This is a genomic window from Sphingopyxis sp. USTB-05 (genome assembly GCF_023822045.1).
GTDB lineage: Bacteria > Pseudomonadota > Alphaproteobacteria > Sphingomonadales > Sphingomonadaceae > Sphingopyxis.
The window spans coordinates 2219623-2276489 of sequence record NZ_CP084712.1; the positions used below are offsets into that span (position 1 = coordinate 2219623).

At 62.6% G+C, this 56867-nt stretch carries 54 protein-coding genes and 2 tRNA genes (2 of these 56 only partly in view); 22 read left to right on the forward strand and 34 right to left on the reverse strand.

Going from position 1 to position 56867, the window contains the following annotated elements:
* Window positions 1-1846: the 5' portion of a TonB-dependent receptor gene (locus KEC45_RS10135; protein WP_252171999.1), read on the reverse strand. The gene continues 467 nt to the left of window position 1, outside the view; 1846 of the gene's 2313 nt are visible here — the first part of the coding sequence; its start codon is at window positions 1844-1846; its stop codon lies off the left edge, out of view.
* Between the two features lie 103 nt (window positions 1847-1949).
* Window positions 1950-2558 (reverse strand): TetR/AcrR family transcriptional regulator, encoded by a 609-nt coding sequence (locus tag KEC45_RS10140; RefSeq protein ID WP_062179825.1) that lies wholly within the window; start codon window positions 2556-2558, stop codon window positions 1950-1952.
* A 420-nt stretch (window positions 2559-2978) separates the two neighbouring features.
* On the opposite strand from KEC45_RS10140, the gene catB reads away from it, so the two are divergent.
* Window positions 2979-3602 carry a type B chloramphenicol O-acetyltransferase gene (catB, locus tag KEC45_RS10145; protein WP_062183781.1) on the forward strand — a complete coding sequence of 208 codons (624 nt, stop codon included), beginning with the start codon at window positions 2979-2981 and terminating at the stop codon, window positions 3600-3602.
* Window positions 3603-3700: 98 nt separating this feature from the next.
* On the opposite strand, the gene KEC45_RS10150 is transcribed toward catB, so the two are convergent.
* The 3 genes from KEC45_RS10150 to KEC45_RS10160 all read right to left on the reverse strand — a co-directional run bounded on the left by KEC45_RS10150 (window position 3701) and on the right by KEC45_RS10160 (window position 4493).
* A complete protein-coding gene (locus tag KEC45_RS10150; protein ID WP_193749132.1) occupies window positions 3701-3847 on the reverse strand; it encodes a hypothetical protein in 147 nt (48 codons plus the stop codon).
* 115 nt (window positions 3848-3962) lie between these two features.
* Window positions 3963-4038, reverse strand: a tRNA-Ala gene (locus tag KEC45_RS10155).
* Window positions 4039-4169: 131 nt separating this feature from the next.
* Window positions 4170-4493 carry a TIGR02300 family protein gene (locus KEC45_RS10160; RefSeq protein WP_056370418.1) on the reverse strand — a complete coding sequence of 108 codons (324 nt, stop codon included), beginning with the start codon at window positions 4491-4493 and terminating at the stop codon, window positions 4170-4172.
* A 124-nt stretch (window positions 4494-4617) separates the two neighbouring features.
* On the opposite strand from KEC45_RS10160, the gene aroA reads away from it, so the two are divergent.
* The 4 genes from aroA to KEC45_RS10180 all read left to right on the forward strand — a co-directional run bounded on the left by aroA (window position 4618) and on the right by KEC45_RS10180 (window position 9055).
* On the forward strand, window positions 4618-5958 hold the full coding sequence (aroA, locus tag KEC45_RS10165) for a 3-phosphoshikimate 1-carboxyvinyltransferase (protein ID WP_062179822.1): 1341 nt from the start codon (window positions 4618-4620) through the stop codon (window positions 5956-5958).
* Window positions 5955-6584 (forward strand): d(CMP) kinase, encoded by a 630-nt coding sequence (locus tag KEC45_RS10170; protein ID WP_062179819.1) that lies wholly within the window; start codon window positions 5955-5957, stop codon window positions 6582-6584. The genes aroA and KEC45_RS10170 overlap by 4 nt, the downstream gene beginning before the upstream one ends.
* A 276-nt stretch (window positions 6585-6860) precedes the next feature.
* Window positions 6861-8573 (forward strand): 30S ribosomal protein S1, encoded by a 1713-nt coding sequence (gene rpsA, locus KEC45_RS10175; RefSeq protein ID WP_062179815.1) that lies wholly within the window; start codon window positions 6861-6863, stop codon window positions 8571-8573.
* Between the two features lie 203 nt (window positions 8574-8776).
* The gene (locus tag KEC45_RS10180; protein WP_062179812.1) at window positions 8777-9055 is read left to right on the forward strand and encodes an integration host factor subunit beta; all 279 of its coding nucleotides are present in this window, start codon (window positions 8777-8779) and stop codon (window positions 9053-9055) included.
* Between the two features lie 151 nt (window positions 9056-9206).
* Here KEC45_RS10180 and KEC45_RS10185 read toward each other — a convergent pair whose 3' ends face one another.
* A complete protein-coding gene (locus KEC45_RS10185; RefSeq protein ID WP_062179808.1) occupies window positions 9207-9974 on the reverse strand; it encodes an ABC transporter permease in 768 nt (255 codons plus the stop codon).
* Entirely contained in the window at window positions 9971-10918 is a 948-nt protein-coding gene (locus tag KEC45_RS10190) for an ABC transporter ATP-binding protein (protein WP_062179805.1), read from the reverse strand. Before KEC45_RS10190 ends, KEC45_RS10185 begins: the two co-directional genes overlap by 4 nt.
* A 91-nt stretch (window positions 10919-11009) precedes the next feature.
* Here KEC45_RS10190 and KEC45_RS10195 point away from each other — a divergent pair.
* The 4 genes from KEC45_RS10195 to KEC45_RS10210 all read left to right on the forward strand — a co-directional run bounded on the left by KEC45_RS10195 (window position 11010) and on the right by KEC45_RS10210 (window position 15345).
* Window positions 11010-11095, forward strand: a tRNA-Leu gene (locus tag KEC45_RS10195).
* 102 nt (window positions 11096-11197) lie between these two features.
* Window positions 11198-12691, forward strand: a complete 1494-nt coding sequence (locus KEC45_RS10200) for an ABC transporter substrate-binding protein (RefSeq protein WP_062179803.1) — start codon at window positions 11198-11200, stop codon at window positions 12689-12691.
* Window positions 12692-12733: 42 nt separating this feature from the next.
* Window positions 12734-13156 (forward strand): DUF4112 domain-containing protein, encoded by a 423-nt coding sequence (locus KEC45_RS10205; protein WP_062179798.1) that lies wholly within the window; start codon window positions 12734-12736, stop codon window positions 13154-13156.
* A 74-nt stretch (window positions 13157-13230) separates the two neighbouring features.
* On the forward strand, window positions 13231-15345 hold the full coding sequence (locus tag KEC45_RS10210) for a prolyl oligopeptidase family protein (RefSeq protein ID WP_062179795.1): 2115 nt from the start codon (window positions 13231-13233) through the stop codon (window positions 15343-15345).
* 129 nt (window positions 15346-15474) lie between these two features.
* On the opposite strand, the gene KEC45_RS10215 is transcribed toward KEC45_RS10210, so the two are convergent.
* Genes KEC45_RS10215 through cyoA form a run of 7 tightly spaced genes read right to left on the reverse strand, consistent with a single transcriptional unit; the run spans window position 15475 to window position 22258 of the window.
* On the reverse strand, window positions 15475-16020 hold the full coding sequence (locus KEC45_RS10215; RefSeq protein ID WP_062179793.1) for a response regulator transcription factor: 546 nt from the start codon (window positions 16018-16020) through the stop codon (window positions 15475-15477).
* On the reverse strand, window positions 16017-17264 hold the full coding sequence (locus KEC45_RS10220; protein WP_238586620.1) for an ATP-binding protein: 1248 nt from the start codon (window positions 17262-17264) through the stop codon (window positions 16017-16019). Before KEC45_RS10220 ends, KEC45_RS10215 begins: the two co-directional genes overlap by 4 nt.
* Window positions 17265-17323: 59 nt before the next feature.
* Entirely contained in the window at window positions 17324-18025 is a 702-nt protein-coding gene (locus KEC45_RS10225) for an SURF1 family protein (RefSeq protein ID WP_062179790.1), read from the reverse strand.
* The gene (gene cyoD, locus KEC45_RS10230) at window positions 18022-18420 is read right to left on the reverse strand and encodes a cytochrome o ubiquinol oxidase subunit IV (protein WP_062179789.1); all 399 of its coding nucleotides are present in this window, start codon (window positions 18418-18420) and stop codon (window positions 18022-18024) included. The genes KEC45_RS10225 and cyoD overlap by 4 nt, the downstream gene beginning before the upstream one ends.
* Window positions 18417-19043 (reverse strand): cytochrome o ubiquinol oxidase subunit III, encoded by a 627-nt coding sequence (cyoC, locus tag KEC45_RS10235; protein ID WP_062179787.1) that lies wholly within the window; start codon window positions 19041-19043, stop codon window positions 18417-18419. Before cyoC ends, cyoD begins: the two co-directional genes overlap by 4 nt.
* Before the next feature lie 4 nt (window positions 19044-19047).
* Window positions 19048-21060: a cytochrome o ubiquinol oxidase subunit I gene (gene cyoB, locus KEC45_RS10240; RefSeq protein WP_062179782.1), complete on the reverse strand. Its 2013-nt coding sequence runs from the start codon at window positions 21058-21060 to the stop codon at window positions 19048-19050.
* Between the two features lie 16 nt (window positions 21061-21076).
* On the reverse strand, window positions 21077-22258 hold the full coding sequence (cyoA, locus tag KEC45_RS10245) for a ubiquinol oxidase subunit II (RefSeq protein WP_062179779.1): 1182 nt from the start codon (window positions 22256-22258) through the stop codon (window positions 21077-21079).
* 169 nt (window positions 22259-22427) lie between these two features.
* On the opposite strand from cyoA, the gene KEC45_RS10250 reads away from it, so the two are divergent.
* Both KEC45_RS10250 and KEC45_RS10255 read left to right on the forward strand, forming a co-directional pair.
* Complete coding sequence (locus KEC45_RS10250) at window positions 22428-23756, forward strand: MFS transporter (protein WP_062179776.1); 1329 nt, start codon at window positions 22428-22430, stop codon at window positions 23754-23756.
* Between the two features lie 14 nt (window positions 23757-23770).
* Window positions 23771-24265 (forward strand): YdeI/OmpD-associated family protein, encoded by a 495-nt coding sequence (locus KEC45_RS10255; protein WP_062179773.1) that lies wholly within the window; start codon window positions 23771-23773, stop codon window positions 24263-24265.
* Window positions 24266-24290: 25 nt separating this feature from the next.
* On the opposite strand, the gene KEC45_RS10260 is transcribed toward KEC45_RS10255, so the two are convergent.
* Entirely contained in the window at window positions 24291-25241 is a 951-nt protein-coding gene (locus KEC45_RS10260; RefSeq protein WP_083435906.1) for an alpha/beta fold hydrolase, read from the reverse strand.
* Between the two features lie 210 nt (window positions 25242-25451).
* Here KEC45_RS10260 and KEC45_RS10265 point away from each other — a divergent pair, with 210 nt between their 5' ends.
* Window positions 25452-26333 carry a hypothetical protein gene (locus KEC45_RS10265; RefSeq protein ID WP_062179767.1) on the forward strand — a complete coding sequence of 294 codons (882 nt, stop codon included), beginning with the start codon at window positions 25452-25454 and terminating at the stop codon, window positions 26331-26333.
* Window positions 26334-26442: 109 nt separating this feature from the next.
* Here the strand turns inward: KEC45_RS10265 and KEC45_RS10270 are convergent, their stop codons facing one another.
* The 3 genes from KEC45_RS10270 to KEC45_RS10280 form a co-directional block, all read right to left on the reverse strand.
* A complete protein-coding gene (locus tag KEC45_RS10270) occupies window positions 26443-27360 on the reverse strand; it encodes an MBL fold metallo-hydrolase (RefSeq protein WP_062179764.1) in 918 nt (305 codons plus the stop codon).
* A gap of 220 nt (window positions 27361-27580) precedes the next feature.
* On the reverse strand, window positions 27581-28993 hold the full coding sequence (locus KEC45_RS10275; RefSeq protein WP_062179761.1) for an amidase: 1413 nt from the start codon (window positions 28991-28993) through the stop codon (window positions 27581-27583).
* A complete protein-coding gene (locus KEC45_RS10280) occupies window positions 28993-30345 on the reverse strand; it encodes an MFS transporter (protein WP_062179758.1) in 1353 nt (450 codons plus the stop codon). Before KEC45_RS10280 ends, KEC45_RS10275 begins: the two co-directional genes overlap by 1 nt.
* A 127-nt stretch (window positions 30346-30472) precedes the next feature.
* On the opposite strand from KEC45_RS10280, the gene KEC45_RS10285 reads away from it, so the two are divergent.
* From KEC45_RS10285 to hutC, 4 genes are all read left to right on the forward strand, one after another.
* On the forward strand, window positions 30473-31345 hold the full coding sequence (locus KEC45_RS10285) for an alpha/beta hydrolase (RefSeq protein ID WP_062179755.1): 873 nt from the start codon (window positions 30473-30475) through the stop codon (window positions 31343-31345).
* 36 nt (window positions 31346-31381) lie between these two features.
* Entirely contained in the window at window positions 31382-33610 is a 2229-nt protein-coding gene (locus KEC45_RS10290; RefSeq protein ID WP_202966788.1) for a TonB-dependent receptor, read from the forward strand.
* Window positions 33611-33623: 13 nt separating this feature from the next.
* On the forward strand, window positions 33624-34280 hold the full coding sequence (locus KEC45_RS10295) for a TetR/AcrR family transcriptional regulator (RefSeq protein WP_062179750.1): 657 nt from the start codon (window positions 33624-33626) through the stop codon (window positions 34278-34280).
* A 292-nt stretch (window positions 34281-34572) separates the two neighbouring features.
* Window positions 34573-35274, forward strand: a complete 702-nt coding sequence (hutC, locus tag KEC45_RS10300) for a histidine utilization repressor (RefSeq protein ID WP_252172000.1) — start codon at window positions 34573-34575, stop codon at window positions 35272-35274.
* Between the two features lie 6 nt (window positions 35275-35280).
* Here hutC and KEC45_RS10305 read toward each other — a convergent pair whose 3' ends face one another.
* From KEC45_RS10305 to KEC45_RS10340, 8 genes are all read right to left on the reverse strand, one after another.
* Window positions 35281-36015 carry a PepSY domain-containing protein gene (locus KEC45_RS10305; protein WP_062179743.1) on the reverse strand — a complete coding sequence of 245 codons (735 nt, stop codon included), beginning with the start codon at window positions 36013-36015 and terminating at the stop codon, window positions 35281-35283.
* Window positions 36012-36716, reverse strand: a complete 705-nt coding sequence (locus KEC45_RS10310; protein WP_062179739.1) for a PepSY domain-containing protein — start codon at window positions 36714-36716, stop codon at window positions 36012-36014. The genes KEC45_RS10305 and KEC45_RS10310 overlap by 4 nt, the downstream gene beginning before the upstream one ends.
* A gap of 10 nt (window positions 36717-36726) precedes the next feature.
* On the reverse strand, window positions 36727-39429 hold the full coding sequence (locus KEC45_RS10315) for a TonB-dependent receptor (RefSeq protein WP_252172001.1): 2703 nt from the start codon (window positions 39427-39429) through the stop codon (window positions 36727-36729).
* 458 nt (window positions 39430-39887) lie between these two features.
* Window positions 39888-40958, reverse strand: coding sequence for a copper resistance protein B (locus KEC45_RS10320; protein ID WP_062179732.1), 1071 nt, complete (start codon window positions 40956-40958; stop codon window positions 39888-39890).
* Window positions 40955-42742, reverse strand: a complete 1788-nt coding sequence (locus KEC45_RS10325; RefSeq protein ID WP_062179729.1) for a copper resistance system multicopper oxidase — start codon at window positions 42740-42742, stop codon at window positions 40955-40957. Before KEC45_RS10325 ends, KEC45_RS10320 begins: the two co-directional genes overlap by 4 nt.
* A 100-nt stretch (window positions 42743-42842) precedes the next feature.
* On the reverse strand, window positions 42843-43427 hold the full coding sequence (locus tag KEC45_RS10330; protein WP_252172002.1) for an RNA polymerase sigma factor: 585 nt from the start codon (window positions 43425-43427) through the stop codon (window positions 42843-42845).
* Complete coding sequence (locus KEC45_RS10335) at window positions 43424-43861, reverse strand: periplasmic heavy metal sensor (RefSeq protein ID WP_062179724.1); 438 nt, start codon at window positions 43859-43861, stop codon at window positions 43424-43426. Before KEC45_RS10335 ends, KEC45_RS10330 begins: the two co-directional genes overlap by 4 nt.
* Window positions 43862-43863: 2 nt before the next feature.
* Window positions 43864-44169, reverse strand: a complete 306-nt coding sequence (locus KEC45_RS10340) for a hypothetical protein (RefSeq protein ID WP_152682335.1) — start codon at window positions 44167-44169, stop codon at window positions 43864-43866.
* Between the two features lie 101 nt (window positions 44170-44270).
* Here KEC45_RS10340 and copC point away from each other — a divergent pair, with 101 nt between their 5' ends.
* Complete coding sequence (copC, locus tag KEC45_RS10345) at window positions 44271-44654, forward strand: copper homeostasis periplasmic binding protein CopC (RefSeq protein ID WP_062179718.1); 384 nt, start codon at window positions 44271-44273, stop codon at window positions 44652-44654.
* Between the two features lie 125 nt (window positions 44655-44779).
* Complete coding sequence (locus KEC45_RS10350) at window positions 44780-45133, forward strand: hypothetical protein (RefSeq protein ID WP_062179716.1); 354 nt, start codon at window positions 44780-44782, stop codon at window positions 45131-45133.
* 90 nt (window positions 45134-45223) lie between these two features.
* Here KEC45_RS10350 and KEC45_RS10355 read toward each other — a convergent pair whose 3' ends face one another.
* The 3 genes from KEC45_RS10355 to KEC45_RS10365 form a co-directional block, all read right to left on the reverse strand.
* Entirely contained in the window at window positions 45224-47230 is a 2007-nt protein-coding gene (locus tag KEC45_RS10355; protein ID WP_062179713.1) for a PAS domain-containing sensor histidine kinase, read from the reverse strand.
* Window positions 47227-48741, reverse strand: coding sequence for an ATPase domain-containing protein (locus KEC45_RS10360; RefSeq protein WP_238586618.1), 1515 nt, complete (start codon window positions 48739-48741; stop codon window positions 47227-47229). The genes KEC45_RS10355 and KEC45_RS10360 overlap by 4 nt, the downstream gene beginning before the upstream one ends.
* Before the next feature lie 87 nt (window positions 48742-48828).
* A complete protein-coding gene (locus KEC45_RS10365; RefSeq protein WP_083435742.1) occupies window positions 48829-49182 on the reverse strand; it encodes a response regulator in 354 nt (117 codons plus the stop codon).
* A gap of 268 nt (window positions 49183-49450) precedes the next feature.
* Between KEC45_RS10365 and KEC45_RS10370 the strand changes: the two genes are divergently transcribed.
* Both KEC45_RS10370 and KEC45_RS10375 read left to right on the forward strand, forming a co-directional pair.
* A complete protein-coding gene (locus KEC45_RS10370; RefSeq protein ID WP_193749130.1) occupies window positions 49451-50242 on the forward strand; it encodes a Crp/Fnr family transcriptional regulator in 792 nt (263 codons plus the stop codon).
* A gap of 33 nt (window positions 50243-50275) precedes the next feature.
* Window positions 50276-50566 carry a hypothetical protein gene (locus tag KEC45_RS10375; protein ID WP_062179700.1) on the forward strand — a complete coding sequence of 97 codons (291 nt, stop codon included), beginning with the start codon at window positions 50276-50278 and terminating at the stop codon, window positions 50564-50566.
* On the opposite strand, the gene KEC45_RS10380 is transcribed toward KEC45_RS10375, so the two are convergent.
* The 3 genes from KEC45_RS10380 to KEC45_RS21875 all read right to left on the reverse strand — a co-directional run bounded on the left by KEC45_RS10380 (window position 50547) and on the right by KEC45_RS21875 (window position 53824).
* Window positions 50547-53078, reverse strand: a complete 2532-nt coding sequence (locus KEC45_RS10380) for an HWE histidine kinase domain-containing protein (protein ID WP_062179697.1) — start codon at window positions 53076-53078, stop codon at window positions 50547-50549. The two genes, KEC45_RS10375 and KEC45_RS10380, sit on opposite strands and share 20 nt — an antisense overlap.
* Window positions 53075-53548 (reverse strand): biliverdin-producing heme oxygenase, encoded by a 474-nt coding sequence (locus KEC45_RS10385; RefSeq protein WP_062179695.1) that lies wholly within the window; start codon window positions 53546-53548, stop codon window positions 53075-53077. Before KEC45_RS10385 ends, KEC45_RS10380 begins: the two co-directional genes overlap by 4 nt.
* A 150-nt stretch (window positions 53549-53698) precedes the next feature.
* Window positions 53699-53824 (reverse strand): hypothetical protein, encoded by a 126-nt coding sequence (locus tag KEC45_RS21875; RefSeq protein ID WP_274520232.1) that lies wholly within the window; start codon window positions 53822-53824, stop codon window positions 53699-53701.
* Window positions 53825-53870: 46 nt separating this feature from the next.
* On the opposite strand from KEC45_RS21875, the gene KEC45_RS10390 reads away from it, so the two are divergent.
* Complete coding sequence (locus KEC45_RS10390) at window positions 53871-54632, forward strand: histidine phosphatase family protein (RefSeq protein WP_062179693.1); 762 nt, start codon at window positions 53871-53873, stop codon at window positions 54630-54632.
* Complete coding sequence (locus tag KEC45_RS10395; protein ID WP_238586617.1) at window positions 54625-55506, forward strand: NAD(P)H-hydrate dehydratase; 882 nt, start codon at window positions 54625-54627, stop codon at window positions 55504-55506. The genes KEC45_RS10390 and KEC45_RS10395 overlap by 8 nt, the downstream gene beginning before the upstream one ends.
* A 105-nt stretch (window positions 55507-55611) precedes the next feature.
* Here the strand turns inward: KEC45_RS10395 and KEC45_RS10400 are convergent, their stop codons facing one another.
* Both KEC45_RS10400 and KEC45_RS10405 read right to left on the reverse strand, forming a co-directional pair.
* Entirely contained in the window at window positions 55612-56673 is a 1062-nt protein-coding gene (locus KEC45_RS10400) for a sensor histidine kinase (protein WP_368389971.1), read from the reverse strand.
* Window positions 56670-56867, reverse strand: the final stretch of a protein-coding gene (locus KEC45_RS10405) for a response regulator (protein WP_062179689.1). Its footprint extends 249 nt past the window's final position; the window shows 198 of its 447 coding nt (coding positions 250-447); its start codon lies off the right edge, out of view — the gene reads right to left on this strand; the stop codon is at window positions 56670-56672. The genes KEC45_RS10400 and KEC45_RS10405 overlap by 4 nt, the downstream gene beginning before the upstream one ends.

Below are 56867 nucleotides of genomic sequence, written 5' to 3' on the forward strand. Positions count from 1 at the left end.
CACCATAGATGTGCGAGGTGGGGATGTTGACGAGCCGTTCGAGCAGCCCGAAGATCGGGTCGAGAATGCGGCCGCGGACCTGCTTGTCCGAATAATCGTAGTAGAAGCCCGCGGCATTGAACTGCAGCGTGCGATCAGCGAGCGGCAGTTTGAACCCGGCTTCATAGGCGAGCAACGATTCCTGCGTCGCAGGCAGGAATCCGGTGAAGGACGATGCCGGCACCGTCGGGAACCCGCCCGCTTTCCACCCGCGGGAGATGTTCGCATAGACGATCGCGCGGTTGTCGAACGTATAGGTCAGCCCGCCACGCCATGAGATATTATCCTGCTTTAGTTCATCGACGACCAGCGAAGGCTGGAATGCGGGACTGAAGGTCAGGCAGCCGCCGGCCGGGATCGGCGTGATCGGCGGCGCGCCGGTGAACAATTCGGTCAGCACGTTGAAGCTCAAATAGGTCGTGCCGTCGCCATCATAGCCGCAGCCGTTGAAACTGCGCTCGTTGCGCGTGTAGCGGATGCCGCCCTGCGCGGTGAGGTTCGGCGTCAGATCATATTCGAGATTCGCATAGCCCGCATAAGTGGTCACCTTCTGATTGGTAAACACCGCCGATACGGTCAGGATCGGCAGGCCGGGGATGATGACGTTGCTGCTGAGATCGTTCGTGAAGAGGATCTGCTGCTCGCCTGCCTTATCGTGCGAATAATTGGCGCCGAGAATCCAGCGCGCGTCGCCGCTGGTGCCGGTCAGCCGCAGTTCCTGGAAGAAGCTCTTCACATTGCCCGGCGTATAGCTGTCGAGCTGGCGCCACTGCGTCGCGTCGAGATCCTGCGTCGCGTCCGTGTTGAATTCGATCCATGAGGTGATCGACGTCAGGCGAACATCGTCCGACACGTCGAGATCGGCGCGCAGCGAGGCCTGGTAGAAATCATCGTCGCGGCGCATCGGGGTCTGCGCCGACCAGTTGGCGGCACGCGCATTCTCCGGCGCCAGCGGCGTCGCGAGCACATAGGGATAGGCGCCGGCCGGGTTATAGGGCGTGTGCGCGGTCAGCTGCGGCGCCTGCACGTCCGACTTGTCGCGCCACCCGTTGAGGTTAAGCGTGAATTCGAGCGTGTCGGTCGGGTTCCAGACAACGAGCGCGCGCCCCGCGATGCGGCGGGCGCTGCCCAGCTTGTCGTTCCGCGTGTAATTCTGCTGCCAGGCTCCGCCTTGGTCGACCCGCGCGCTCAGGCGCACACCGAGTGTGTCAGTCAGCGGCGCACTGACAAAGCCCGACAGTTCGAACGCGTTGAAACGGCCGAAACTCGCATCAGCCCCGGCCTCGAATTCGCTGCCTGGTTTGGCGGATATATAGTTGATCGCGCCGCCGGTCGCGTTCTGGCCGTAGAGCGTGCCCTGCGGCCCTTTCAGCACCTCGACGCGCGACAGGTCGAGCGCGGCGCCCTGCGTCAGGATCGCGAAAGGCAGCGGCACTTCGTCGACATAGACGCTGACTGCGGGCGACGCCGCGAGCGTCGATTCGTAGAAGCCGACGCCGCGTATCGTATAGACCGGGGTTGCGATCTGACTCTGGGTAAAGGTCAGACCGGGAACGATCTTGGCGAGGTCGGCAACGGTGCTGATGCCCTGCGCGGTGAGTTGGTCGCCGCCGATGGCGGTGATCGACATCGGGACCGAGTTCAGCGACTGTTCGCGGCGCTGCGCGGTGACGATGATTTCGCTTGCATTTTCGGCCGTCGTTTCGGCGCTGTCCGCCTCCGCCGTCTGTGCCACTACCGGGGTAGCAATTACAGATCCGGCAAAAGCCACGCCTGCCAACAGGCGCGCCGCAAGTCCCTTGGGCATCTCTCTCTCCTTTTTGGAGTCGGCTTATCTGGTTGCCGACTTTCCTTCAGGAAATCAGATTGCCCAAAACTAGTCAAGTACGACTAATCAAGTTTGCCTATTTTTATTTTTCGCGGCCCCTTGCCGCAAGATTGGCGCAAAACCGACGGTGTCGTTCCTTCATCCGTTCGATCGCGGCGATGATCATCGGACGCGACTGGTTCACGCTATTCTCGATGATCAGCCCGCGCACGCTCGCGATCAGCAGCCAGCCGTGCGGAACCAGCGCCTCGGCATCGGCGAAGCCCGCCTCCCGTGCGAGCTTGATGAACTCGTCGTGGATCTCCTGTTCGACCCTGCTTGTGACCGGCTGCAATCCGTCGAGCAGTTCGCGATCCCAACGCGCCGCCAGCAGGATATCAGTCAACGCAAGCCCCTCAGGCTGCGAATGCGTTTCCCAAGAGATGCGCGCATAGTCGGACAATCGCTCGAACGGATCTTCGATTGCCTCGGCCATGCTGCGGGCCGCTTCCATGACGCCGCGCATCGCTCGCTCGGCGGTCGCCACCATTAACGCCACGCGGTTGGGGAACTGGTGAAGTACCGAGCCGCGGCTCAGCGCGGCCTCGGCCATAACATGCTCGATCGTGGTCGCAGTAAAACCCGCGCGCACGATGCATTTGATCGTCGCGTCGAGGATTTTTTCCCGCGTGTCGATGCCGCGTCGCGTCATTCGGCGCGACCGACCGGCAACAGGAATAGAAGTCACATCGCTCATAGGACCATTTGGCTGCGCAGCGTCAAAACGTCAAACTCGGTCGATGTCTGTCAGACGAACATTCCGGACTGGCCTTTAGCTGGCCGTCCGCTTTCCCATAGGATCAGCGAAAGCGAAGATCGCTGACCGCTCAGCCGTCGCCGCCGCATCGAACGCATATCGGCCGCACCCAGCTATCGGGAGTGTGCCAATAGCTTGCCCGGCTTCGGCGTGCTCGATAAGGAGGTCCGATGAAATCGGCCCCCTGTACCATCTAACCGCCTCCCGCACGAAGATGTGTGGAGTAACGAAGGCGCGCCGATCCGGCCGCGCCTGCGGATGTTGCACGGCTTGAACAGCCGCCGGCGCACAGAGCCGGTTTCATCGGACGATTTCATGACCAATTATTTCGATAGCCCCTTCAAGGGGATCACGCTCGACAAACAAGTCACGCATCCCAATATCCGCGTGGGTCGATACAGCTATTATTCGGGCTATTATCACGGCCATAGCTTCGACGATTGCGCCCGCTTTCTTCTCCCCGACGACGATGCAGACAAGCTTGTCATCGGCAGTTTCTGTTCAATCGGGTCGGGCGCCGCCTTTATCATGGCGGGCAATCAGGGACACCGGAACGACTGGATCAGCACATTTCCCTTTTTCTGGATGCCGGAGGTGCCTGCATTCGAAGATGCGCTCAACGGCTTCACTGCTGCGGGCGACACAGTGATTGGCAACGACGTCTGGATCGGCTCCGAAGCCATCGTCATGCCGGGGGTCACCATCGGGGACGGCGCCGTCATCGGCACTCGAGCCGTCGTGACGCGCGACGTCGCGCCTTATACGATTGTCGGAGGAAATCCTGCGCGTCCGATCCGAAAGCGTTTCAGTGACGAAGACATCCTCCGGCTCGCCGAGATGCAATGGTGGAACTGGTCCGATGAGGATCTCAAGAGCGCTATGACATTGCTGACCGCTGGCAACGTCGAAAGCCTCTATAAGCACTTTTCTGCGAAGTAACTGCCGATGAACGACAAGGGTGGAAATGGGTCGACCCGTTTCCACCCACCCCCCGGCCGTGACTGGCCGAAACTTGCCTGGACGCAGAACAAACAGCTTCAAGCCAGCGCGATCAATGGCGAACTGTCGGCAAGGTCCCAAGCTCCGGCATCCACAATAGAGCTTGAACGAACGTCGGCTTTCACGAAAGCAATAGAAGCAGATGTCGCCTCAAACTGCACATCGGCGCGATTTTCGAGAATCAAGGCGGACTTCAGATAGAAGGCAGGCCGATCTCAAAAGACACTTAAATCAAAGCGTTGGGATAAAGGTGGGATTTTCCACAGAAAATCTAGCTACATCATTGATATAGCGAGGAAATGGTGGAGCCTAGCGGGATCGAACCGCTGACCTCCTGCATGCCATGCAGGCGCTCTCCCAGCTGAGCTAAGGCCCCGTACCATTTCATCGTGCCGCCCTGGCCAATCATGTTGGCTGCGACCGGGACGCCGCCTTTAGCAGCGCCGTCGGGTGATGCAAGGGGCCAAATGCATCTTGCGATGCCTTTTTGACCCCCCGCTCAGAAAATCAGGTTTCGACGTCGTCGTCGTCCGCGGTCGCGACGCCCAGATCGTCGTCGCCGCCGAGGTCGACGTCATTGTCGGGAGAATCGCTATCCTCGTCGACATCGACGTCCAGATCCAGATCCTCGTCGACGCCTTCTTCCTTGACGACCTTACCGGGCTTTTCGATCTGCTCGAACGGCATCGGCTGCTTCGATTTCAGAACCGATTCCGGAATCCAGTTGTAACCGCAATTGATGCAGTTGATCGGATCATCCTTGGTCAAATCATAGAATCGGGTTGCGCATTTCGGGCAGCTACGCTTCGTGCCCCATTCAGCCTTGATCATATATGCCTCGTAACCCTTTGGAACAGGATAAAAATATCGGAAGAGCGACGGAATTTGAATAGCTATCCGTCAAATCGGCGTGCGCCTTGCCAGATTGCAAGGCCGCTGTCAAAAGCCGCACGCCATGACCGATCAAACCGCCACGCCGCGCAGCTTTTCTGCTTCCGTTCCGCTTAAAGGTAGGATCGCGATTCCGGGTGACAAGAGCATCTCGCACCGCTCGTTGATGCTGTCGGCGCTCGCAGTCGGCGAAAGCCGCGTCACCGGCTTGCTCGAAGGGCATGACGTGCTCGCCACCGCCGCCGCGATGCGCGCGATGGGGGCGACGATCGAACGCCGGGACGACGGCGAATGGCGCATTCATGGCGTCGGCGTCGGCGGGCTCCTTCAACCTCGGGAAGCTCTCGACATGGGGAACAGCGGCACCTCGACCCGCCTGCTCATGGGCCTTGTCGCGAGCCATCCGATCACCACGACCTTTATTGGCGACGCCAGTCTGTCCGGCCGCCCGATGGGCCGCGTCATCGACCCGCTTTCGCAGATGGGCGCCGACATCAGCGCTTCGCCGGGCGCCAAAGGGACCAAGACTCTGCCGCTGATGGTACGCGGCCTCGCGCCCGCCATCCCCCTTTCCTATCGCCTCCCCGTCGCCTCGGCGCAGGTGAAGAGCGCGATCCTGCTCGCGGGTCTCAACACGCCGGGGATCACCGAAGTGATCGAACCCGTGCCCACGCGCGACCATAGTGAACGCATGCTGCGCGGCTTCGGGGCCGAGCTGACGGTCGAGTTGGGCGGCAACGGTACGCGCCATATCCGCATTCGCGGCGAGGCCGAACTTAAACCGCAGACGATCGTCGTCCCCGGCGACCCCTCGTCCGCGGCATTTTTCATCGTCGCCGCGCTCGTCGTCCCCGGTTCGGATGTCCTCATTGCCAATGTCGGTCTTAATCCCACACGCGCAGGTCTGGTCGAAGTCCTGCGGCAGATGGGCGGCGACATCGAACTTGTCGATGCGCGCGAAGTCGGCGGCGAACCCGTCGCCGACCTTCGCGTTCGATACAGCAGCCTCAAGGGCATCGAGGTCGATCCCGCGGTCGCGCCAAGCATGATCGACGAATTTCCGATCCTCTTCGTCGCCGCAGCGCTCGCCCAAGGCCGCACGGTTACCACGGGGCTCGACGAACTGCGCGTCAAGGAAAGCGACCGCATTGCCGTAATGGCCACGGGCCTCAAGGCGATCGGAGCGCGCGTCGAAGAGACCGAGGACGGACTGATCATCGACGGCACGGGCGGCGACCCGCTGCCCGGCGGCGCGACCATCGCGGGCCATCTCGACCACCGTATCTGCATGAGCTTCGCGATCGCGGGCCTCGTCAGCAAGGCAGCCGTGACGATCGACGACATCGCCCCGGTAGCGACCAGCTTCCCCAATTTCGAGGAACTGCTGGCCGGACTCCAGCAATGATCATCGCAGTCGATGGCCCCACCGCGTCGGGCAAGGGCACACTCGCGCGCCAGCTTGCCGAACATTTCGGCTTGCCCGTACTCGACACCGGGCTCCTTTATCGCGCGGTCGGTTACCAGACGCAGCTGAACCATGGTGATGCAGACAGTGCCGCCGATGCTTTGGCTGCCTGCGACTTCCCCGACAGCCTGCTGGACGATCCCGCGCTGCGCTTCGAAACCACCGGCGGGCTCGCCAGCCGCGTGTCGGTCCACCCACAGGTCCGCGCCGCGCTGTTCGAACGGCAGGTCGAATTCGCGAACCAGCCCGGCGGCGCAGTGCTCGACGGCCGCGACATCGGCACGGTGATTGCGCCGCACGCCGACGCCAAGCTGTTCGTCACCGCCAGCCCCGAAGAACGCGCGCGGCGCCGCCATGCCGAGATGGTGGGGCGCGGCGTTACCGTAAGCTTCGAAGCCGTACTCGCCGACGTTCACGCCCGTGACGCGCGCGATACCGGCCGCGCCGACGCGCCGCTGATGCGCGCGCCGGACGCCATGCTGCTCGACAACACGGACATGGACCGGGACGCAGCACTCGCCGCCGCCATCGCTTTCATCGAGGAGCGCCGCAAGGCGCGCGGCTGAGACCGGCTTTCCACCTTGCTTTTAAGGGGGGTGCGCACTATACGCGCGCCGTCCGACGGGCATTTTGCCGGTCGAGGCACGGACAAACCGCCGCTCTTACCCGAGCGTCGGGCGCGATGGAGCTGATCCGTCGCGCCCCTTTTGCTTTGCCCCTGCCTTGTCCTGCCAAAGGTTCGAAGGATGTCTTGCCTCGCATCCGGCGGGCAGGACGGATCGGCCACAAGACCAGCGGAACCAACCGCTTGGCCGGAACAAATGAAGTAAGGAAAACACTCTATGGCCTCTACGGCTTTTCCGTCGCGCGACGATTTCGCCGCGATGCTCGACGAATCGCTGGGTGGTGCTGATGGCGGCTTTGAAGGCCGCGTCGTCAAGGGCACCGTGACCGCGATCGAAAACGACCTGGCAGTGATCGACATTGGTTTGAAGAGCGAAGGCCGCGTGCCGCTTCGCGAATTCGCCATGCCGGGCCAGAAGGCCGACATCAACGTCGGTGACGAAGTCGAAGTCTATGTCGACCGCGTCGAAAACGCCAATGGCGAAACCATGCTGTCCCGCGATCGCGCCCGCCGCGAAGCCGCCTGGGACCGCCTGGAAGAAGAATTCAACAAGGAAGCACGCGTCGAAGGCGTCATCTTTGGCCGCGTCAAGGGCGGCTTCACCGTCGACCTCGGCGGCGCCGTTGCGTTCCTTCCGGGTTCGCAGGTCGACATCCGCCCCGTGCGCGACGTTGGCCCGCTCATGGACCTGCCGCAGCCCTTCCAGATCCTCAAGATGGATCGCCGCCGCGGCAATATCGTCGTCTCGCGTCGCGCCATCCTCGAGGAAACGCGCGCCGAACAGCGTTCGGGCCTGATCCAGAACCTCGAAGAAGGCCAGATCATCGAAGGCGCAGTCAAGAACATCACCGATTACGGTGCGTTCGTCGACCTCGGCGGCATCGACGGCCTGCTCCATGTCACCGACATGAGCTACAAGCGCGTCAACCACCCGAGCGAAGTCATCAACATCGGTGACACCGTCCGCGTCCAGATCATCCGCATCAACCGCGACACGCAGCGCATCAGCCTTGGCATGAAGCAGCTCGAAAGCGATCCGTGGGAAGGCGTCGCCGCCAAGTACCCCGTCGGTGCGAAGCTCTCGGGCACTGTCACGAACATCACCGACTACGGCGCGTTCGTCGAACTCGAAGCGGGCATCGAAGGCCTGGTCCACGTCAGCGAAATGTCGTGGGTCAAGAAGAACGTCCACCCGGGCAAGATCGTTTCGACCAGCCAGGAAGTCGACGTCATCGTCCTCGAAGTCGACAGCGACAAGCGCCGCATTTCGCTCGGCCTCAAGCAGGCCCAGTCGAACCCCTGGGGTGCTTTCGCTGAAGCTCACCCGGTCGGCTCGGTCGTCGAAGGCGAAGTCAAGAACGCGACCGAATTCGGTCTGTTCGTCGGCCTGCCGGGCGACGTCGACGGCATGGTTCACATGTCGGACATCGCTTGGGGCATCTCGGGCGAAGAAGCGCTGCACCTCCACCGCAAGGGCGAGGCCGTGCAGGTCGTCGTTCTCGACGTCGACGTCGAGAAGGAACGCATCAGCCTCGGCATCAAGCAGCTTGAAAAGGGTGCTCCGGCCGTTGGTGGCGGTACCGCTGCCGTCGGTTCGCTGAAGAAGAACGACGTCGTCACCGTCTCGGTCCTCGAAGTTCGCGACAACGGCCTCGAAGTTCAGGCTGGCGAAGATGGCGCCACCGGCTTCATCAAGCGCGCCGATCTTGGCCGCGATCGCGACGAACAGCGCGCCGAACGTTACCAGGTCGGTCAGAAGTTCGATGCGATGGTCATCGGCTTCGACCGTTCGAAAAAGCCGAACTTCTCGGTCAAGGCGATGCAGATCGCCGAAGAGAAGGAAGCGGTTGCTCAGTACGGTTCGTCGGACTCGGGTGCGTCGCTCGGCGACATCCTCGGCGAAGCGCTGAAGGCCGGCAAGAAGGATTAATTTCCTCTTCCCTCGCTCACGCGAAACAAAAGGCCCGCAGAGTGTCCCTCTGCGGGCCTTTTTCTTTCGGTGATATATTTTGACCGGACAGTGATTCGTGATACCTTCTGCGCGCGTTGGGAGGGGTCTCGCGCACAATGGACCGGCAACGACCGGAACTGCTTCGGCAGGAAATGCGTGGCTATACATAATAGGGGAAGCAGATGATCCGGTCAGAACTGGTTCAGAAGATCGCGAGCGAAAACAGCGATTTGCGGCTAGAGGAAGTCGAGCGCATCGTTGACACATTCTTCGATTCCATCGTCGATCAGCTCGCCTCGGGCGGGCGTGTCGAACTGCGTGGCTTCGGCGCCTTCTCCACCCGATCGCGCGAGTCGCGCGTCGGACGCAATCCCCGAACAGGGGCCTCCGTCGATGTGAAGGCGAAGAGCGTGCCCTATTTCAAACCGGGCAAGGAAATGCGCGAACGCCTGAACGGCTGAATTTTCCGCATTTGCTAGCTGTCATTCCGGCGCAGGCCGGATTCTCGTCGGCGCGTCAATAGAATGCCATGAGATCGTGTTTCGGAGCCACGTGCCTTCCGAACACCCTGCGCCGTGATGACGAAGTCGGTAAAGTCTATGGACTGCCGGCTCAGTTCTTAAGCCGGTATCCCGTCCGGAACATCCAGAAAATCACACCGAGGCACAGCGCCAGGAACAGCGCGACCGCGCTCATGCTGACTTCGATCCCGACGTCGCCCTTGCCGAAGAAGGTCCAGCGGAACCCGCTGATCAGATAGACGACGGGATTGAACAGCGTGATCGTCCGCCAGGCGGCAGGCAGCATGTCGAGCGAGTAAAAAGCGCCGCCCAGAAAGGTGAGCGGATAGATGACCAGCATCGGGATCACCTGAAGCTGCTCGAAGCTTTGCGCCCAGATGCCGATGATGAAGCCGAACAGGCAGAATGTCACCGCCATCAGGATCATGAAGGCGACCATCAGCAGCGGGTGCGCGACCTGCACGTCGACGAAAAGGTGCGCGGTCGCAAAGATGATCGAGCCGATGACCACCGACTTGGTCGCCGCGGCGCCGACATAGGCGATGACCGTCTCCAGCGGCGACAGCGGCGCCGACAGCATTTCGTAGATCGTCCCCGTCCATTTGGGCATATAGATGCCGAACGAGGCGTTGCTGATGCTCTCGGTGAACATCGTGAGCATCATCAGCCCAGGCACGATGAACGCGCCATAGGGGACATTGCTGACCTCGGTCATCCGGCTGCCGATCGCCGATCCGAAGACGACGAAATAGAGCGCGGTGGTGATCACCGGCAACATCAGGCTGGTCCAGAAGGTGCGGCCGAAGCGCGCCATTTCAAAGGCATAGATTGCGCGCACACCGCGCCAGTTCGCGGTCATGCGGCTTCTCCCTTCGCACCGTTCGAATCATGCACCAGCCCGACGAAAATATCCTCGAGCGAGCTTTGGCGCGTGTGCAGATCCTTGAACTGAACGCCGATGTCGGTCATCCGCCTGAGCAACGAAGGCACCCCCGTCGCCTCGGCGCGGCTGTCGAATTCATACACCAGCTCATTGCCGTCGCCCGTCAGTTCGAGCTTCCACTGCGCCAGCTCTTCGGGGATCGCCGCGAGCGGTTCGACAAGGTTGAGCGTCAGCGTCTTACGCCCCAGCTTCTTGATCAGTTCGTCCTTCTGTTCGACGAGGATCAGCCGCCCGCCGGTGATCACACCGACGCGGTCAGCCATTTCCTCGGCCTCCTCGATATAGTGCGTCGTGAGGATGATCGTGACGCCGCGTTCGCGAAGCCCGCGCACCATGTTCCACATATCGCGGCGAAGCTCGACGTCGACGCCCGCGGTCGGTTCGTCGAGGAACAGGATTTCGGGCTCGTGTGACAGCGCCTTCGCGATCATCACGCGGCGCTTCATCCCGCCCGACAATTCCATGATCTTCGCCGAGCGCTTGTCCCACAGCGACAGATCGCGCAGCAATTGCTCGATGAACGCCGGATCCTTGGGCTTGCCGAACAGCCCGCGCGAGAAGCTGACGGTCGCCATCACACTCTCGAACGCGTCGGTGTGCAATTCCTGCGGCACCAGCCCGATCATCGTCCGCGCCGCGCGATAGCCCTGGGCATGGTCGTGCCCGCCGACGATCACCGTCCCGCTGCTCGCCGTCACGATCCCGCAAACGATGCTGATCAGCGTCGTCTTCCCCGCACCGTTCGGCCCGAGCAGCGCGAAAATCTCGCCCTTGTTGATCGTCAGGTCGACATCGCTCAGCGCCTTGTGACCGCTTTTATATGTTTTTCCGAGACCGGAAATTTCGAGGACTGGAGTCATGGCACGGCATCTAGCCGAGCCACAGCATGGCGTGAAGCGTCAAACATCGCTTGACCTCCATCGGTCCATCGGCTTGACCGGCGTCGGTCACGCGGACGTGGCGAAATCGGTAGACGCAGCAGACTTAAAATCTGCCATCCTCTGGGTATGCGGGTTCAAGTCCCGCCGTCCGCACCAGACAGAAATCGGAAGTGACCCCCGCCACCTTATTTGGTCGGCGGATAATCGGCCGATATAGGGCATGGCCTTGCGCCGCGCCCCGTCCTAGGGTGCTGCGCAATGCCTTTCGTCCGTCCCGCCGCCGCCCTGCTGCTCGCCGCATCCGCCCCGTTCGCGCTGACCGGCTGCGGCTTGTTCGGCGAACGCGGCCCGGTCAAGATCGCCGCAATCGGCACGCTCAATCCCTCCGCGACCCCGCTCAATGGCGAGCTGTCTTCCGCCAATGCCGCGCTGCTCGATGCGACATCGCAGGGCCTCGTCAGCTATGACGGCGAAGGCCAGATCGACACCGGCCTCGCAGATCGCTGGACCGTAACGACCGACGGGCGCAGCTATATCTTCCGCCTGCGCGAGGCCAAATGGACGAATGGTCGCAAGGTGACGGCCGAGGATGTCGCCGCGATCCTGCGGTCCTATCTGGCTCCCGCGAGCCGGCATGTGCTGAAGAACGACTTTCCCGAGGTCGATACGATCAAGGCGATGACCGATACCGTCATCGAAATCCGCCTTGCAGTGCCGCAGCCCGCGATCCTCGAACTGCTCGCGCAGCCCTCGATGGCGATCGTCAACAAGGGCATGGGTTGGGGCCCGATGCGCGCGCGCAAGATCGGCCGCGCAGTGCTGCTTTCGCCCGTTCCCGATCCACTTGCCGAAGACCCCGAGGCGGCCGAAGCAGCCGCAAACGACCCCGCCGCCTCGATCGAACTCACCGGCACCTCGCCCGCCGGGGCGCTTGCGCGGTTCAAGAATGGCTATGCCGACGGTGTCGTCGGCGGCCGCTTTTCGACCCTGCCCTATTTCGCCGCGTCGAACATCGGCCGATCGCGCCTGGTCGTCGACCCGGTCCCCGGCCTGTTCGGTCTGTCGTTCGTTCGCGCCGAAGGCTTCCTTGCGACCGACGCCAACCGCGACGCGCTGGTCCGCGCAATTCGTCGCGAGCGATTGATCGAAGCTTTCGGGCTCGCCGAATGGCAACCGCAGGTCACGCTCCGCCCGGCACTTTATGCACGCGATGGCGGCCCCGCACCACTCGTGCCCGCCTGGGCAGAATATGACGAGGCCTCGCGGATCGCGCAGGCAAAGCGCGCCGTCGACGCCTGGCGCGCCGCCGGGCGTGCGATCGAGCCGCTGCGCATCGCGGTTCCCGACACCCCCGGCGGTCGCATCCTTTTTGCTTATGTGTCGGCCGACTTTAAGGCGGTCGGTGTGCCAAGTCAGCGCGTCGCGATGGCGGCAACCGCCGACCTCCGGCTCATCGACGAAGTTGCGCCGAACGACGATGCGCTGTGGGCGCTGCGCCGCCTGTCGTGCCGCCGCGATACGCTCTGCAACCGGGAGGCGCAGGAGCTGATCGACCAGGCGACGGTCAATATCGACGCCGGCCAGCGTCGGGTTCAGGTTAGCGAGGCCGAAGCGGTGCTCGGACGCTATGCCCCTTTCATTCCGCTCGCGACTCCGCTGCGTTGGTCTGTCGCGTCCCAGCGCCTGACGGGCCTCCGCGCAAATGGCCGCGCGCAGCACCCATTGAATCATGTGATCGCCTTACCTAACTAATACAGCGGCGCTGCAAGTTCGAGCGCTTTTGAAAGGACCCCGATGGCCCCTTCGACCCCGAATCCCGATGCGCTTTTCGACGCGCTGATTTCCAATCGCAACGATCCGGCTGCGCTGCGCAAGCGCGTCGAGACACTGGAAATCCTGCTGGAACGCAGCTTCGTCATTCCCGGCATCAACCGCCCCGTCGGCCTCGATGCAATCGTTGGGCTCGTCCCTGTCGTCGGCGATGTGATCGCGGCGACAATGGGCGCCTATCTGATCTGGGAAGCGCGCAACCTCGGCATGCCGAAATGGAAGGTCTGGCGCATGGTCGGCAATCTGGGCGTCGATACCGCACTCGGCGCGGTCCCGGTCGTCGGCGACGCGTTCGACTTCTTCTTCCGCTCGAACACGCGCAATCTCAAGATCATCAAGAAACATCTCGACAAGCATCACCCCGGTACGATCATCATCGACCAATAGGCGATGCGCCTTCTTCCCTTGGGGTGTTCAATGCTGCTAACACAGCGCCGCCACACCCCAGGGGAGACTATTGAATGATCCGCGCCAGCCTTGCCGCGCTTGCCCTAAGCTGTTCGATAACCGCCGTTGCGACCGCCGCGCCGCAAGACAAGGACCCGTATCTCTGGCTTGAAGATATCGAGGGCGCGAAGGCGCTGGACTGGGTCAAAAAGGAAAATGCGGCAACCGACAAGCTGATCACCGGTCGCCCGGGTTTCGAGGCCGACCGCAAGCGTGCGCGCGAAATCCTCGACGACGACCGCCAGATCGCCGAGCCGGGCGAAGTGATGGGCGACATGATCACCAATTTCTGGCGCGACGCAAACAATCCACGCGGCATCTGGCGCCAGAGTCCGCTCGATGCCTATCTCGCGGGCAAGCCCGTCTGGACGACGCTCATCGACGTCGACGCGCTCGGCAAAGCGGAGAAACAGAGCTGGGTCTGGCATGGCGCCGACTGCCTTGCGCCGGATTACAAGCGCTGCCTCGTCTCGGTCAGTCCCGGCGGCACCGACGCCGACGTGGTTCGCGAATGGGACCGCACGACAAAAAGCTTCGTCGGCGGCGGCTTCACGCTGCCGCAGGCAAAGAGCAGCGTGACATGGGAGGACGCCGACACCCTGCTCGTCGCGACCGATTATGGTCCGGGCAGCATGACCGCTTCGGGCTATCCGCGCATCGTCAAACGCTGGAAGCGCGGCACCCCGCTCGCGTCGGCGGCGACGGTAGCCGAGGGCGAGCAGGAAGATGTCGGAATGAACGTCTTCGCACTTGTCGACGGCGGCAAGCGCTGGCCGATGATCAGCCGCGGCAAGACCTTCTACACCACCGATTACCTGATCCGCGGCCTTGGCGGTGACAGCTATCATTCGACGATCATTCCCGACACCGCCAGCCTTCGCGATGTGCTCGGCGGACAGGCAATCGTCTTTCTAAACAAGGATTTCGGGACCGGCTTTCCCGCGGGCTCGCTGATTTCGCTGTCGCTCGAGGACATGGCGGCGGACCGGCAGGTGCCGATCATTCCGGTGATGGCGCCGACGAAGGCTCAGGCGATCGAGGATGTCTCGGCGACCGACAATATCCTTTGGGTCAAGGCGCTCGACCATGTGGAGGGCAAGCTCTTCGCGCTGCGCCGCGACCCGAAGACCGGCAGTTGGAGTCAGAAGGAGGTTCCGCTCGCCGCCAACGCGACCGTCAACATCGCGGGCGCGATCGGCAAGCGCGATACGATCTTCGCGAGCGCCGAGACGATGCTGATGCCGCCGACGCTTTACGCCGTGTCCGAAACCGCCGCGCCGCAGGCGGTGCAGAGCCTGCCCGCAACCTTCGACGCCAAGGACATGACCGTCGAAAAACGTTTCGCTACGTCGAAGGACGGCACCAAAATTCCTTATTTCATCGCCCGAAAAAAGGGCTCGACCGGCCCCGTCCCGGCGCTCGTCCACGCCTATGGCGGCTTCCGCGCGGCGCAGACGCCGGGATATCTCACCGGCCAGCCCTATCGCGCCGGCCCGCTCGGCCTGTTCTGGGTCGAGGACGGCAACGCCTATGTCCTCGCCAACATCCGCGGCGGCGGAGAATATGGCCCCGCTTGGCACCAGGCTGCGCTGCGCGAAAAGCGCCAGAACAGCTTCGACGACCTTCATGCGGTCGCGGAGGATCTGGTAAAAACCGGGGTCAGCGCGAAGGGCAAGATCGCAATCTCCGGCCGATCGAACGGCGGCGTGCTTGTCGGCGCGGCGATGACGCAGCGCCCCGATCTCTATGGCGCCGTCATCTCGGGATCGCCGATCAAGGATATGTGGCGTTACGACAAGATGCTCGCGGGCGCCTCGTGGGTCGCCGAATATGGCGATCCCGACGTGCCCGAGGATTGGGCCTTCCTGTCGAAATATTCGCCCTATCACAACATCCGCAAGGGCGTGAAATACCCACCGATCTTCCTCTATCTTTCGACCAAGGACGACCGCGTCCACCCCGGCCACGCCCGCAAATTTGCCGCGCGGCTGATGGAGAACGGCAACCGCGTCTATTATCACGAATATCTGGAGGGCGGCCATTCGGTCGGCGCCGACCATGCCGAAGATGCGGTGCGCGCCGCCATGCTCCACGGCTTCCTGCTGCGCGAACTGGTCGAGAAGAAATAGCGGCGCAGCCGTATCCAAAACCGTTCGTGCCGAGCTTGTCGAAGTACCGTTCTTCTTCTTGCAATGTCAAAAGACAGAGCGGCCCTTCGACAGGCTCAGGGCGAACGGTCTTGGTCGGCGCATGTAGCGCTAACGAATCTGCCTTTTTTCCAGCTTCCGCGCGAGCGTGCGACGGTGCATCCCCAGCCGCCGCGCGGTCTCCGATATGTTAAAATCGGTCTCGACCAACGTCTGATGGATATGTTCCCATTCGACGGTTTTGATCGACGACTGGCGGTCGCCCACCGGCGTTTCCACATTGCCCTCGGCGCGGTCGAACGCCGCCTCGATATCGTCGGTATTCGACGGTTTAGCGAGATAATAGGAAGCGCCGAGCTTGATCGCCTCGACCGCCGTCGCGATGCTCGCAAAGCCGGTGAGCACGACGATCCGCATCATCGCGTCCGACGCGCGCAGCGTCTGCACGCACGCAAGCCCCGACGCGCTGCCGAGCTTCAGGTCGACGACGGCATAGCCTGGACGGAACCTCTGCAATATCTCGTCCATCTCCTCGGGGCTGTGCGCGACCTTTGCCACATAGCCGCGCCGCTCGAACGAACGCTTCAGCGTCCGCGCGAACGCCTCGTCGTCCTCGACGATCAGCAATTTCCGCCCGTCGTTCGTGGCCTCGCTCATGTCGTTTCTCCACCGGGCCGCGCGACCGCCGAGATCGGCAGCGTGATCCGCACCAAGGCGCCGCCCGCGTCGCGGTTCGCCACCGTCGCCCCGCCGCCAAGCTTGCGCAGCACGTTCACGAGCAGGAACAGCCCAAGCCCGCCGCCCGGCCGCCCCTTGGTCGAACGATAGGGCTGACCGAAATTCGCGAGCATCTCGTCGCTGAACCCGGGCCCGCGATCCGCGATCTCTATCACCGCCATATCGCCGTCGCGCGTCGCGCTGACACCGACCCAGTCGGGCGACACTTCGGATGCATTGTCCATCACATTGTCGATCACCTGCCGCAGCGCGGGGTCCGATACGATCGCGACGTCAACGCCGAAGCGGTCGTTGAACTCGACCGTGCCGGGGCGGCGGAGCGCGCGCGATCCGGTGACGATGTCGATCAGGAAAGCGCGCATCGTCGTGAGCTGCGGCGCCTCGCCGCGCGCCTCGCCCGCCGACATCAGGATGCCGCTGACGATCGCCTTGCAGCGCTGTACCGCCGCATCCATGTCGGCGAGGTCCTCTTGCATCTCGCGGTCCTTCGCGAGCCGCGGTGCGGCCTTCCAGTCGCCAATCAGGACCGAAAGCGTCGAGAGCGGCGTCCCTAGCTCGTGCGCGGCGCCTGATGCGAGCAGGCCCATGCGCACGATATGATCTTCCTCGGCGGCACGCTGACGGCTCGCCGCGAGCGCCGCATCGCTGTCGCGCAAATTGCGGTTGATCCGCGTAACGAAGGCCACGAACAGCACCGCGATCAGCAGGAAACAGACGAAGCTGCCCTTCAGATACAGCCCCATCGGATCGGCCGCATAGGGCGGCGGTAACAAGAGCGGCGTCGGGTCGATACGCAAAGCCGCGAGTGCTGCCAGCGCCGCCGCGACGATCGCCCACGACGAACGCGGCGTCAGCAGGATCGCACCAATCACGACCTGTAATAGAAACAGCGAGGCGAAAGGATTGGCCAGCCCTCCACTGTGGTGAAGTTGCCAGCAGAGCGCGGCAACGTCGAACAGCAGCACCGCAGTCAATTCCGCATTGGTCACCGCGCGGCCGCGGCGGAGCAAGGCAATGCTCGCAAAGTTGATCGCGATCAGCACCATGATCGCGGCAAGCAGGGGGGCGTGTGGAAGCGATATACCCATCGGCCCGCTGACGATCCCGATCGTCGCAAGTTGCCCGCCGACCGCAATCCAACGAAGCTGGATCAGCAGCGTCATGTTGCGGCGCCCGGCGGGGACTCGAGCTGGCGCGGCCGGCAAGATCGTCGAACTGGTCATCAATCGCGAATACGCCACAGCCGCCAGGCAAAAAAGAGGCTGAGCGCACAAAGCGCAAACCACGTCAGTGCATAGACCAGATGATTGTCGGGGAAACGCACCACGGTCAGCCCACCGACGGGATAGCTGCCGGGATTCGGCGAAGCGTCGGCGTCGATGAAATAGGGCGCGACATTGCTGAGCCCCCTAGCTTTCGCGATTGCTTCCACATCGCGTGAAAACCAACGGCCCGCCGCCGGATCGTTCGAACGCAGGAATGCGCCCGCGGGTTCGGTGACGCGCAACAGCCCGGTTATCGTCACAGGTCCCGTGACGTTCCCCACCGCGCGCGTCGTCACGTCGCGCCGGTCCTTGGGCACAAAACCGCGATTGACCAGCAAGGCGAACCTCGGCGTTTCCAGCGGCGTCAGCACCCAGAAGCCGGGCCCGCGATCGGTGACCGCCTGGACGAGCGTTTCGCGATCATGGCGGAAAACGCCCGTTGCGGTGACGCGGCGATAGGCGTCATCCTTTGCGTCGACCGCATCCCACGCGCCAGGCCCGGGCGCGGCCACCGGCGCCGCATGAATGCGCGCTTCGACCGCCGCGACCAGTTCATGTTTCCACACGCGCCGTTCGAGCTGCCAAACGCCGAGCGCCGCGAGGCCGATCGCCGCGATCAGCGCCGCTGCGGCAAAGGCCGCGCGGCGGGTGCGTTTCACGGCACCTGACCCGTAGCCTGGCTGGTCGGCTCGTGCGGCATCGGCATCATGTTGGTGTTGAGGTGGTGCATCACCCACAGCGACCCCGCCAGCATGATCACGACGACGATGATCGTGAAGACGAGCGAGGTCAGTGACCAGCCGCCCTCGGCCTTTGGCGTCATGTGCAGGAAAAAGACCATGTGAACGACGATCTGGACCACCGCAAAGCCCATGATGATCGCACCCGTCGCACCGGCGCTCAGCGGCATCGTCATCACCAGCCAAAAGGGTATGGCGGTGAGTATCACCGACAGGACGAAACCGATGACATAGTCGCGCATCGACGCGTGCGGCATCTCGATCTCATCATGACCGTGCGCGCCAGAAACGTTGTGGGCGGGATCGGCGCTCATCGCAGCACTCCCATCAGATAGACAAAGGTGAAGACGCCGATCCACACGACGTCGAGGAAGTGCCAGAACATGCTGAGGCACATCACGCGGCGCTTGTTTGCGGCGATCAGCCCGTGCTTCGACAGTTGGAACATCAAAGTGACCAGCCAGATGATACCAAAGGTGACGTGCAGCCCGTGGGTGCCGACCAACGTGAAAAAGCTCGACAGGAAGGCGCTGCGCTGCGGGCCCGCACCAATCTCGATCAGATGATGGAATTCATAGAGTTCGATCCCGAGGAAGGCCAAGCCGAAGAACCCGGTGATCGCGAGCCAAAGTTGAACTCCCCTCACCTTGCCCTGCTGCATCTGGAGCACCGCAAAACCGTAAGTGATCGACGAGAAGAGCAGCATCGCGGTGTTGAGCGCGATTAGTTTCAGGTCGAACAGATCCTTCGGCGCCGGTCCGGCGGCATAGCTGCCGCCGAGCACGGCATAGCAGGCAAAGAGGATCGCGAAGATGAGGCAATCGCTCATCAAGTAGATCCAGAAGCCCAGCATCGTGCTGTGCCCCTCGGGATGTGCGTGCTCGTCGAGGTCGTAGAACTGGACGGGCTCGTCTGCGGTCATGGTCTTGGCACTCATCGCATCAGGCTCCGGCAGCCAACTGGCGGGTACGCGCTTCCTCGACCGCCGTGACCGTCGCCGCCGGAATGTCGAAATCGCGCTTGTAGTTGAAGGTGTGATAGATCGCGCCCGCGACCGTCGCTGCAAAGCTCAGCGCCACCAGCCACCAGATATGCCAGACAAGGGCGAAGCCCATGACGAGGCAGAAGCCCGACAGGATCATCCCCGTGCCGGTGTTGCTCGGCATATGGATGTCGCGATAGCCATCGACTGGACGTTGATGCCCGCGCGTCTTCATGTCGTACCAGGCATCAAGGTCGTGGATGACGGGCGTGAAGGCGAAATTATAGTCGGGCGGCGGCGAACTGGTCGCCCATTCGAGCGTGCGGCCTTCCCACGGATCGCCGCCCGTCGTGTCGCGCAGTTCCTTGCGACGCCAGATGCTGACACCGAACTGGACCAGCATCGCGCCGATGCCCGCGGCAACGATCAGCGCGCCGATGCCCGCGATCACGAACCATATTTGCAGGCTGGGATCGTCGAACACGCGCATGCGCCGCGTCACGCCCATCAGGCCGAGGATATAGAGCGGCGTGAACGCGACCCAGAAGCCCACGACCCAGCACCAGAAGCTGACCTTGCCCCAGAACACGTCGAGCTTGTAACCGAACGCCTTGGGCCACCAGTAATTGATCGCCGCGAACAGGCCGAACAGCACGCCCCCGATGATCACATTGTGGAAGTGCGCGATCAGGAACAGCGAGTTGTGGAGCACGAAGTCGGCTGGCGGCACGGCGAGCAGCACGCCGGTCATGCCACCGATGACGAAAGTGAGCATGAAGGCGATCGTCCACATCATCGGAAGTTCGAAGCGGATGCGGCCGCGGTACATCGTGAAGAGCCAGTTGAAGAGCTTGGCGCCCGTCGGGATCGAGATCACCATCGTCGTGATGCCGAAGAAGCTGTTGACGCTGGCCCCCGATCCCATGGTGAAGAAATGGTGCAGCCAGACAAGGTACGAGAGGATCGTGATGCAGATCGTCGCATAGACCATCGACGTATAGCCGAAGAGCCGCTTGCCAGAGAAGGTCGAGGTGACTTCAGAGAAGACGCCGAACAGCGGCAGCACCAGGATATAGACCTCGGGATGGCCCCAGATCCAGATCAGGTTCACATACATCATCGGCGATCCGCCGAGGTCGTTGGTGAAGAAGTTGGTCCCGACATAACGGTCGAGGCTGAGCAGCACGAGCGTCGCGGTCAGGATCGGGAAACTCGCGACGATCAGGATGTTCGAGCAGAGCGAGGTCCAGGTGAAGACGGGCATCTTCATCAGGCCCATGCCCGGCGCGCGCAGCTTCAGGATCGTGACGATCAGGTTGATGCCCGACAGCGTCGTGCCGACGCCGGCTATCTGTAAGCCCCAGATATAATAGTCGACGCCGACATTAGGGCTGTAGGCAATCCCCGACAGCGGAGGATAGGCGAGCCAGCCGGTCTGCGCATATTCGCCGATGAACAAGGAGATCATCGTCAGCACCGCGCCCGCGGTCGTCATCCAGAAGCTGAAATTGTTGAGGAAGGGAAAGCTGACGTCGCGCGCACCGATCTGGAGCGGCACGATATAGTTCATCAGCCCGGTGATGAACGGCATCGCGACGAAAAAGATCATGATCACGCCGTGCGCGGTGAACACCTGGTCGTAGTGATGCGGGGTCAGATACCCTTCGGACCCATTGAACGCCATCGCCTGCTGCAGGCGCATCATGATCGCATCGGCAAAGCCGCGCAGGAACATGATGAGCCCCAGGATCATGTACATGATCCCGATGCGCTTGTGGTCAACGGTCGTGAACCATTCTTTCCATAAATAGCCCCAGAGGCGGAATTTGGTGATCAGGCCGAGCACGGCGATGCCGCCGAGGACGACGCCGATAAAGGTGACGACGAGGATCGGCTCGTGCAGCGGCAGCGCCTCGAGCGACAGCTTGCCAAGGATCGGACCGGTTTCGGGTGCGGGATGCGGGATGGTCATGGGGGTCTCGGCTCGTTCAGGACATCGGGCGTTCGGCGGCGGGTGCGCGCAGCGCCGTGCGTTCGGGCTTGGAAGGATGGGGAAGCCCCTCGCCCTTCAGCTTCTCCGGCGCGACCGGCTTGGCGTCGGGGCGGTCGTTCGACATGACCGGCGAGCTGCAATAGGCCGCGACGTAACGCATGCTCCAGCGCGCCGCATCAACCGTCCCGCGCGCGGCAAACTTGTCATAGGTGACCTGCCGGACATTGCCGATGCCGGCGATACCCGCGCCGCCGGCGGCGTCGAGCGACATCATGTCGTGCATGCACATCTTGCCGGGCTCGACGCACATGTTGACGACCGCATCAAAGAGCTGCGGATCGCTCGCGGCGAAGCGGCGAACGGGTTCCTTGTGGGTGGGCTTTTCGAGCTTCAGATAAGTATCGCGGCTGAGGTCTCCCTCGGCCGATGCCTTCGTCGCTGCGACCCATTTGTCGAACTCGCCCGCGGGCAGGCTCTTCACCGCAAAGCGCATGTTCGAAAAGCCCCAGCCCGAATAATTGGCCGAAAAGCCTTCGTAGTTGCCGGTCTTATCGAACACGCCGTGCAGCTTGGTTTCCATTCCCGGCATCGCGTAAATCTGCCCCGCCAGCGCGGGCACGTAAAAGCTGTTCATCACCGAAGAGGAGGAGATGCGGAAACGCACCGGCCGATTCACCGGCAATGCCAGTTCGTTCACGGTAGCAACGCCCTGTTCGGGATAGATGAACAGCCATTTCCAATCGAGTGCAACCACCTGCACGTCGAGCGGCTTTGCCTCCGCCGCCACCGGCTGACCCGGCCCCGTGCGCGCGAGCGGGCGATAGGGATCGAGCAAATGCGTCGCGACCCACGTCACCGCGCCCAGACAGATGATGATCAAGAGCGGCGCCGACCAGATGACCAGTTCAAGCTGCGTCGAATGGTCCCAGTCGGGCTTGTAAGTCGCCTCCTTGTTCGACGCGCGATACTTCCACGCGAAGAAGATCGTCAGCCCCATCACCGGCACGATGATCAGCAGCATCAGCACGGTCGACAGGACGATCAGGTCGCCCTGCTGACGCGCGACGTCGCCGGCGGGATCGAGCACGATCAGCCCGCAACCCGACAACAGGGGCAGCGCGGCGAGCAGCGGCAAGAGCCGCAATCGGGCGGAAAAACGGGGGAGATTGCTTGGCATGATGCGCGCCTAGGCCTCCTTTGTTGCACTGCACATAGGACATTTTGTCCAATCCCGCGACCGCTCTTCATCGCGCAGGGGCATTTTCATTCCGGGCGATTTTGCCCTATGACCGACTCGTGCCGCCGCATCTTGTCTTGCGGAGGGCGCCAGCTCAAGGATTGTTACCATGGCTGCCGATACTGTGCCCACTACCGAGGTCGAACGCGACGCCCGCGCCCTCCACGACGACGGCAGCCACCGCATCGACCCTGCCGAGATCGCAATCGGCGTCGTCATCGGCCGCACCTCCGAATTCTTCGACTTCTTCGTTTATGCCATCGCGTCGGTGCTGGTGTTCCCAAAGCTGGTCTTCCCGCATCTCGATCCGCTGACGGGCACGCTCTGGTCGTTCGCGATCTTCGCCCTCGCCTTTGTGGCGCGCCCCGTCGGCACGATCATCTTCACCGCGATCGACCGCGCTTATGGCCGCGGCGCCAAGCTCACAATCGCGCTGTTCCTGCTCGGCGGCTCGACCGCTGCCATCGCTTTCGTCCCCAGCTATGAATCGGCCGGCATCGGCGCCGCGCTGCTTCTCGCGCTGTTCCGCATGGGACAGGGCGTAGCGCTCGGCGGGTCGTGGGACGGCCTCGCTTCGCTGCTCGCGATCAATGCGCCCGAAAACCGCCGCGGCTGGTACGCGATGATCCCGCAGCTCGGCGCGCCCCTCGGCCTGATCGTCGCCAGCCTGCTCTTCATGTTCCTGATCGCAGCGCTGCCGGCGGAGGATTTCCTCGCCTGGGGCTGGCGCTATCCCTTCTTCGTCGCCTTCGCTATCAACGTCGTCGCGCTCTTCGCGCGGCTGCGCATCGTCGTCACTCCCGAATATGCCGAGCTGTTCGAGAATCGTGCGCTTGAGCCCGCGCCGTTGCTCGAAACGGTGCGGTCGGAATGGAAGACGATCGTCGTCGGCACCTTCGCCCCGCTCGCCAGCTTCGCGATGTTCCACATGGTCACCGTATATCCGCTGTCGTGGGTGTTCCTGTTCACCGACGAAACCCCTGTGCGCTTTCTGATGATCGAGGCGATCGCTGCGGTGGTCGGTATCGGAGCGATCGTCGCGTCGGGCATTCTCGCCGATCGCATAGGTCGCCGCACCCTGCTCGGCGCTACCGCTGCCGCCATCGCGGCGTTCAGCGGTTTCGCGCCGCAGCTTCTCGACGCGGGTGAATTCGGCGAGGCGGCGTTCATGATCCTTGGGTTCGCGCTTCTCGGCCTGTCCTTCGGCCAGTCTTCGGGTGCGCTCTCGTCAAACTTCCAGCCACGCCACCGCTATACGGGTTCGGCCTTCACCTCCGACCTCGCATGGCTGTTCGGCGCTGGCTTCGCCCCGATGATCGCGCTGTGGCTGTCCAGCCAGTACGGGCTGATCGCAGCGGGCGGCTATCTCCTGTCAGGCGCGATCGTCACCCTTGTCGCGCTGTGGCTCAACCGCGAGCTCGCGAGCACGATCGACTGATCCGTCCCCCGGAAATGAAATTCAGCGCGAAGATCGAACTCCGGGGAATTAATCCTTATGTGTTCGTCAACGCCGCGCAGGCGCAGCGGATCAAGCCGGACTGGAAAAAGCCCCTCCCCGTTCTCGTCCAGGTGAACGGCCAGCCCGATCCCGCCTGGCGTGTGAATATGATGCCCACTGGTGACGGGAGCTTTTACCTCTATCTCGACGGGGTCGTCCGCAAGGCCTCGGGCACCAATGTCGGCGACACCGTCGAAGTGGCAGTCGCATTCGATTCCGATTATCAGAGCGGCCCGCAGGACGCCATGCTCCCGGAATTCGCGGCGCGGCTCGATGCAGATGCGGTGGCCAAGGCCCGCTGGGACAGCCTCACGCCCAGTCTCCGCAAGGAAGTCCTGCGCTATCTCGCCAATTTGAAATCGGACGAAGCACGGCATCGCAACATCGACCGCGCAATCGGTGTCCTCGGCGGTGCGAAAGCCCGCTTTCTGGCGCGCGACTGGAACTGAGGCCAGATCCTACGCAAAATCCTGCTCAAGATCTTTCAGGTGCGGGAATGAAGCCGGTCAGCGCGTCGATCACCTGCTGAGGCTGTTCTTCAGCGACCCAGTGACCCGAATCCGTGATGATCACCGTCTTCACATCGCGCGCCACGTTGCGCAGCAGAACGCCCATCGTCTCGCCCAACCCGCCCGTCGCACCAAGGCCAAGCACCGGAATACTCAGCGGCTGCTTGGCAAAGGCGCGATTGTCGATCTCGTCCTGTGCAAACGCGCGATAATATTCGAAGCCACCACGCAGCGCGCCGGGGCGTGCATAGGCGGCCGCGTAGAAGTCCTCCGATTCCGGGGTCAGCGCGCTGGTGTTCACTGCTTCGACACCGCGGAACCAGCGGATGAACTCGCTCTCCTGCCCCGTAATCAACATCTCGGGCAGGTCGCGGACGCCGAAGAAACGGAAATGCCAGGTCCGCGGCGTCGATGAAATCTCCTTCCACGGATCAATCCCAGGCAGCGGCACATCCATGACGACAAGCCTCGACACCTGATCGCGATATTGCGCGGCATAGGCATAAGCGACCATTCCGCCCATGTCGTGCCCCGCTACCGCGACGCGCGGCCCCAGCCCTAACGCGCCGATGAGTGCGCGGATGTCACGGGCGATATTCGCCTTTTCATATCCCGCCGCGGGCCGCGCGGTATCGCCCAGACCGCGAAGATCGGGCGCGATTACCGTATGTCCGCGCGCGACCAAGGCCGGCATCACATGCCGCCACATATAGGACGTCTCGCCCCAGCCGTGCAGCAGCACGACGGGCTCGCCGCGCCCCTCGGCGATCAGATAATGATATTGGACGCCATTCACCTCGATCTTACCGTCGCGGATCGCGCCTTGCGTGTGTGCGCTGGCGTCGGGTGATGCGATGGCGAGCGCACCGGGCTGGCAGGCAAAAAGGACGGCGGCGGCGAACAGGGCTTTGCGCATGGGAGGAACTTTCTGCAGCGATCGGAAGGCCTTGCGATATTCCAACCACAGGGATGGGTAATATTGTCCGAAAGCTCAGGTCCGACGCAGGGCCCCAAACGGCCGCATCGCCGATGGTACAATAGGTCGGCAATCTCTTGGGTCTGAACCTTTCCGTCCAAACGCCTAGTTTAAGCTTGGACGACTCATACTCAGATAAAAGGAAAACCTGTGCCCTCCCCCATTCGCATCCTGCTTCAGACTACCATCCCGCCGATCGAGGATGACTGGCATATCGGTCGCTTCTCGCTGCTCCGCGACTATCTGTCGGGCCTCACCGATGACGATGGGCAGCCCCTATGTGCCGTGACCGCGCGCGACCGCACCGCCCCCGGCGCGCCCGATCCCATCCTGTCGACGATCGACCAATCCGACTTTGACCAGCTCTGGCTTTTTGCGGTCGATGTCGGCGACGGCCTGACCAGCGAGGATTGCGAGGCGATCAGCCGGTTCAGGGAAAGTGGCCGCGGCCTGCTGGTAACGCGCGACCATATGGACCTCGGCAGTTCGGTCTGCACCTTGGGTGGCGTCGGAAACGCGCATTTTTTCCATAGCACGCGCCCCGAGCCCGACCCGAGCCGCCACGTCGCCGACGATCGCGAGACCGATTATATTCTCTGGCCCAACTATCATTCGGGCGCGAATGGCGATTTTCAGACGATCACGATCTCCGAGCCGCCACATTCCCTGCTCAGCGATCCCGACGCGGCCGATGGCCTGATCCGCTACCTACCGGCCCATCCGCACGAAGGCGCCGTTGGCGTTCCCGATGACGAGACGTCGGCGCGCGTCATTGCCACCGGGGTGAGCCAGGCCAGCGGCAATCGCTTCAACCTGGCCGTCGCGTTCGAGCCATCCGCCAGCGGCGGTCCGGCCCTCGCCCAGTCAACCTTCCACCATTTCGCGGACTATAATTGGAACCCCGCGATGGGCTGCCCCACCTTTGTCAGCGAAAAGCCCGGCCATTCGCTCGCCTCTTCGCCCGAGGCACAACGGTCTATCCGCCGATATGTCCGAAACCTCGCCATCTGGCTTGCCGGACGGCCCTTGTAACAGCCCGTTCGGGCGGCACCGGCTGCCCATCTTAAAAAGCCCATAACGAAACAGCCGTGGTTCGAACCCGAACCACGGCCGCCTTTTCAATCAGGGAAGCGATCGGCGATCAATAGTCCCAGACCGCCGGCACGGCACGAAACGCATCGCCCGCAACCGCCACATGATAGATGGACGGGAACGGCAGGTGCGTCGCGACGAATGCCTCGCGCGTCTCCGCGAACTCGCGCAATAGATTGACGCGGACGCGCTCGGATTCTTCCGGATCATGCTCGAAACCATTGTACCAGCCGGGCTGATCGAACCCGACCTGGAAGATGGCGTCGCCGACGAATGTCAGCCGCTCGCCGTCCGATGCGACGCGGACCATGCAATGGCCGGGCGTGTGGCCGCCGGTCAGTTCGGCAGTGACGCCCGGCGCCACCTCGACTTCCGTCTCAAAGGTCCGGATCTGGCTTGCATATTGTTCCATGAACCGCTTGGCCGTGCCGCGCAGCGCGTCGGGGAACCCTTCGGGCATCACGGTCTTCGAGAAATCGGGATTGTTCCAGAATTCGACTTCGGCCGCAGCGACATGCACGCGCAAGTCGGGGCGCATGCGCTCGTGCGTGCCGTCGATTGTCAGCCCGCCGATATGATCCATATGCATATGGGTGATGACGACGTCGGTGATAGAATCGAGGGGGATCCCGGCCGCTTCCAGCCGCTGCACCAGACGTCCGGCCTTTTCCAGTTTCAGGTTCGGATCCATGCCAAGCCCCGCGTCGACGAGGATCGTCTGCTCACCGCTGCGCACGACAAGGACGTTCAGAGGCCACTCGGCCACCCCTTGCGGCAGGAACTGTTCGTCGAGCCATGTGTCGAGGACGTCCGGAGCGACATTATGCGCGAGTACATGGGCCGGGATCGGCAGCACGCCGTCGCTGATCACCAGCACGTCGATGTCGCCGACCTGCAGCGCGTAGCGCGACGGCACCGGCTCGTCGAGGCGGGGGCGATCGGATTGCAATATTGTGTCGAGAGTCATGTCGGTCTCCTCTTGCTTTGCATATTGTGAGACCTGGATCGCGCTTTTGGGCGGCTGCCGATATCGTGCGCTCCGACAGGGCGGCGCCGTTTCAAGGGCAGGCAGACCTGCACCTTGAGATAGGTTCGATGCCGAAGCGACCGAACGCGCGACGCTAGATATTGAGGAGCGGCGCCCGGCGCCTACGCAATTTGCGCGACCGCCCATATCTGGCCCAAGGCTAAGTGCCCACCCAGATCGGCGGCAGTTGACGTGGCCAATCCAGCACGGCTTCAAGCTGGTATGCGAGCGCCAGGAGCAATCCTTCTCCGCCGATACGCGTCGCAAATTGAACACCGACGGGAAGCCCGTTGTCGCTGAACCCGACCGGCAGGCTGATTGCCGGCGTGCCTGCGAAATTGTCGATCCAGCAATAGCCGGCATAGTCGATCAGCGGATTTCGCTGATCGCCCCACGCAACATCGGGTCCAAAGACGCCAATCCGAGGAATCTCGGTGCCCAGCGTCGGGGTCATCCATATGTCGACCTCCTCGAGCCGCGCGAGATAGGCGGCGACCACGCCCTCCATCGCGGACCACGCAGCGGTGTAATGCGCGTCGCTCATCGCCTCCCCCGCGGCGATAAGCGTCGCCGAACGATGCTCGAGATCGTCTGCGCGCAATCCGATACCTATCTGTTGCGACAGCATGCCCAGGCGCCGCGCGAACATGCCCTCGGTAATGTCGCCGAGCAGCTCCATCGCGACAGGGCCGTCGAACGGCGGCGCGGCGTCGGACACTTTGTGGCCCAGCCGGTCCAGCAAGGCGATCGCTTCACCGAAAACGCGCGCGACGCTCGCATCGGACGCTGCGCCGGTGCGCATGATGCGGCTATAGGCGTGAACATGCAGCCGATGCTCGATCGGCCCGTTCACCGGCGCGATCGGCGGCAGGCATGCGGGGTCGTGCGTCTGCGTCGCCGCGAGCCACGCCGCGCTGTCGCGCACCGTGCGGCTGACGCAGCCGTTGACGGTCAGGTCGGTGATCGCGCGGAACGCCTCTTCGCCCGCATTGCGCCCGCGCGAGGGTTTGAGCCCGACGAGCCCGCAAGGCGCCGCGCCGTGGCGAATCGATCCGAGCCCGTCGCTGGCGTGCGCGACGGGCACGACTCCCGCCGCGACAGCCGCCGCGCCGCCGCCTGATGAGCCGCCGGGGGTATGGTCGACGTTCCACGGATTGCGCGTCGGGCCGACCAGTGGCGATTCGGTTACTGCGTTGAGCCCCAGCTCCGGCATCGACGAGCGCGCGATCGAGATCAGGCCGGCTTTTTCGATCGCCTGCGCATAGGGAGCATCGACCGGCGCGATGAAATCGCGAAGCGCCGCCGAACCGAAGGCGGCGGGCAGCCCCTTTTCAGGGAGCATGTCCTTGATCAGCGTCGGTATGCCCGCGAGCGGACCCGACCGCGGCGCGGCGGCTTGCTCTCGCGCGCGCTCGAAATTACGCCAGGCGATGAAGTTCAATTGCTGATTAGCCGCCTCGGCGCGTTCGATCGCCTGTTCGACCAAGGCGGGGGGCGTCGTGCGGCCGTCGGCGAGCGACGCCTGCATCGCGGTCATATCGGCGGGCGCCGCGTCGGCCGAGCCGGTCATCATCACATCGTCTCCTGCGAAGGGTGCGGGCGGATTGCACGCAACGTAGCGGCATAGGGCCGGGGCGCGAGCATCATCAGCACGGCCGAAAGAATGAGCGACGGCAGACTGACCACCGCGATTGCCTGCAACATGCCGCGCGGTCCGTCGATAAGCCCTGACAGCGCGCCGATCGCGAGCGGCGAAACGGCGAGCGCCAGAGCGTTGACGATGCCGAGCAGCGCGAGCACGCGGGAGCGCAGCGGTGGCGGCGCGAGATTCTGCAACACCCCGGGCATCAGCGAGGAGGCGGCGATGCCGAGCGCGCCCTGCACCCCGGCAACAAGATAGGCCTGAAAAGCCGAGGCCGTGAAGGGAAGCAGCACTGCAGGCAGCGGGGTCAGCGCAACGAAGATCGCCGCGACGCGTAGCGAGTCGAGCTCGGCATCGCCGCGCCGCAGCCGGAGCAGCGCAGGTGCGAGCAACACGCCGACAAGCGTCGCGACGGTGATCGCAGTGCCGAGCCCCACCCCCACGGTTGCCGGGTCGATCCCGAACGCCCGCGGCAAGGCAAGCGGGAACCACATCACCCCCGAAGTCATCGCGACGGCCATCGCGAAGATCGACCCGAAGACGCACGCGAGCGTACGCCAATGCGCGCGGGCATAGGGCAGAAAGTCACGCGACGCGCCCCAGTCCGCTTCGGCCCCGGGGTTCGCAGCCGTCATTTTTGCAACCGGCATCGTCAACACAAGCAGGAAGAAGAGCGGCCCGGGCAGCGCGATGATCATCATCGCAATCCGCCAATTGTCGACCCCGGCGAGCCAGGTCGGCAGCACATCCGGCGCCCCCGCGAGCCATTGCAGCAAGGCGCCACCAAACGCCATGCCGAGCCCCGCGCCGAGCAGCGAGCCGCCGTAAAAGATGAAGTTCGCGGTATTGCGCTGCCGCTCGGGGAACAAGTCGGGGATCAGCGCGAAAACGATCGGCGCGAGCCCCGCCTCGCCGATCGCGATACCGATCGTCGCCACGAACAGGCCACCGAAACTGTCCTGGAACGCGCTGAGCCCAGTCGCGAGCGACCAGCAGGCGACGCCGAGCGCAAGGATCAGGCGGCGGCCGAAGCGATCGGCGAGCCAGCCCATCGGATAACTCGCAGCGCTGGCGAATACAGCCATCCCCAGCCCCTGCAGCATACCGAGTTGCCAGTCGCTGAAACCCAGCGTGGTCTGTAGCGACGGCGCAATCAGGCTGAGCATCTGACGCACGACGAATGCGAAAAGCGTCGTCATCAGCAGCACGACAAGCCCGTACCAGGCCCACACTGCCGCGCGGGCAGATTCCCCATCGGAGACCTTTGCTATCGCGCCGCTCATGTCGCTCTCCCGATCCGTTTGCTCGACTCATTATAAACAAGTTGACTTTATTGTAAATGGAGTTGATGTAGAGCCAGACGACGGGACGGGACTCGACGCAAACGCCGCCCCAGCTTGGAGAAAATCGATGGCCTTCTCGGTTCGCGCGTCCCTGGAACAATTCACCCTGCCCCATCCGTCGGGGGAGGGTCAGTTCATGATCAGCGTCGCGGCGCCGGCGGTCCCCGCTATCGAAGCTGATGTGCCCATCCTCTATGTCGTCGACGGCGACATGCTATTCGGCCTCGCCGCAGAAACCGCGCGCGCGGTGTCCAGCGTAGCGGGTTTTCCCGCGCATTATGTCGTCGGCATCGGTTACGACGCCGATTACGCCGAATTCCTGAAGCGGCGCACCGCCGACCTGACCCCACCCATCGGCGCCGACGCGCTCGCCAGCCTTGGCGGAATCGGCGCGGCCATCGGCGGCGCGGCAGGTGGTGGCGCCGACGCCTTCCTCGCCTTTCTGGTCGATACGCTGCGACCGGCGATCGCGCAGCGCTACCCGCAAACGGCGGGGGGTTCGCATATTCTGTTCGGCCATTCGCTCGGCGGGCTGTTCGCTGCGCATGCGCTGCTCACCCGCCCCGATAGCTTCACTGCCTTCATCATCAGTAGCCCATCGCTGTGGTGGAACGATTTCGCGATCCTTGCCGCACTGCCGGCGTTCAAGGACAGCCTCGCCGCCCTGCCTGACCAACCGCGCATCTTCGTCGACGTAGGCGCGCGCGAGCAAGAGTTGCCAGCCAGCATTCCCCAGGGCCTCGGCGTGACGCTCGCGGAAGCACAGGCGCAGATCCGAAGCGCGCGTATGGTCGATGCCGCCCGCGAGTTTGCCGACGCGCTACGCGACGCGGGCGCCACCGCCCTGCACCACATTGCCTTCGCGCACGACGACCATGTGTCGGCGGCACCCGCCGCGATGTTGCACGGCATGCGCTTTGCACTTGGGCGAGACGACTGAACTTCGAACCATAAGATATTGATGAGGGGAATGATTATGCGACACCTGACCCAGGCCCTCTGCGGCACCGCCATGATGTTGGCGCTGGCCGTGCCGGCGATCGCGCAGGCCCGGGACGGCGAAGCGGGCACGGGCGAAGAGATCGTCGTCACCGCGCAAAAGCGCACCCAGTCGCTGATCGACGTCCCGCAATCGGTCTCGGTTGTGTTGGAAGCCACACTCGAAGCCCAAGGTGCAACCGGCTTCGCCGACTATCTGAAGAATGTGCCTAGCCTCCAGTTGGTCCAGGGCACACCAGGCCAGGGCCGGCTGGTGCTGCGCGGGATCAACACCGGCGGCGTCGCGTCGACCGTCGCAGTCTATCTCGATGAAACGCCCTTCGGGTCGAGCACCGGCCTTGCCAACGGCTCCGAACTCGCGGGTGATTTCGACAGCTTCGATATCGCGCGGATCGAAGTGCTCCGTGGCCCGCAAGGCACGCTATATGGAGCGAGTTCGCTAGGCGGCCTACTCAAATTCGTGACCAATGAACCGTCGACCGCGGGCTTCGAAACGAAGCTGCTGGGTGGCGCTGAGTTCACCGACGGCGGCGACGCCTCGTATCGCGGCGCGGCGATGATCAACATCCCCCTCGGCGACACGCTCGCTTTGCGCGCGTCGGGCTCGTATCGCAAACAGGGTGGCTATATCGACAGCATCGGCACTTCAGGGTCGAACGTTCGCAGCAACATCAATGATTTCGAAAATTACGGCGGCCGCGCCTCGCTGCTCTGGGAACCCGGCAACGGGACCAAAGTGCGGCTGAGTGCGCTGTTCCAGAACCTCTACGTCGACGCGCCGAGCATCGTCGAAGCCGATGCCGCGACCCTGAAGCCGCTCTATGGCGGGCTCACTCAGTCCGAGTATATCCCGACCTTCAGCGACGTGAAGTACCGGCTCTACAATGCGACAATCGACCATGATTTCGGCGGCGTGACGCTGACCTCGGCGACCAGCTATGGCCAACAACTCCAGTCGTTCCGAGCCGATTATACAGCCAATCTGTCGGCAGCGCTCGGCGGTTCCTACGTCTATTTCGACCAGCAGACCGAAAACCGCAAATGGACGCAGGAACTGCGCCTCTCCTCGAACGGCGGCGATCTTATCGAATGGCTGGTCGGCGGCTATTATACCCATGAAAAGGGCCGCATCTTCCAGAATCTCAAGACCGCAGTTCCGGGAACGCCAGGCGTGCTCAACCCGATCGACCTGCCCTTCGAGTTCGCGGTGTTCAACCTGGACTCTCGGTACGAGGAGGTCGCGGGCTTCGCAAATGCGACGCTGCACCTTTCGCCTTGGTTCGATATCGACCTCGGCGGACGCTACAGCCACAATAGCCAGCGCGCGACGCAGGCAACCGACGGAGTGTTGCTCGGGGCCGCGGTGATCGACGGGCTGCGCTCGTCGGACAATGTCTTCACCTGGTCGGTGGCTCCCAAGGTCAAGTTCGGACGGCAGGCGTCGCTCTATGCGCGCGTTGCCAAGGGGTATCGCCCCGGCGGCCCGAACGTCATCCCGATCGGCTCGCCGCCGGGCACGCCCACGACCTTTGAACCCGACACGGTCACCAGCTACGAGATCGGCTTCAAGGGCGACACCGCCGACCGCAGCGCGTCGATCGAGGCCGCAATCTATCATATCGACTGGAGCGACATCCAACTGGCGGCGGTAGTCAACGGCTTCGGGGTCAACGTCAACGGCGCAAGCGCCAAGGTCGACGGTGCGGAAATCGCCGCGACGCTGCGCCCCATCGCGGGCCTCACCGCATCGATCGGCGTCGCCTATAACGACGCGCGCCTCAGCGACGACACCGATCCGGTCGCCGTGGGCGCAGTCAAGGGCGACCCGCTACCCTTCACTCCCAGATATGCGATTAACGCCAACGCCGACTATCAATGGAATATGGGCGCGGACGTCAGTGCGTCTTTTGGCGCATCCATCCGCTCGGTTTCACGCCAGAGCGGCGGGTTCGACCCCGCCTATCTCGCAACCTTCGGCCATTTTCCGCGCGTCCGCGCCTATGAGGTGATCGACCTCCGCGCCGGGCTCGATTTCGGTCGCTATGCGCTAAATGCCTATGTCAGCAACCTGACCAATTCGGGCGGGATCACGTCGACGCAGGCGCTGCTCGGCGTCGCGGGGCTGCCGCGCAACCCGAATGGTGCGCTTGGCATCGGGGTGGTGCGGCCGCGTACCGTCGGCGTCAACGCGACCGTCAGTTTCTAAAGGCCGCTCGCCTATGCCCGTTCACGACGCTATCGACGACAACCGTATGACCTCGACGATCGCCAAACCCCGCCGCAGCCAAGCCGACCGCAGCGCCGCCACGCGAACCAAGGTGCTGGCGGCGGCGCGCGACGTGCTCTGCGCGCAGGGCTATTCGGGCGCGACGATGCACGCAATCCGCGATGCTGCAGGGATGAGCCTTGGCGCGATCCAGCACCAGTTTCCGACCAAAGCGAAGATCATGGCCGCGGTCGCCGCGGAATTCGCCGCCTATCGCACGCGCGTCTATACCGAAGCGATACGTGTGGGCGCGACGCCGCGGCAGTCGATGGAGAATCTGATCGACGCCAATTTCCGGATGGTCAGCCGCCCCGAGATGGCGGCAGTGCTTGAAATCCACCTCGCGCGGCGTAACGACCCCGACCTCGATCAGGAAGTCGGCCCCAGCACGCGCCGCTTCGACCGACGCGTCCGCCTGTGGGGCCACTTCATCCTCCACGCCGCCGGTATCGACAACGACAAGGCCTATCAGAGCCTGCAACTTCTCAACAACGCCGTTACGCGTGGCTTGACCGTCGAATATATACGCAACCCCGACATGGCTCTGATCGAGCGATCGGTAGAGGTCTGGAAGAGGCAGATGCTCGAACTGGTGTTCGGTCCTGAGTGATCGGCCGTCTGCGGCCCTTCTGACTTACAACGCAAGGGGCGAAAGCGGACATCCGTTCCAGGATTGGTCTTCCCTGTCTTTCAGGCGGTCGAATACGGCTTAAATTAGTCAACCGAGCCTTGGTCGTTGTTCGCGGCATATGTATCTTTCTGACCCGCCTATTTTATCTAGCTGCTGATCGATGAAGTTGTATAGACGGCTCATGAAGCCGCCGTTTGATCGAAAGCCGCCCGTTCCTAAACCGCAAGATCAGTTGGGGACGCAGGCCCACGAACCGCGCGGCATCGAATCTGTGCCTCGCTACCTTGTGATCAAACAGAGTATCTGCGACGCCGTCCGGGACGGTCGCCTGCGCCCCGGCGATCGCGTACCTTCGGAAGCAGAACTTGTTCAGCAGTTCGAAGTCTCGCGGATGACGGCGAACCGAGCTGTTCGCGAATTGCAGGCCGCAGGCGTCGTCGTACGACGCGCGGGAAGCGGTTCGTTCATTGCCGAACCGAGACCGATCGGGCAGATGATCGAGATCCGCAACATCGCTGAAGAAATCCGTCAGCGCGGTCATGCCTATCGCGCGCGCGTGATCCAGAACCGCGAAGAGCGCGCCAATGTTGAGACTGCGCCGCTGCTCGAGGTTTCGGTGGGGACCAAATTATTTCATTCGATCATCGTCCATCACGAGGCCGAATTCCCGATCCAGATCGAGGAGCGTTTCGTCCTCGCTTCGATCGCGCCGGAATATGGCTCGCTCGACTTCACCCGGATGACACCCAATGAATATCTGACGCGCATTGCGCCGCTCGAACGGGTGGAGCATCGCGTTTGCGCGACGATGCCCGACGAGCGGATACGCGGCATGCTGGGGCTGTCAGAGAGCGAACCGGTGCTCCAGATGACGCGCCGGACATGGAGCCGGTCCCGCCTCGTGTCCCATGCCTGGCTGACGCATCCCGGCACCCGCTTCGAGCTGTCGGCGGCTTTCTCGATCGACGATTGAAAACCATCAGCGGATTCGGGCGACCACAACCGGTTTGCGGCGGCGGCGCACCCAGCGAAAATCGCTGCGGCTGAAGCTTTTGAACAGCAGATAGAAGCCAGTTCCAGAGAGCCAGAGCGCGCCAAAGGCAACAAAGATGATCAACGGGTGATTGAAGCTCTTCCGGTTCAGATAGTCCATATTGTGGAGCATCCAGAAAAAGTCCCATGTCCGCCACGTATCGCCGCGCATGACGAGGAAACGCGCCGTGTCGAGCGAGATATAGGCGCTGCTATTTTCTGCATCGTCGAAATCGACGCGCCACATCGCGCCCTGGTGATCCCGCGACTCAAGGTTCGCCTTGGCAAGTACGCCGACCTCGCGGATCGGCGCGTCGTTCATCATTGCCGCGACCTCGCGGGCCATCGCCACGTCGACGCGAATATCCGCGCCGGTGGTCGCGTCGACAAGGCGGACGCCCTTGGCCGATCGGACCTCATAGACGGGACGGGAGCCAAGGTCGCGCAGCAGGACCCCCGTGACCGCCTCGCCGCGTGGCAGTGCCGCGACGTCGAAATAATCTCCCGCGGGCAACGGGTGCGCATGGCTCATTGCGCCGCCATGACCGCCAACCTCGTCCTTATCGAGGAGCGCCATCACCGAGCCGCTTAGGGCCCAGAGCAGGAACTGGAGTCCGAGGATCAGGCCGACCCATTTGTGGATGCGCCGAAAGAAAAGCGGCGTGAAACGTATCCTTTTCATGCCTTTTTCCTTTTGCGGCGTGGGAACGACCAGATCAGCAGCCAAGCTCCGGTCAGCGCCATGGCAAAGGCGCTCCATGTCGCGACCCGAAGTAGTGGATTGTTGACGTCGGTGCGCTCGTCATAGTCCATGATGTGAAGCATCCAGGCGACATCAAAGACACGCCACAACGCGTGGCGCCGCGAGATCAGTTCACCCGTCTGCGGCGACAGATAAAGCGTCGGACGGTTCCAGCCCTCGAACTCGACCTGCCAATAGGGCGGTTTGCGCGATTGCATTTCCTGCGGCGCCTTGGTCAGCAGGCGCACCGACACAATTTTGCCGTCGCCGGCGTAGATACGCCGCGCCTGTTCGCGAACCTGGGACTCGGTCAGCGCGGGCAGCGGCGCACCTGAGCGCGCATCGAACAACCGCGCCCCTTCCGGAGTTTCTGCTCGCCAGACGGGACGACCGAAGAAATGCTGCAAGCGAACTTCCGACGCACCGGGGGCGGACGCGACGATCCGCGACGGAGGCGCCAGACCCGCGAGATCGAATGGCTGGGTCACCGGCGCGCGCACAAGATGGTCGCCATGGATGGTGTCGATATGCACGACCACCATATAGAAGCCGGTTAGCGTCCACAGCAGAGCCTGGACGCCGACCACCAAAGCCAGCCATTTATGCGTTCGCCGGACGAACAGGGGCCAACGGATCGCCATACCGATACCCTCAGAAAGCCGTCCGGAAGCCGACGTAGAAACGCCGTCCGAGCAGGTCATAGGTCATCGTGTCGGTATTCGCATCGGTGAAGCTCTGGATATAGGGCGCCTTGCGGTCGAATAGATTGTCGACACCGAGCTGGAAACGCGTCTTCTCGTCAACCTCAAAGGCGACTTGGAGATTGTGGTAGAAGATGTTCGGCGTGCGATAGCCGATCTCTCCGGCCGAAGCGTTGAAGTCGGTCGCCTTGCCAATCCACTGCGTCGACCAGGTCGCGCTGATCCCGTCCTTTTCGGCGGTCAGCACGCCATAGCCGCGCCACTTCGGATAACCGCCGTTGCCGCCGCCGATGAAGCCGTCGAAGTCGATCGGCGCGCCACCCGGGAATGGCAGGACGACATATTTGTTGAGATAGGTGAGGTTGACGTCGAGCGAGATATTCACGCTGCCGATTCCTCCCCCATAGACCAATCCGAGATCGAGGCCGTTCATCTCCTCACGACCGGTGTTGATCGGCTGCGCGGATAGGAACGTGACCTCGCCGGTCAACGGGCTGCGCGTAAAATCATCGCAGAAGGGATGCGACAGGTTCGCACTGGCATAACAAATGGCAAGCTTCGTAGAGCCCGGAATCGCGCGGATCGCGTCCTTGATCTTTATGTCGAACCAGTCGGCGGTGAGCGACAGGCCCGGGATCAACGCTTTGGGCGTGATGACCGTGCCGACCGTCCAGGTAGTCGAACTCTCGGGCTTCAAATTCTCGTTGCCGCCAACGGTGGTGAGGATCGTGGTACCAAGCTGGACATAGTTCGCCGGCACGCCAGATGCCTGACAATTGGCGATCAGCCCTGCATTGCCGCTCGTCGAATAGCGCGAGCAGGGGTCGGTAGTCGTCAGATTACCTTCAGACACGCCGCCGAACAATTCCGGGACGTTCGGGATGCGAAAACCCGTGCCATAGGTGCCGCGCAGGCGGAAACTATTACTGATCATCCAGTCGAGGCTGGCCTTATAGTTCCAATCGCTGCCGAACAGGTCATAATCGGAATAGCGGACGGCGCCATCGAGCGTCAGCGCTTCGAAGAAGGGCTTGTCCGCCAGAATGGGTACCGACAGCTCAAGATAGGCTTCCTTGGCGACGCTCGCCCCCGCAATCGGGCTCTGCTGATTGGTGTTGGCGATACCCAGCACGGTGAGCGGATCGGGATCGCGCCAGCCCTTTTCCTTGCGATAGACGACACCCGCCGCGAATGACACGGGGCCCGCGGGCAGCTTGAACAGATCGCCGTTGAGATCGGCGGTGACCGTTGCCAGCTCATTTCCACCGCGGTCGCGCGACGTGAACAGGATATAGTCGAGAACTTCGGGGGTCAGGTCGCCGAACCCGAGATAGTCGGCGCAAGGTATCGTCGCACCGGCGGCAAGACTGCATTTGGTCGTGTCGAGCGTATTGGCCACTCGCTCTAGATTGGCGATGTTGGTCGAACCATCCACCGCAGTATTGCGCCCGAAAGCGCCCGCCACTTCCCAACCCCAGTTATTGGAGAGCTTGCCACGGAGGCCGAAGGTACCCTGCCAGGTATCGGTCTCCTGAAAGAACTGACGCGCGCCGGGTTCCGCGAGGCGACGCTGGACAAGGACGATATTCTGTCCCGTCGGGTTGGTCGGATTGCTCGCGGCGATCGAGAGATTGCGCAGCGTACCTGGTGTCGCGATCTGGTTCGACTTGCGGAACGTATAAAGAAACTCGGCGAACGCTTCGATATTGTCGGTGATATCATAGTCGGCGAAAAAGGCTGTGCTGACGCGCTCGACGGGACTGACCGCATTCAGGAACGGAGCCGAATTGAAGTTGTGCTTGGCGGCGCTGTAGGGTTCGAAGAAGTTGCCGTTACCGCCCAGCACTTGATTGAAGTTGATCTGCTGACCGTTCGGCAGCACCGCGCGCCCGCCGACCGTCGAGGCGCTGTTGACGCAACTCAACGCGCCGGGCGTCGTTTCCGCCAGCGAGCAAGGTGCGCGCGTCGCCATGTTGACCGCCTTGGTCTTCTGATAGGTGACCGCCGCCATGAAGCCGCCACGGTCGTTGCGAATGCCCCAGAGCAGGTCGGCGGTGAAGTCTGAGCCGTCGCCCTTTTCCGTGATCCCCTGCCGCACGCTGAGGCCGAGACCTTCATAGTCGGTGCGGGTCACGAGGTTGACGACACCCGACATCGCGTCCGCACCATATATCGCCGAGGCACCATCCTTGAGCACATCGGTCCTCGCAAGCGCCGCGACGGGTATCATGTTGAGGTCGGGCGACGAGTTCGCCCCGGTACCGCCTGCGACGAGGCGGCGGCCGTTGAGGAGAACAAGCGTGCGCTTGATGCCGAGGCCACGGAGGTTCACCTGCGCGGTGCCATAACCGTTGTTCGCCCAATAAGCGGAGCTTTGGTTACCCGCGAAGCCGGCGTTGGCGGGCAACCGCTGTAGCACGGTCTCAATGTTGACCAGTCCAGTATTCTCGATTTGCTGGGCGGACACCACCGTCGCCGGACCGACGCCGGCAAGATCCTGGCGCCGAATACGCGAGCCGGTCACGACGATGTCGCTTCCCAATTCGCTCGCCTCCGCCGCGGACGAGGGTGCCGCGGCATCCTGAGCGAAAGCCGGCGTTGCGATAGTTGCGACCACCGCGGCGCTCGCGAGCAATGATTTTCTGATCGACATGCGAAACCCCCTTTTTGGTTACGTGATGAACCTTAGAGAGCATCAATTGTATATACAGGTCAACAGAAATAATCCTGTAACTTCAATATGTTATATGATCAAGAAGAGGTTGCACCTGATATGGCTAATACGCATCCCGAAGGATTACCCCTCACATAAGGAGACATTTTTTTCCTTTAGGGGATGAATTGCGAACGGCACGGGTCGCCGCGGTCTAAATCCGAGTAATTTTATTACAAAAGCGTCGGTGAGCGTTCGCTGGGCGCCATGCCGGAACGAATCGGGCGAGAGCCCATCGCCTCCCCTGACGAAGCGGGCGTGCGATGTAGAAATCCAATGGATGTTCAATCAGGACGGACACACGTGATATCGGTCAGGCCGCCGACAATCGACCACCGCGAAGACTATGGCAGCCGGTTACGCAGTGTCTGCTCGACCTTGCGCGATCCCGCGAATCTCTAGAACCAGGCGCGGATACCCATCACGAAGCTGACGCCGCTGGCATCTTCGCCTGCTGCCCGCGCAAAGCGGGCCGTATCGCCAACCTTGCGCGCCCATTCGACGCCGACATAGGGCGCGAATTCCTTCACGACCTCATAGCGAAGACGAAGCCCTAGCTCGAGGTCGGAGAGGCCCGAACCGGTGCCGGTCTCGGGTACGTCCTGAAACGCGAAGTTGAGTTCGGCCATTGGCTGGAGGATAAGTTTCTGCGTGACGCGCTGATCATAATAGCCTTCGAGCCGGCCGAGGAGATCGCCCTTGATTGAGAGAAACAAGGCGCCCTCGACCTCGAACCAATAGGGTGCGAGCCCCTCGAAACCGATCGTCGCATAGGTGCGATCCGGGCCTGGCCCCAAATCTTGCCTGACACCCGCCTGTGCATTGAAATAGGGGCCAATTGCACGGCTGTAGAGCGCCTGCACCTCGGCGCCCTCGATGCCTTCGCCAAAGACACCTTCGCCTTCGCTTTTGATCGTGAGCCGATCAATGTCGCTGCCGTACCATGCCTCGCCGTCCCAGCGAAAACCATCGCGGCCCTTGCGCGCCTGATATTCGGCGAGGTTAAAGCTGATGAAGGCGATGGTCTGCGCGCCATTTTCCTTCATCATCTCGTGACGCGAATGCTCCATCTCGGCCGCTGGATAGATACGATCGGCATACCAGTCGTCCGGCGCCGCCGGGGCGGGAGCTTCGCCCGGCGGAAGATCGGTGCCGGAAGCGCCGGAGGCCGGCTCGGCCGCTGCGCCGACCCTTGGCGTGCAATGCCCCATCTTCGCATGCTCGGGCGGACAATCGGGGTCCACCGGCGCGGCCGCTGGTTCTTCCATTGTCGGCGCGGGTTTCGGGCTGTCCGCTTCGGCCGTGCAATGGCCCATCGCCGCATGCTCCGGGGGACAGGCAGATGTGCGTGCTTCTGCCTGATCCATCGCCATGCCGGACATCGACGAATGATCCATCGACTGCGCAGCCGCAGGAGACGCGAAGGCAAGCAATGCGGTGCCCGCGAAGAAAACTGGCGTCCGCATCATGCAGCCTCTCCCCGAGGGCGCACGCTTACGACGCGCATCATTCCTGCATGCATGTGATAAAGCATGTGGCAATGAAACGCCCAGTCGCCGATTGCGTCGGCAGTGAAATCGAAGCTAGCCGTGCCCCCCGGCTGGACAAGCACAGTGTGCTTGCGCGGCGAGTGATCGCCCTTGCCCGTGACAAGTTCGAAGAAATGCCCGTGCAGATGGATAGGGTGGCTCATCATCGAATCGTTGATGAGATTGATCCGGACCCGCTCGCCCTCGATGAAGGGGATCGGCTCATGGTGATCGGACATCTTCACCCCGTCGAAAGACCACATGAAGCGTTCCATATTGCCGGTAAGATGGATGTCGAGCGATCGCTCGGCAGCTCGCACGTCGGGATTGCGATCGAGAGCGACCAGGTCATGATAGGTCATAACCTTGTGACCCACATCCTCCAGCCCCTGCCCCGGCTCGCCCATACGGTCGACGGGCATCGGTGAGATCGTCTGGACGCTGGGATCGCGCTTCACCTGCGCAGCAACGCTGAAATCGCGCATGCTGTGCTGCATCCCACCCGCGCCATGTCCCATCGCGGCATGGTCCTGCGCCGCGCCGTCCGCGGGCGGCAGCTTGCAATGCCCCATCGCTGCGTGCTCGGCGGTGCATGCCGCATCGCCGGCCGTCATCGCACCCATTCCCATGTCCTTCATCGTCGCGAGCGGGCGCTCGCGAAGGGGCGGGACTTCGGCGGCCATGCCCGCACGCGGCGCCAGCGTAGCGCGTCCCATGCCCGAGCGGTCGTTGGCTTCGGCGACAAGCGTATAAGCCCGGTCCTCGACCGGGGTCACGATGACATCATAGGTTTCGGCGACCGCAATCTGGAACTCGTCGATCTCGGTCGGCACAACATTCAGGCCGTCAGCCTGCACGACGGTCATCCTGAGACCCGGGATGCGTATATTGAAGATCGTCATTGCCGAAGCGTTGACGATGCGCAGCCGCACGCGCTCGCCAGGATTGAAAAGCGCGGTCCAATTGTCGCGCGGGCCATAGCCATTGACGAGGAAGGTGTACGTCGATCCGTTAACATCGGCTACGTCAGTCGGATCCATCCGCATCGCGCCCCACTCGATGCGCTCTTTCAGCGATTGGTCTTTGCCCGAAAGCAGTCCCGACAGTGTTTGGCGCTGCATGTTGAAATGGCCGGGATTGACCTTCAGCTTGCGGAAGATCGCCTCTGGCGACAGCTGGCTATGATCGGACAGCACAACAACATGTTCGCGGTCATAACCAATGGGATCAGCTCCCGCTGGATCGATGACGATCGGTCCGTAGTGGCCGAGCTGCTCCTGCAGGCCCGAATGGCTGTGATACCAGTAGGTCCCCGACTGCACGACCGGAAATTCATAAACGAATTTCGAGCGCGGCTTGATGCCGGGGAAGCTGACGCCTGGAACGCCGTCCATATGAAACGGAAGAATCAGGCCGTGCCAGTGAATCGAGCTGTCCTCGTCGAGGTCGTTGACCACGGTGAGCTTCGCAGTCTGCCCTTCCTTGAGCCGCACCAGTGGCGCAGGCACCGTGCCGTTGATGCCAATCGCGCGGCTGAGCTTGCCGTCGATCCGCATCGTCTGCCGGGCGATGCGCAGGGTGATGTCATTGCCCGAAACGGTGGGCAGCGGCGCCGTGATGCCCTGCGACACCGGCTGAGCCCACGCCGGAAACCAGGATGCCGCGGCGGCGGCTGCTCCCCCGCCCAGAGCTGCGCTCACGAACCGACGCCTATCTACCTGCATATTCTTCCCGACCGTTTCCGAATGTTCATAATGCCATACGCAGGCACTAGGTCTGCCCCTCATCGACAGAATAAAAAAGTGCGGTCGAGCGTTTGAACGCTCAACCCTGATCGCGTTCGCCCGTTCCAGCAAGCAACGCCTTGAGACGGGTCCGTGCGCGATAGAGACGGGTTTCGATGGTCTTTTCGCTGACGTCCAGCATTGCCGCCGCTTCGGACTGGCTGACCTCGTCCATCCCGCGAAGGAGAAGCACTTCGCGCAATTTTTCCGGAAGTTGACCAACTGCGGCGCGAACCCTCGCCAGCTCCAGCCGATCGTTCACTTTTATGTCCGGCGCGGGAATATCGCTCGCTACATGATGCGCACTCTCAAGCGGCAGTGCGCGCGAGAAAAAGGACCGCACCTTTCGCCGGCGGCCCCAGTCACGACATTTGTTGAGAGCGACGCGCGATATCCAGATGCGGAACGAACGCTCGCCATCATAGCGGGCGAGCGCGGAGAATCCGGCAACGAAGGTTTCCTGCGTCAGGTCCATCGCCTCATCGGCGTCGCCGATATGTTTGACGATGAGCCGGTAGACCACAGCCTTGTAGCGACCCAGCAACTCACGATAGGCATCCTCGTGGCCCGCGCGCGCGCGCGCCACGAGCTGCTGGTCGCTATACGGCGATAGATCGGAGTTCACCGCGCATCGGCGGTCAGCGCCTTGACCACGCTCTTGTCGAACATGCGCGCCTGGTTATCATCAAGGATCGCCCGCATCGCGAAGAGATGCTGAAGCGTTTCCTTCTGCAACGTCCCCATGACGTCATGAGTATGATCGATGGCCTCAGTGACCCGCGGTCCATAGCCATGTTCGGCCTCGATCGCTTGCGCAAGCCGGATGTTGGCTGCGCGCATTTCGGTCTCGAGCGTCCGGCGCCGTTCGGCAAATTTGGTTTCGATCTGTTCGAGCTTCGCTTCCTGCACCGGCGTAAGATCCAGCTCGCTATGGAGAAGCGCGTGCAGTTCAGTTTCGCTGGCTTTCGGCGGATCCGACACGATGCGGCCAACGAACACGCCTGCAATGGCGGCGGCGAAAGCGATCAACCCGACGATGAACAAGCGGCGCGCGGACATCCTTACTGCGAGTCCAGCAAGGTCGAGGGCGCAAGCGCGCTGGCAGGCCCGAACGGACTGATGGGGCTAGCCGCGACTGCGGGTCCTGGGAAGGCGCTGCCAGCGACAACGCCGCCGCCCAGCGACACAAAGGCGGCCAAAGCCATCAGCCGGCCAATCGCGGCAGATTCGCGTCGGCGCGCCGCAAGGGCGCCGATAATGCGATCGTCCAGCGCGTCGAGCGACGCCGGCAACTCGAACCTGTCCAAAATGCGAAGCTCTTCGTCCATCGACCTGTCTCGCCAATTCTTGTCATTGTTTATACGCATGAGCGGCAATCACCCCTCACCGCTACATTCTTTTCCTTGCAGATGAGGGCTATGCGCCCGCCCTGCGTATTAACAGGACGGACACGCAATTGGAGTTTTTTATGTTCAAATCGCTTCTCCCCTCCGCGACAGCCGCTCTCGCGCTGCTCTTGATGCCGGGCGCCGCAAGTGCGCACACCCAGCTCATCGGTTCGACCCCCGCGGCCAATTCGACCGTTTCGAAAGTGACGTCCGTCAACCTGAAGTTCAACGAAAAGATAATCGCTTCGACTGTCAAAACTGAATTCGTCATGACCGGAATGCCCGGCATGGCCAATCACGCGCCAATGAAAATTCCCTATACGCCGGCGATGAGCAAAGACGGTAAGTCGATGACACTCGCGCTGAAGCGGGCGCTGGTGCCGGGAACCTACAAGGTCAAATGGTCGGCCGCGGGCGCCGACACCCACCGAATGGGTGGCGAATTCAGCTTCACCGTAAAGTAGGGCGGTGGGCGATCCCGCGCTGATCGGCATCAGGTTCGCCCTCGTTCCCTTGCCGAGGCCTGGTCTCATTGGCATGCTGTTCAAGAGACGACGAAATCACGTTGCAGTTTGAAAGTGGAGAGAGAATGCCGACGAACATTCCGCCGAGAGGCGACATCGCAGCCCGTGAGCGTCACCACACGCTCGATCTCATCGGGCTTCGCGCACACGCGACGACTGTTGGGCTCATTCAGCTGTGCGAGGAGTTGCTGAATGCGGGAGTTTTGAGCGTCGAAGGGCTCGACCGTATCAAGGAAGCCATCTTCACAGAGCTTACCGTCGGGAAGCGGGAACGCGTTGCGAGGCAATCCAATTTCGACGAAACATTACGTGACCGGATCGACGCGGTTTTCCCTTCTTTCGCCGGCGAACCCGCTCGCGAGCAGGTCGGTTCGATCGAAGATTTCGAGGACGCATTGAAAGAGTATCATGGAGCGTAATAGCTGCGAGCCATGGTCGGCGCTCGCCCGCCACCGCTAGTTTGCACACGGCTTCCCGATCAGGACAGGGGTTGCCAAAAATATATGCTATCAGTTGGCGAGCGCGTCTTCGGCCATCGCATCATGGATTGCGCGCGCCATCTCGGCCGCGCGAAAGGGCTTCGGCAAGCGAAGGACATCGCTTGCCGTGTCCTCGGCAAGGTCGGCAAACCCCGTGATCATCAGCACCGGGATATCGGCCCGGACCTTGCGCGCCTCGCGCGCCAGCTCAAGGCCGCTCATCGATGGCATTAGATAGTCGGTGACAACGATGTCGAAGGGCTGCGACCGGACCAAGCTGAGCGCCTGCGGTCCGGAGCCGGCCTGCTTCACAAAATGTCCCATCTCTTCAAGCATCGCCGCGGTCCCTTCCCGAACGACATCCTCGTCATCGACAAGCAATATACGAAGCGGTGTCGTTTCCAGCAGCGGCGCTTCTGCCGGCGAAATGTGTGACAGGGCTTCCGAGGATGCGGCTGGCAAAAGAATTTCAGCGACGGTGCCTGTGCCCTGCTCGCTACTGAGCGTCAGGCGCCCGCCCGACTGAGCCGCAAGACCATGCACCATCGACAGGCCCAGGCCCGTGCCCTTGCCAACGCCTTTTGTGGAATAGAAAGGCTCGACAGCACGCGCGAGCGTCTCGGCATCCATGCCTGCTCCGCTATCCGCCACAGCGATGCGAATATAAATTCCATCGGGAAGGCTTCCATCTTCAACTTCGGGTTCCCAGCGAGCGACCGAGATCGCAAGGCGTCCGCCTTCCGGCATCGCGTCGCGCGCGTTGACGGCGAGGTTGAGAATGGCGAGTTCTAGCTGGTGCGGATCGACCATTGCGGCTGGGACGTCGGCCACGAGATCAACCGACAAGTCGATCGTCGGACCAATTGAGCGCTGAACAAGTTCCTCCATCCCCTCGATCAGTTCCTTCACGTCGACGGGCAGCGTCTCGAGATTCTGGCGGCGGGCAAATGCAAGAAGGCGCGCTACCAGGGTTCGTGCGCGTTCGGACGACTGGAGCGCACCATCGAGAAGCTTCTGCAGCCGCGCATCCGAAATCTTTGTGCGCAAGATGTCCAGGCTGCCCACGATGGGCGTGAGGAGATTGTTGAAATCGTGCGCGACCCCGCCGGTCAACTGGCCGAGCGTCTCGAGTTTCTGGGCTTCATGGAGTTGCGCCATCACCTCTGCATGTTCGCGCGTGCGCGCCTCGACCCGTTGTTCCAGCTCTACGGCAAAGTTGCGCAGCGTCTCTTCGGCTTCCTTTCGCTCGGTGATTTTCTGACTGACGCCAATCATCCCCAGCGCACGCCCCCTCGCGTCGAGTTCGGGTTTGCCGCGAACCTGCACCCAATGAACCGATCCGTCTGGCCAGATGCAGCGATATTCGATGTCATAGTCGGCGCCCGTCTTGAGTGAACGCTCCACCTCTGCCTGCATTGTCGCCCTGTCGTCGGCGTGCACGCTTGCGACAAGCTCATCATAGGGGAACGGGTCATCGGCGGATCTGCCATAATGGCTCTTGCAATCGGGCGATGCGTCGAGCCGCATCGTGGCGACGTCAAAACTCCATTCGCCAAGCCGTCCGGCAGAAAGGGCAATGCGCAGCTGTTGTTCGCCTTCGCGGATCGCCTGCAGCCGCGCCCGCGCTTCATATTGCCTGCGGCGCCCACGCAGAGCAGCCTTAACGATGCTGATAAGAGTCGTGGGATGAAACGGACGCTCGATAAAGGTCACATTGCCTAAAAGTTCGAGATAGCGACCGGCAGCAGGATTGCGCTCGATGCTTCCGCCGCGCTCGGTGAGGAGGATGAACGGAAAATCCGACCATTCGCCCTGCGCCCGGATGAAGGCGTCCAGCGCGCGAAGATCCGCACCGCGAAGCGCCTCATCGGTGACCAGCCCGAAACCCGCTCCGCGAAGCAAGATGTCGACAAAATCCTGGAGCCCCGTCGCGATCGCACTTTCGATGCCTGCCTCGCGCAGCATCGAGGCGGCGATATCGGCGTCTCTTCCTCGCGGCGCGAGAATGATCGCCCGCTCTGAAAAGGTCCGGTTCATCCCGTCGGAAGTGCCTGCGGCGTTTCCATGAGATCTCCGTTCCCGATGATCTCCGGAACGCCCCGAAGCACGCCCTGAAAACCGGTAAGCGGCTCGCCAAGAGTGATACCACCCGCGCCAATGCGATATTCGCGGATTGTATGCTCGTGGGCGCCGGTGCGCTTTTTCATGATCGATATGGCGCGGCGCACGCGGCCCGCCGCCTCGAAATAGCGGAGCAAGACGACGGTGTCGGCAAGATATGTCACATCAACCGGCGCTTTCATGTCGCCCACTAGGCCGTGCTGTGCGACGGTCAGGAACGTCATCGCGCCCCGTCGGTTCAAATATTGCAGCAGCTCATGCATGTGAAGTATGAGCGCCGTCTCTTCGGGCATCGCAGCCTGAAAACCGTTAAGGCTGTCGATAACGACAGTTTTCGCCTGATATTGCTCAACACAATTGCGCACGCGATGCGAGAATTCGCCCGGCGACAGTTCGGCGGCGTCGACCTGCTCGATGATGAGATTGCCGCTATCAACCATCTGCTGGATGTCGATCCCCATTCCCCTGGCGCGCGAAATCAGGAGACCGAGCTCCTCGTCGAAGACGAACATCGCGGCCTTGTCGCCGCGGCGGATCGCGCTCTCGACGAAGGTTAGCGCAAAGAGGGATTTTCCCGTCCCGGAGGGTCCGAGAATAAGCGCGCTCGACCCCGTATCGAAGCCGCCGCCGAGTAGAGCGTTGAGTTCGGCATTCTCGGTTTTGACGACGTCGCGAACGAAATCGGTCTTGTGCTCGAGCGATACAAGGCGCGGAAAGGCGCGCACCCCGCCCCTCTCGATCACAAAATCATGATAACCGCCGCGAAAGCGCTGACCGCGATATTTAAGGACGCGCAGCCGGCGCCTTTCCGCGCCATATTCGGGCGACATCTCCTGCAGCCGAATGACCCCGTGCGCAACGCTGTGCACCGTCTTGTCGGCGCTCTCGGACGTCAGGTCGTCAAGCATGAGCACCGTGGCGTCATGCCGCGCGAAATAATGTTTGAGCGACAGGATCTGGCGGCGATACCGAAGCGAACTTTGCGCAAGCAAGCGGATTTCGGAGAGGCTGTCGAGTACGACCCGATCGGGTTTCACCTCCTCATATTTTTCGAGAATGCGCTTGGTCGTCTCGCCGAGCTCCAGGTCGGATGAATAGAGAAGGCTTTGCTGCTGCTCGTCATTGAGCAGGGCTTCGGGAGGTACGAGCTCGAAGATATGGAAATTGTCGGGAAGATCCCACCCATGCGATCGGGCGGTCTCTCGCAGTTCCTCCTCGGTCTCCGACAAGGTGATGTAAAGGCAGCATTCTCCCTTGGCGGCGCCGGCGAGGAGAAACTGGTTTGCGATTGTGGTCTTGCCCGTGCCTGGGTCGCCCTCCATGAGGAAGATGCGACCTCGCGCCAGGCCCCCCGCAATGATTTCGTCGAGGCCCGAGACCCCGGTTTCCGCCTTGATCGTCCGATCCACATTGGTTTCCTCTGTCACTCGGTTGCGCTCCATCGCTCATCGGCCTGTCGGTGGAAAATGTTCGACAAGCGGAAGCGGTTCCCGCAACGGCGCATGGCGAAGAGTTCAGTCAAGCTCAGCGAGCGCGCGCTTCAAGCTGTCGAGCGTGAAGGGCTTTGCGAGATAGGGCCGATCTTGCCAAGCTGCCCCGAGCGCCTCGGTGAAACCGCCCGTCGCCACCAGGAACGGAATGTCCGCGTCCGACAATGCCGCCGCGATCGGATCGCCGCTGTCGCCATGGGCCAGGTGGACATCGACGATCGCGGCATCGATTCCGCCTTCAGATATTCTCGCCAGCGCGGGCGACACGCCATCGACGACCGCAATCGGCTCGCGCCCCATCATGAGGAAATATTCCTCAAGAAGCATGCCGATGATGGCGTCATCCTCGACGATCAATATGCGCTGCAATGTCGGCATGCTTGCTCCGGTACGGCACGGCGCCAGGGGCGCCAAGGATCAAGCTAGAACAAGGCGGTAGGCCGGTTTGTTCCGCGCGCCAACACAGCCTGCCGTTCGAACGCCGTCCCCGGTCATTGCCCCCGGCGCGCGACGTCGCAGTCTCTTCGCGTTATTCAAATCAATGTTCGGTGCGGCTGGCGCGCTGCGCCAAAGCCCGCGAGCCCGGGAACGCTTTTCGCAAACAAATGTTTGTCATTCGGATGGAACCCGATGGACAGGAGGATATGTGCACAGGGATGTCGACGCCCCTTTTCGCTGGATGGGTGACGCCGCGCAGGCGCCGCGGGACGATCGGCTCGGCATCTTTATCCGCAAGCTGATCAGCCACAGCCGTCTCGCCGCCGATGACCAGGCCGCGATCGCCTCACTGCCGTTCAGCATCAAGACGCTGGAGCCCAACGACCATATTCTGCGAGAAGGCGAGCGGGCGGAAATCTGCCCGGTGCTGCTGTCGGGCTTCGCCTACCGTCAAAAGATCTCCGCCGATGGCGGTCGACAGATCGTCGCGCTCAAGATCCCGGGCGACCCGCTCGATTTCCAATCGCTCTATCTCGACCGCGCCGACCATAACCTTCAGGCGCTTACCAAGGTCGAGCTTGCGATCTTCGCGCTGAAGGATCTGGAAAAGCTGGTGGCGCCGCGCCCTGGCCTCGCCCGCGCCGTCTTCGTCGACATATTGATCGAAGCTTCGATCGGACGCGAGTGGCTACTCAACATCGGCCGCCGGAATGCGCTTGCCCGCCTCGCGCATCTGCTTTGCGAACTGCTTTACCGGGTGGAGCAGATCGCGGGCGAGACGATCGACAATTTCGAGCTGCCGCTGACGCAGGAACAACTCGCCGACTTGCTCGGCCTGACGCCGGTGCACATCAACCGAACGCTCCGGCAGCTCGAAAAAGAGGGTGCGATCCGGCGCGTGTCGCGGCGCGTGTCGATCGCCGACATTGCCACGCTACATAGGATTGCCCAATTTTCCGATATTTACCTGCATCGAAACCAAGGTTCGGCGGTTGTCTGAATAAGGGCGGGCTATGATTGGAGATGCCTGCCCATGCCCCGCTATTTCTTCCATCTCTGCGACGGCACGCAGGAGATCGACGCATATGGCAATGACTTCGACGACGACGCGGCCGCACTGCGCGAGGCTATCAGGTTCGGCGGCGAACTCCTCAGCGACGATCCGGGGATACTCGTTCGCGATGACAGCCTGCGGATCAACGTCACCAATGAAAGCGGCGAGTTGAGCTGCGCGCTGATCGTGCAGATTGTCGACGCCAACTGGCGCCCGGCCCCAGCCTCCCGGGACGATCTTCGCGCGCCCGTCAGCCCAACACGACCTTGAGCTTGTCGAGAAGCGCATCGCGTTCGAACGGCTTCCTCGCCACCGGCACCGCCGCCAGGTCGTCGGGGATGGTGCCATCGTCGCCATAGCCCGTCGCGAAGAGAAAAGGTGTGCCGCGCTCGGCGAGGAGGCGCGCGATCGGCTCGGATGTCTCGTGCCCCAGATTGATGTCGAGGATCGCAAAATCGGGTGCGCTGCCGGCCAGAAATTCGAGCGCATCGCGCGATGACGTCAGCGTGTTGAGCACGATGACGCCGACATCCTCCAATATTTGCTCGAGATCGATCGCGATAAGTAGCTGGTCCTCGACGATCAGCGCCGTCATGCCGGCCAGATCAAGATTGTCGTGACGGTCGACCATCGGCGGCTCCTCCTTCGTCGTAACGGCTTCGGCCTGCCGCAGCGTGACGAAGCGCGATGGCAGGGTGAAATCGGCCTTGAGCCCTTCGGGAAGATAGACGACCGATGCATCGCCCCCCAGGTCGAACGGGATGCTGCGCTCAATGAGGACCGAGCCGAACCCGCGGTGCGCCGGCGCCGCGACAAGCGGGCCCTCCATTTCACGCCAGGCAATATTGCAGCCGCCAACGGACGTCAGCGACCAATTCACTGAAAGGCGGCCGGTGGGAAGCGACAAGGCGCCATATTTGGCGGCATTGGTCGAAAGCTCGTGCAGGACGAGTGCCATGATCGAATAGGCGCGTGCGTCCATCCAGATCGCCGGGCCATCCAGCGTAACGCGCTCGCCATCGCCCCAATAGGGCATGAGTTCGGCGTGCAATAGATCGCGCAGCGCGCCGCCGCCATCGTTGCGCACGACCTGGTCGTGCGCAAGCGACAAGGCCTGAATGCGGCCGCGCAACGATGCAGCGTAATTTTCGAGCGTCTCGCCGTCGGCGGTCGGATGCACGACGAGCGAGCGGATCACGGCGAGGATGTTCTTCACCCGGTGATTAAGCTCCTCGTTGAGCATGCGCTGGCGAAGCTCGGCCTTGGTACGTTCGTCGGCGAGCCGCTCGCTGTGCTGGAGGATGACCTCGACGAGCGCGATGCGCGTTGCCTCGCCAAAGCGTCGCTCCTGCTCGGTCCAGTGCGCGCTCTCGCTGCGCACGGTTTCCTTCCATATCGCGAAGCTCTTACGCGGCGTCAGCCGATCGCCAAGCGGCCCCGTCTCATAGGTCTTGTCGGGATTTCCCGCCCAGTCGAGCGTGTGGACGAGCTCCTTGCGGAAAAAGAAGAGGAAGTCCCGAGGCCGCTGCGAAAGCGGCACGACGAGCATGCCGGCCGCCATCGGCGCATAATCTTCGGCTCCCGGCACGACATTGGCGAGTTTGTGGGTTGCCCATATCTGGCCATCGGCGACGGTTTCCGCAAAACGCGCGAGCGCGAGAATGGCCGCCTCGGGCGGCACCGACCCCACGACCGACATCTGTCCGTCGAGCCACATCGCCGCGCCATCGCAAGGAATGAGTCCGGCGAACTGCGAAAGCTTGTCGCGGAGCAACCCGTTGATGTCGTGCGAGCCGACCGTATCGCGCAGGAAGCTGTCGAGTGCCTCGCGTGCCCGGTGCGCCGCGTCCAGCGTTTGCTTATGTCGCAGCGCATTAAGATGGAGCGAGAAGAATTCGCCGAACATTTCGGCCGCAACGCGCTCGGCCATCGACAAGGTGCGGGGGCTGTAGTGATGGCATGCGATCAAGCCCCAAAGCCCGCCGTCGACGATGATCGAGATCGACATCGATGCGCCGACGCCCATGTTGCGCAGATATTCGCAGTGGATCGGCGAGACGCTGCGCAGGTGCGCGAACGAGAGGTCGAGCGGTTCGCCCGATGCGTCGAGCACCGGCTCGACCGATATGCGTTCGAAATCGGCGTCCGAGATGATCCGGATCGTGTTCTTGAGATAGAGCGCCCGTGCCTGCTGCGGGATGTCGGTCGCCGGAAAATATTGGCCAAGGAAGCTTTCGAGATCGGCGCGCTTCGCTTCGCTCACCACCTTGCCGGCACCGTCGGGCCCAAATTGGTAGATCATCACCCGGTCGTAACCAAGGGCGGCGCGTACCAGCCGCGCACTGTCCTTCGCCAGCCGTTCGACGCTGTCGATTGCCGCGATGCGCCCGATCATCGCGCGCGCCATTTCGAGCGGCGCGGCGAGATTGGCCTCTGCGGGTTCGAACTCGATGATCGCGCTGCCCTTGAAGCGGTGTACTGCGACATCGAAGCGACGGCCGTTTTCCAGCACGCAATCGAACATCAGCGCCGAGCGTCCGCTGAGCTGGGCGCGTCCGAGCGCGTTACGAATATCGTGCGCGGTCTTTGCACCGAGGACGGACGCAAGGTCGCGCCCGTTGAGATTGCCCGCCGCACCGAGCATGTCACCGCAGTTGAGCGAATGCCGCAAGATCGTCACCGCCCCGGCGTCGCAGGCGACAAGACAGCCGTGCGGCTGGATGCTCCCCGGGATGTGGATTGGTTCGCGGTCGCAGTTGGTAAGATCGACGGAGGGGGTCATACGCTCTCCGCCGCATAGATGCCGAGCGCGAAATCGAAAGTTGCCGCCGCCGCTTCGAGAACAGCGTCCGCCTCGCTGTCCGGGACCGTCTCGAGCAGCGCCAAAAAGCGACTCCAGCGCATCGGGTCGCGCGTTTGGGCCGTGAGATGGCGCGCGCCGCGATGCGGCCCGAATCCGAGCGCGGCCGCGCGGCGGACGAGAAGTCGCGCGCCAAGCGCGGACCCCTCGACGACATAGGCGACCCCAAGTGCGGCGGGGCCGTGGCTCGCGACCGTAAAGCGCCGCTCGGGACGCGGTACCAGCTTGAAGTCCGCAAGATCGGCGCGCATCAGGTCCGCTAAGGGCAAAAGAGGCCATTGCGCGTAGCCGGCGAACCGCGCCTCGATCGGATCACGGAACGCAAGACTGCTTGCGACGAAGCGGCCATAGGCTTCCGCCGTGACGAACGATCCGACCGCGTCGTCGAGCAATTGGTGTGTGGGCGCCGTATGAGCCTGGAGAGCGCGGCGAAGCTTTTTGTTGGGCAAGTGTCCGTCCGGTTGCGGGCGAGCACAGCGCCCGGAAGCATTCTGCCATCGCAGCGGTGAAACGACTTATCTTATGTTAGAACACCCAAATTCTCACTTCACTTTATCGTGCGCCGCCGACCGCTTGCCGTTATCGAGCTTGGCTTCCCCGACGATCGGCGAACGACCGCCCTTCTGATCGCCACCGCCATGCTGCACATTCCAAAGCAGCGTGAGCAACCGGTAGCGACCTACCGCGTTAGATCGTCATGCAAGAGATACCCCGATGACACCGCGCTGGCCTTCGACGCTATGGGTTGTCCGGCACGGCCAGAGCGCGGGCAATGTCGCACGCGATGCCGCAGACGCCGCGGGTGCCGAACGTATCGAACTCGATCACCGAGATGTCGATGTCCCGCTGTCGAAGCTGGGACGGGAGCAATCTAAAGCGCTCGGTGAATGGTTCGCGTCCGGCGAGGAAGGCGGCCGCCCGGAGATCATGCTCGCTTCGCCATATATCCGAGCGGTTCAAACGGCAGAAATCTTCCGTGAAGCCGGCGGGTGCGAGTTCGACGAAAATATTTGCATCGACGAGCGGCTCCGCGAAAAGGAGTTCGGTATTCTGGATGGCCTCACGCGGTTCGGCATCGAAGCCTCGCATCCCGAGCAGGCAGAGTTCCGTAGTCTGCTCGGTAAATTCTATCATCGCCCGCCGGGCGGCGAGAGTTGGTGCGACGTCATCCTTCGTCTCCGGTCGCTTCTCGACACCGTGTCGCTCCATTATGGCGGACGTCGCGTGATGATCGTCGCGCATCAGGTCGTCGTACTTTGCCTCCGCACCATCATCGAAAATCTGGGAGAGGCGGAAATCCTGGCGATCGACAAGGAGGGTGACGTAGCCAATTGCGCGATCACCGAATATCGCTTCGATCCCTCTATCGGCCGGGACGGTAATCTGGTGCTGGTGCGCTACAATGTGACAGCGCCGATGAAGGACGACGTTCCGGTTACCCGCGAGCCCGATGCGATGGTCGCCGCTCGTGGTTGACCCGATCGCGCTCGACACCGCTTGGCTCAAGGCGAACCCGCTTCCCGATCATCATGACAATGTCGACAAGAACGGTCGCGGGCGCGTGCTGGTCATCGGCGGCTGCCGCAGGGTTCCCGGCGGGATGCTGCTGACCGCCGAGGCGGCTTTTCGTGCCGGCGCGGGCAAGGTAACGATCGCCACCATCGCATCGGCCGCGATCCCCGTCGGCATCGCTTTTCCGGCCTGCGCCGTCGTCGCCCTGCCCGAAACCGAAAGCGGAGAGATCGCGCCCAGCAGCGCCGATCTGTTGCTCGCCGAAATGGCCAATCACGATGCGATTGTCTTCGGGCCGGCGATGATCGACGAAGAGATCGTCCGCACGCTGCTAGCCGCCCTCTTGCCCGCCCTACCCGCCGACATATTCTTGCTCCTCGACGCCTTTGCCCTGCGCGCCGCCGCGGCCCACGCAGATGCGATCGCTGCGCACGGCAGCCACACCGTCCTCACCCCACATGAAGGCGAACTTGCCGCCATGTTGGGCGCCGACAAGGATGAGGTGTCGCGCGACCCGCTTGTTGCACTGACGCTCGCCGCCGACCGCTTCGGCGCCGCAATCATGGTCAAGGGGGCGACGAGCCATTTGATGGCTGAGGGCACCTGCTTATCCTACGCCGGCGGCGGCCTTGGTCTGGCCGTCAGCGGGTCGGGCGACGTGCTTGCCGGCTTGATCGCAGGCCTCGGTGCGCAAGGCCTTGCGCCGCTTCAAGCGGCCGCCTGGGGCATCTGGCTCCATGGTGAGGCCGGGCGCCGCCTGTCGGAGGCGATGGGGCCGATCGGATATCTCGCCCGCGAACTGGCGCCGCTCGCACCTGGGCTTATGCGCGGGGTGTAGATTGCGCCCGCCGTGGCGCCCCGGTCGCGCTCTGTCATAGCGTCCGGCCAACCAATAGCGGCCTTCCCGACCAGAAAAGAGCGACCTGTGTCCGCCGCGTTGCGGTTACGGACGATCCTTCTTGCTCAACGGCAATGCAATGGACGCCCGCGTGCCTTTACCCGACCTCGCCAACGCGTAGCGCACTTCGGCTCGCATGGTACGCGCCATGGCGGCGATGAGCTTGGTCCCCAGTCCCGTGCCGCGGACAGCGCCGTCTTGGGGCAGGCCCATTCCCTCATCTTCGACGGCAAGTTCGACCATATTCTCTCCGTCCATGGAAAGACTGACCAAAATTTCGCCGTGAGCGGCCTCGGCATAGGCATATTTGCAGGCATTGCTCACCCATTCATTCGCGATCATGCCGAGCGCAACTGCCTTGTCGGTGCACAGTTTGATAGGCGGCGCGGAAACGACAACCTCACGGCGAGCCGCAGCCGTGGACCAACTCTCGCTAAGATCGGTGGCAAGGCCGGCGAGATATTCGTCCATCGCGACAAACTCGACATCGTCGGTCGTGTAGAGGCGCCGGTTGACCTGTGCGATCGTCGCGATGCGTTGCTGCGTCTTCTGAAGCGCCTCGCGTGCGCCAGGGTCGGCCAGCGTTTTCGCCTGCAGCGCGATGAACGACATCACCATCTGCAGGTTATTCGCGACGCGGTGATTTACTTCCTTGAGCAACGCTTCGAGCCGCGCGTTACTGGCCCGCAATTCGGCCTCCGCTTGCTCACGCGCCCGGCGCAGCAGGGCTCGTTCGAGGACCTGCGTAAAGATGCTGCCGAGCAGGTCGAAGAATTCCTCGCCGACCGACTTGACCACATAGTCGTCGGCGCCCGATTTAAGGGCTGCGACGGCAATCCTGCTTTCTTCCGATCCCGTCACATAAACAATTGGCGGACAATCGGTCAGTGCGCGGAGAGCCTCGATCGTCGCCAGCCCATCCATTCCCGGCATATAATGATCGACCGCTACAAGGTCGAAGGCACCATCCCGCGTCATTTCGACGCCGTCCGCACCGGTCGCTGCAAGGCTGATATCGAAGCCCTTCCGCGCCAAGGCGCGGGAGACGAGGCGTCTTATTCCCTCGTCGTCGTCGATATAAAGGATGTGGGGCAGCGTCTTTCTCAGGCGGGATCGGGTTCGGGGACCTGGATCACCGACAGAAAGAGGCCAAGTTGTCGGATCGCATCCGCGAAATTCTCGTAATTCACCGGCTTGGTGATGTAGACGTTGCAACCGAGGTCATAGCAACGCTGAATTTCCACCTTGTCGTCGGTCGTCGTCAGCACCACAACCGGGGTTCGACGAAGCGGACTGCCATC

Coding starts and splice junctions, on each gene's coding strand:
- KEC45_RS10185 (WP_062179808.1), bottom strand. CDS start 9,974: ATGACCGCGAACTGGCGCGGTGTGCGCGCAATCTATGCCTTTGAAATG.
- cyoD (WP_062179789.1), bottom strand. CDS start 18,420: ATGAGCGCCGATCCCGCCCACAACGTTTCTGGCGCGCACGGTCATGAT.
- KEC45_RS10290 (WP_202966788.1), top strand. CDS start 31,382: ATGCGACACCTGACCCAGGCCCTCTGCGGCACCGCCATGATGTTGGCG.
- KEC45_RS10325 (WP_062179729.1), bottom strand. CDS start 42,742: ATGCAGGTAGATAGGCGTCGGTTCGTGAGCGCAGCTCTGGGCGGGGGA.
- cyoB (WP_062179782.1), bottom strand. CDS start 21,060: ATGACCATCCCGCATCCCGCACCCGAAACCGGTCCGATCCTTGGCAAG.
- KEC45_RS10335 (WP_062179724.1), bottom strand. CDS start 43,861: ATGTCCGCGCGCCGCTTGTTCATCGTCGGGTTGATCGCTTTCGCCGCC.
- KEC45_RS10210 (WP_062179795.1), top strand. CDS start 13,231: ATGATCCGCGCCAGCCTTGCCGCGCTTGCCCTAAGCTGTTCGATAACC.
- KEC45_RS10375 (WP_062179700.1), top strand. CDS start 50,276: ATGCCCCGCTATTTCTTCCATCTCTGCGACGGCACGCAGGAGATCGAC.
- KEC45_RS10255 (WP_062179773.1), top strand. CDS start 23,771: ATGAAATTCAGCGCGAAGATCGAACTCCGGGGAATTAATCCTTATGTG.
- KEC45_RS10285 (WP_062179755.1), top strand. CDS start 30,473: ATGGCCTTCTCGGTTCGCGCGTCCCTGGAACAATTCACCCTGCCCCAT.
- KEC45_RS10305 (WP_062179743.1), bottom strand. CDS start 36,015: ATGAAAAGGATACGTTTCACGCCGCTTTTCTTTCGGCGCATCCACAAA.
- KEC45_RS10200 (WP_062179803.1), top strand. CDS start 11,198: ATGCCTTTCGTCCGTCCCGCCGCCGCCCTGCTGCTCGCCGCATCCGCC.
- KEC45_RS10250 (WP_062179776.1), top strand. CDS start 22,428: ATGGCTGCCGATACTGTGCCCACTACCGAGGTCGAACGCGACGCCCGC.
- KEC45_RS10140 (WP_062179825.1), bottom strand. CDS start 2,558: ATGACGCGACGCGGCATCGACACGCGGGAAAAAATCCTCGACGCGACG.
- KEC45_RS10365 (WP_083435742.1), bottom strand. CDS start 49,182: ATGCCGACATTGCAGCGCATATTGATCGTCGAGGATGACGCCATCATC.
- catB (WP_062183781.1), top strand. CDS start 2,979: ATGACCAATTATTTCGATAGCCCCTTCAAGGGGATCACGCTCGACAAA.
- KEC45_RS10295 (WP_062179750.1), top strand. CDS start 33,624: ATGCCCGTTCACGACGCTATCGACGACAACCGTATGACCTCGACGATC.
- KEC45_RS10270 (WP_062179764.1), bottom strand. CDS start 27,360: ATGACTCTCGACACAATATTGCAATCCGATCGCCCCCGCCTCGACGAG.
- aroA (WP_062179822.1), top strand. CDS start 4,618: ATGACCGATCAAACCGCCACGCCGCGCAGCTTTTCTGCTTCCGTTCCG.
- KEC45_RS10355 (WP_062179713.1), bottom strand. CDS start 47,230: ATGAACCGGACCTTTTCAGAGCGGGCGATCATTCTCGCGCCGCGAGGA.
- KEC45_RS10160 (WP_056370418.1), bottom strand. CDS start 4,493: ATGATCAAGGCTGAATGGGGCACGAAGCGTAGCTGCCCGAAATGCGCA.
- KEC45_RS10260 (WP_083435906.1), bottom strand. CDS start 25,241: ATGCGCAAAGCCCTGTTCGCCGCCGCCGTCCTTTTTGCCTGCCAGCCC.
- KEC45_RS10380 (WP_062179697.1), bottom strand. CDS start 53,078: ATGACCCCCTCCGTCGATCTTACCAACTGCGACCGCGAACCAATCCAC.
- KEC45_RS10205 (WP_062179798.1), top strand. CDS start 12,734: ATGGCCCCTTCGACCCCGAATCCCGATGCGCTTTTCGACGCGCTGATT.
- copC (WP_062179718.1), top strand. CDS start 44,271: ATGTTCAAATCGCTTCTCCCCTCCGCGACAGCCGCTCTCGCGCTGCTC.
- KEC45_RS10320 (WP_062179732.1), bottom strand. CDS start 40,958: ATGATGCGGACGCCAGTTTTCTTCGCGGGCACCGCATTGCTTGCCTTC.
- KEC45_RS10310 (WP_062179739.1), bottom strand. CDS start 36,716: ATGGCGATCCGTTGGCCCCTGTTCGTCCGGCGAACGCATAAATGGCTG.
- KEC45_RS10315 (WP_252172001.1), bottom strand. CDS start 39,429: ATGTCGATCAGAAAATCATTGCTCGCGAGCGCCGCGGTGGTCGCAACT.
- KEC45_RS10170 (WP_062179819.1), top strand. CDS start 5,955: ATGATCATCGCAGTCGATGGCCCCACCGCGTCGGGCAAGGGCACACTC.
- KEC45_RS10350 (WP_062179716.1), top strand. CDS start 44,780: ATGCCGACGAACATTCCGCCGAGAGGCGACATCGCAGCCCGTGAGCGT.
- KEC45_RS10220 (WP_238586620.1), bottom strand. CDS start 17,264: ATGACGCTGCTGATCCAGCTTCGTTGGATTGCGGTCGGCGGGCAACTT.
- cyoA (WP_062179779.1), bottom strand. CDS start 22,258: ATGCCAAGCAATCTCCCCCGTTTTTCCGCCCGATTGCGGCTCTTGCCG.
- KEC45_RS10390 (WP_062179693.1), top strand. CDS start 53,871: ATGACACCGCGCTGGCCTTCGACGCTATGGGTTGTCCGGCACGGCCAG.
- KEC45_RS10340 (WP_152682335.1), bottom strand. CDS start 44,169: ATGCGTATAAACAATGACAAGAATTGGCGAGACAGGTCGATGGACGAA.
- KEC45_RS10180 (WP_062179812.1), top strand. CDS start 8,777: ATGATCCGGTCAGAACTGGTTCAGAAGATCGCGAGCGAAAACAGCGAT.
- KEC45_RS10190 (WP_062179805.1), bottom strand. CDS start 10,918: ATGACTCCAGTCCTCGAAATTTCCGGTCTCGGAAAAACATATAAAAGC.
- rpsA (WP_062179815.1), top strand. CDS start 6,861: ATGGCCTCTACGGCTTTTCCGTCGCGCGACGATTTCGCCGCGATGCTC.
- KEC45_RS10215 (WP_062179793.1), bottom strand. CDS start 16,020: ATGAGCGAGGCCACGAACGACGGGCGGAAATTGCTGATCGTCGAGGAC.
- KEC45_RS10280 (WP_062179758.1), bottom strand. CDS start 30,345: ATGAGCGGCGCGATAGCAAAGGTCTCCGATGGGGAATCTGCCCGCGCG.
- KEC45_RS10275 (WP_062179761.1), bottom strand. CDS start 28,993: ATGATGACCGGCTCGGCCGACGCGGCGCCCGCCGATATGACCGCGATG.
- cyoC (WP_062179787.1), bottom strand. CDS start 19,043: ATGAGTGCCAAGACCATGACCGCAGACGAGCCCGTCCAGTTCTACGAC.